Annotated in this window: 52 protein-coding genes, 1 tRNA gene and 3 pseudogenes (2 of these 56 running past the window's edge); 28 read left to right on the top strand and 28 right to left on the bottom strand. The window is 69.4% G+C overall.

Features of this window, described 5'->3' with window-relative positions; genetic code table 11:
- The 3 genes in view from RIF23_RS18825 to RIF23_RS18815 are tightly spaced (at most 54 nt apart) and all read left to right on the top strand, a layout consistent with a single transcriptional unit that may run on beyond the window.
- Nucleotides 1-735 carry the final stretch of an alkyl/aryl-sulfatase gene (locus tag RIF23_RS18825; RefSeq protein WP_310913919.1) on the top strand. Its footprint begins 1,107 nt before the window's first position, so the window shows 735 of its 1,842 coding nt (coding positions 1,108-1,842); the start codon falls outside the window, past its left edge; it ends in the stop codon at nt 733-735.
- Nucleotides 736-789: 54 nt separating this feature from the next.
- On the top strand, nt 790-1,470 hold the full coding sequence (locus RIF23_RS18820) for a glycosyltransferase (protein ID WP_310913917.1): 681 nt from the start codon (nt 790-792) through the stop codon (nt 1,468-1,470).
- A 22-nt stretch (nt 1,471-1,492) separates the two neighbouring features.
- Complete coding sequence (locus RIF23_RS18815) at nt 1,493-2,137, top strand: VOC family protein (RefSeq protein ID WP_310913916.1); 645 nt, start codon at nt 1,493-1,495, stop codon at nt 2,135-2,137.
- Nucleotides 2,138-2,390: 253 nt separating this feature from the next.
- Here the strand turns inward: RIF23_RS18815 and RIF23_RS18810 are convergent, their stop codons facing one another.
- The 5 genes and pseudogenes from RIF23_RS18810 to RIF23_RS18795 form a co-directional block, all read right to left on the bottom strand.
- Nucleotides 2,391-2,951 (bottom strand): DoxX family membrane protein, encoded by a 561-nt coding sequence (locus RIF23_RS18810; RefSeq protein ID WP_310913915.1) that lies wholly within the window; start codon nt 2,949-2,951, stop codon nt 2,391-2,393.
- 360 nt (nt 2,952-3,311) lie between these two features.
- Nucleotides 3,312-4,130, bottom strand: a complete 819-nt coding sequence (locus RIF23_RS18805) for an ABC transporter permease (RefSeq protein ID WP_310913913.1) — start codon at nt 4,128-4,130, stop codon at nt 3,312-3,314.
- Nucleotides 4,127-4,711 (bottom strand): ATP-binding cassette domain-containing protein, encoded by a 585-nt coding sequence (locus RIF23_RS18800; RefSeq protein ID WP_310913912.1) that lies wholly within the window; start codon nt 4,709-4,711, stop codon nt 4,127-4,129. The genes RIF23_RS18805 and RIF23_RS18800 overlap by 4 nt, the downstream gene beginning before the upstream one ends.
- Nucleotides 4,712-4,793: 82 nt before the next feature.
- A pseudogene (locus tag RIF23_RS20880) lies at nt 4,794-5,072 on the bottom strand (ATP-binding cassette domain-containing protein); the annotation flags it as partial.
- A 46-nt stretch (nt 5,073-5,118) separates the two neighbouring features.
- Nucleotides 5,119-5,493 (bottom strand): glyoxalase superfamily protein, encoded by a 375-nt coding sequence (locus tag RIF23_RS18795; RefSeq protein ID WP_310913911.1) that lies wholly within the window; start codon nt 5,491-5,493, stop codon nt 5,119-5,121.
- An 83-nt stretch (nt 5,494-5,576) separates the two neighbouring features.
- Here RIF23_RS18795 and RIF23_RS18790 point away from each other — a divergent pair, with 83 nt between their 5' ends.
- The 4 genes from RIF23_RS18790 (at nt 5,577) to RIF23_RS18775 (ending at nt 9,622) form a co-directional block, all read left to right on the top strand.
- Nucleotides 5,577-5,891: an ArsR/SmtB family transcription factor gene (locus tag RIF23_RS18790; protein WP_310913910.1), complete on the top strand. Its 315-nt coding sequence runs from the start codon at nt 5,577-5,579 to the stop codon at nt 5,889-5,891.
- A complete protein-coding gene (locus tag RIF23_RS18785) occupies nt 5,888-6,313 on the top strand; it encodes an SRPBCC family protein (protein ID WP_310913909.1) in 426 nt (141 codons plus the stop codon). Before RIF23_RS18790 ends, RIF23_RS18785 begins: the two co-directional genes overlap by 4 nt.
- 864 nt (nt 6,314-7,177) lie before the next feature.
- A complete protein-coding gene (gene putP, locus RIF23_RS18780; RefSeq protein ID WP_310913908.1) occupies nt 7,178-8,719 on the top strand; it encodes a sodium/proline symporter PutP in 1,542 nt (513 codons plus the stop codon).
- Nucleotides 8,720-9,061: 342 nt separating this feature from the next.
- Entirely contained in the window at nt 9,062-9,622 is a 561-nt protein-coding gene (locus tag RIF23_RS18775) for a hypothetical protein (protein ID WP_310913907.1), read from the top strand.
- Nucleotides 9,623-10,302: 680 nt separating this feature from the next.
- Here RIF23_RS18775 and RIF23_RS18770 read toward each other — a convergent pair.
- The 3 genes from RIF23_RS18770 to RIF23_RS18760 all read right to left on the bottom strand — a co-directional run bounded on the left by RIF23_RS18770 (nt 10,303) and on the right by RIF23_RS18760 (nt 12,380).
- Complete coding sequence (locus tag RIF23_RS18770; RefSeq protein ID WP_310913905.1) at nt 10,303-10,764, bottom strand: VOC family protein; 462 nt, start codon at nt 10,762-10,764, stop codon at nt 10,303-10,305.
- Nucleotides 10,761-11,348, bottom strand: a complete 588-nt coding sequence (locus RIF23_RS18765) for a DinB family protein (protein WP_310913904.1) — start codon at nt 11,346-11,348, stop codon at nt 10,761-10,763. Before RIF23_RS18765 ends, RIF23_RS18770 begins: the two co-directional genes overlap by 4 nt.
- A 111-nt stretch (nt 11,349-11,459) precedes the next feature.
- Nucleotides 11,460-12,380: a LysR family transcriptional regulator gene (locus RIF23_RS18760; protein WP_310913903.1), complete on the bottom strand. Its 921-nt coding sequence runs from the start codon at nt 12,378-12,380 to the stop codon at nt 11,460-11,462.
- Nucleotides 12,381-12,486: 106 nt separating this feature from the next.
- On the opposite strand from RIF23_RS18760, the gene RIF23_RS18755 reads away from it, so the two are divergent.
- Nucleotides 12,487-13,920 carry an MFS transporter gene (locus RIF23_RS18755; RefSeq protein ID WP_310913902.1) on the top strand — a complete coding sequence of 478 codons (1,434 nt, stop codon included), beginning with the start codon at nt 12,487-12,489 and terminating at the stop codon, nt 13,918-13,920.
- Between the two features lie 284 nt (nt 13,921-14,204).
- Here the strand turns inward: RIF23_RS18755 and RIF23_RS18750 are convergent, their stop codons facing one another.
- The 3 genes from RIF23_RS18750 to RIF23_RS18740 all read right to left on the bottom strand — a co-directional run bounded on the left by RIF23_RS18750 (nt 14,205) and on the right by RIF23_RS18740 (nt 15,947).
- Entirely contained in the window at nt 14,205-15,404 is a 1,200-nt protein-coding gene (locus tag RIF23_RS18750) for a DUF418 domain-containing protein (protein WP_310913901.1), read from the bottom strand.
- Nucleotides 15,405-15,510: 106 nt separating this feature from the next.
- Nucleotides 15,511-15,708: a hypothetical protein gene (locus RIF23_RS18745; protein ID WP_310913900.1), complete on the bottom strand. Its 198-nt coding sequence runs from the start codon at nt 15,706-15,708 to the stop codon at nt 15,511-15,513.
- A gap of 20 nt (nt 15,709-15,728) precedes the next feature.
- Entirely contained in the window at nt 15,729-15,947 is a 219-nt protein-coding gene (locus tag RIF23_RS18740) for a hypothetical protein (protein ID WP_310913899.1), read from the bottom strand.
- A 253-nt stretch (nt 15,948-16,200) separates the two neighbouring features.
- Between RIF23_RS18740 and RIF23_RS18735 the strand changes: the two genes are divergently transcribed.
- Nucleotides 16,201-16,371, top strand: coding sequence for a hypothetical protein (locus RIF23_RS18735; protein ID WP_310913898.1), 171 nt, complete (start codon nt 16,201-16,203; stop codon nt 16,369-16,371).
- A 148-nt stretch (nt 16,372-16,519) separates the two neighbouring features.
- On the opposite strand, the gene arcC is transcribed toward RIF23_RS18735, so the two are convergent.
- The 7 genes from arcC to RIF23_RS18705 all read right to left on the bottom strand — a co-directional run bounded on the left by arcC (nt 16,520) and on the right by RIF23_RS18705 (nt 24,618).
- On the bottom strand, nt 16,520-17,437 hold the full coding sequence (arcC, locus tag RIF23_RS18730) for a carbamate kinase (RefSeq protein ID WP_310913897.1): 918 nt from the start codon (nt 17,435-17,437) through the stop codon (nt 16,520-16,522).
- A gap of 16 nt (nt 17,438-17,453) precedes the next feature.
- On the bottom strand, nt 17,454-17,645 hold the full coding sequence (locus RIF23_RS20930; protein WP_456085744.1) for a hypothetical protein: 192 nt from the start codon (nt 17,643-17,645) through the stop codon (nt 17,454-17,456).
- A gap of 29 nt (nt 17,646-17,674) precedes the next feature.
- Complete coding sequence (locus RIF23_RS18725) at nt 17,675-18,202, bottom strand: hypothetical protein (protein WP_456085743.1); 528 nt, start codon at nt 18,200-18,202, stop codon at nt 17,675-17,677.
- A 25-nt stretch (nt 18,203-18,227) separates the two neighbouring features.
- Nucleotides 18,228-19,490 carry an arginine deiminase gene (locus tag RIF23_RS18720; protein WP_310913896.1) on the bottom strand — a complete coding sequence of 421 codons (1,263 nt, stop codon included), beginning with the start codon at nt 19,488-19,490 and terminating at the stop codon, nt 18,228-18,230.
- Nucleotides 19,491-19,506: 16 nt separating this feature from the next.
- On the bottom strand, nt 19,507-20,976 hold the full coding sequence (gene arcD / locus RIF23_RS18715; RefSeq protein ID WP_310913895.1) for an arginine-ornithine antiporter: 1,470 nt from the start codon (nt 20,974-20,976) through the stop codon (nt 19,507-19,509).
- Nucleotides 20,977-21,109: 133 nt separating this feature from the next.
- A complete protein-coding gene (locus tag RIF23_RS18710; RefSeq protein ID WP_310913894.1) occupies nt 21,110-22,207 on the bottom strand; it encodes an acetate/propionate family kinase in 1,098 nt (365 codons plus the stop codon).
- A 23-nt stretch (nt 22,208-22,230) separates the two neighbouring features.
- Nucleotides 22,231-24,618 (bottom strand): phosphoketolase family protein, encoded by a 2,388-nt coding sequence (locus RIF23_RS18705; RefSeq protein WP_310913893.1) that lies wholly within the window; start codon nt 24,616-24,618, stop codon nt 22,231-22,233.
- Between the two features lie 410 nt (nt 24,619-25,028).
- Between RIF23_RS18705 and RIF23_RS18700 the strand changes: the two genes are divergently transcribed.
- A complete protein-coding gene (locus RIF23_RS18700; RefSeq protein WP_310913892.1) occupies nt 25,029-25,190 on the top strand; it encodes a hypothetical protein in 162 nt (53 codons plus the stop codon).
- A gap of 32 nt (nt 25,191-25,222) precedes the next feature.
- On the opposite strand, the gene RIF23_RS18695 is transcribed toward RIF23_RS18700, so the two are convergent.
- On the bottom strand, nt 25,223-25,609 hold the full coding sequence (locus RIF23_RS18695; RefSeq protein ID WP_310913891.1) for a cation transporting ATPase C-terminal domain-containing protein: 387 nt from the start codon (nt 25,607-25,609) through the stop codon (nt 25,223-25,225).
- A gap of 299 nt (nt 25,610-25,908) precedes the next feature.
- On the opposite strand from RIF23_RS18695, the gene RIF23_RS18690 reads away from it, so the two are divergent.
- Complete coding sequence (locus RIF23_RS18690; protein WP_310914007.1) at nt 25,909-26,976, top strand: IS110 family RNA-guided transposase; 1,068 nt, start codon at nt 25,909-25,911, stop codon at nt 26,974-26,976.
- Here RIF23_RS18690 and RIF23_RS18685 read toward each other — a convergent pair.
- Nucleotides 26,913-29,315 carry an HAD-IC family P-type ATPase gene (locus RIF23_RS18685; RefSeq protein WP_310913890.1) on the bottom strand — a complete coding sequence of 801 codons (2,403 nt, stop codon included), beginning with the start codon at nt 29,313-29,315 and terminating at the stop codon, nt 26,913-26,915. The two genes, RIF23_RS18690 and RIF23_RS18685, sit on opposite strands and share 64 nt — an antisense overlap.
- A gap of 873 nt (nt 29,316-30,188) precedes the next feature.
- On the opposite strand from RIF23_RS18685, the gene RIF23_RS18680 reads away from it, so the two are divergent.
- The 3 genes from RIF23_RS18680 to RIF23_RS18670 all read left to right on the top strand — a co-directional run bounded on the left by RIF23_RS18680 (nt 30,189) and on the right by RIF23_RS18670 (nt 31,773).
- Nucleotides 30,189-30,482 (top strand): SHOCT domain-containing protein, encoded by a 294-nt coding sequence (locus RIF23_RS18680; RefSeq protein WP_310913889.1) that lies wholly within the window; start codon nt 30,189-30,191, stop codon nt 30,480-30,482.
- A gap of 302 nt (nt 30,483-30,784) precedes the next feature.
- On the top strand, nt 30,785-31,051 hold the full coding sequence (locus RIF23_RS18675; RefSeq protein WP_310913888.1) for a hypothetical protein: 267 nt from the start codon (nt 30,785-30,787) through the stop codon (nt 31,049-31,051).
- 212 nt (nt 31,052-31,263) lie between these two features.
- A complete protein-coding gene (locus RIF23_RS18670; protein WP_310913887.1) occupies nt 31,264-31,773 on the top strand; it encodes a hypothetical protein in 510 nt (169 codons plus the stop codon).
- Nucleotides 31,774-32,002: 229 nt separating this feature from the next.
- On the opposite strand, the gene RIF23_RS18665 is transcribed toward RIF23_RS18670, so the two are convergent.
- Nucleotides 32,003-32,629, bottom strand: a complete 627-nt coding sequence (locus RIF23_RS18665) for a class I SAM-dependent methyltransferase (protein WP_310913886.1) — start codon at nt 32,627-32,629, stop codon at nt 32,003-32,005.
- Nucleotides 32,630-33,182: 553 nt separating this feature from the next.
- Nucleotides 33,183-33,267: transfer RNA gene (locus tag RIF23_RS18660), tRNA-Leu, on the bottom strand.
- A gap of 151 nt (nt 33,268-33,418) precedes the next feature.
- On the opposite strand from RIF23_RS18660, the pseudogene RIF23_RS18655 reads away from it, so the two are divergent.
- The 9 genes and pseudogenes from RIF23_RS18655 to RIF23_RS18615 all read left to right on the top strand — a co-directional run.
- Nucleotides 33,419-34,738, top strand: a pseudogene (locus RIF23_RS18655) (M20/M25/M40 family metallo-hydrolase); the annotation flags it as partial.
- Between the two features lie 102 nt (nt 34,739-34,840).
- Entirely contained in the window at nt 34,841-35,587 is a 747-nt protein-coding gene (locus RIF23_RS18650) for an LOG family protein (RefSeq protein ID WP_456085745.1), read from the top strand.
- A gap of 32 nt (nt 35,588-35,619) precedes the next feature.
- Nucleotides 35,620-36,243, top strand: coding sequence for a hypothetical protein (locus RIF23_RS18645; RefSeq protein WP_310913885.1), 624 nt, complete (start codon nt 35,620-35,622; stop codon nt 36,241-36,243).
- A complete protein-coding gene (locus tag RIF23_RS18640; protein ID WP_310913884.1) occupies nt 36,240-36,842 on the top strand; it encodes a DNA-3-methyladenine glycosylase I in 603 nt (200 codons plus the stop codon). The genes RIF23_RS18645 and RIF23_RS18640 overlap by 4 nt, the downstream gene beginning before the upstream one ends.
- Nucleotides 36,843-37,098: 256 nt before the next feature.
- The gene (eno, locus tag RIF23_RS18635; RefSeq protein ID WP_310913883.1) at nt 37,099-38,382 is read left to right on the top strand and encodes a phosphopyruvate hydratase; all 1,284 of its coding nucleotides are present in this window, start codon (nt 37,099-37,101) and stop codon (nt 38,380-38,382) included.
- Nucleotides 38,383-38,507: 125 nt separating this feature from the next.
- Nucleotides 38,508-38,906, top strand: a complete 399-nt coding sequence (locus RIF23_RS18630; RefSeq protein WP_310913882.1) for an FtsB family cell division protein — start codon at nt 38,508-38,510, stop codon at nt 38,904-38,906.
- Nucleotides 38,907-39,313: 407 nt separating this feature from the next.
- Nucleotides 39,314-40,357, top strand: a complete 1,044-nt coding sequence (locus tag RIF23_RS18625; protein ID WP_310913881.1) for a conjugal transfer protein — start codon at nt 39,314-39,316, stop codon at nt 40,355-40,357.
- An 81-nt stretch (nt 40,358-40,438) separates the two neighbouring features.
- On the top strand, nt 40,439-40,714 hold the full coding sequence (locus RIF23_RS18620; protein WP_310914005.1) for a hypothetical protein: 276 nt from the start codon (nt 40,439-40,441) through the stop codon (nt 40,712-40,714).
- 98 nt (nt 40,715-40,812) lie between these two features.
- Nucleotides 40,813-45,813, top strand: coding sequence for a TcpE family conjugal transfer membrane protein (locus RIF23_RS18615; protein ID WP_310913880.1), 5,001 nt, complete (start codon nt 40,813-40,815; stop codon nt 45,811-45,813).
- Nucleotides 45,814-46,294: 481 nt separating this feature from the next.
- Here the strand turns inward: RIF23_RS18615 and RIF23_RS18610 are convergent, their stop codons facing one another.
- The gene (locus tag RIF23_RS18610; RefSeq protein WP_310913879.1) at nt 46,295-47,782 is read right to left on the bottom strand and encodes an ABC transporter substrate-binding protein; all 1,488 of its coding nucleotides are present in this window, start codon (nt 47,780-47,782) and stop codon (nt 46,295-46,297) included.
- A 143-nt stretch (nt 47,783-47,925) separates the two neighbouring features.
- Complete coding sequence (locus RIF23_RS18605) at nt 47,926-48,651, bottom strand: DUF2306 domain-containing protein (RefSeq protein WP_310913878.1); 726 nt, start codon at nt 48,649-48,651, stop codon at nt 47,926-47,928.
- Between the two features lie 841 nt (nt 48,652-49,492).
- On the opposite strand from RIF23_RS18605, the gene RIF23_RS18600 reads away from it, so the two are divergent.
- Complete coding sequence (locus tag RIF23_RS18600) at nt 49,493-49,996, top strand: hypothetical protein (RefSeq protein ID WP_310913877.1); 504 nt, start codon at nt 49,493-49,495, stop codon at nt 49,994-49,996.
- Nucleotides 49,997-50,044: 48 nt separating this feature from the next.
- Here RIF23_RS18600 and RIF23_RS18595 read toward each other — a convergent pair whose 3' ends face one another.
- The gene (locus RIF23_RS18595; protein ID WP_310913876.1) at nt 50,045-50,611 is read right to left on the bottom strand and encodes a TIGR03086 family metal-binding protein; all 567 of its coding nucleotides are present in this window, start codon (nt 50,609-50,611) and stop codon (nt 50,045-50,047) included.
- Nucleotides 50,612-51,343: 732 nt separating this feature from the next.
- Here RIF23_RS18595 and RIF23_RS18590 point away from each other — a divergent pair.
- From RIF23_RS18590 to RIF23_RS18580, 3 genes are all read left to right on the top strand, one after another.
- Nucleotides 51,344-53,038: a helix-turn-helix transcriptional regulator gene (locus RIF23_RS18590; RefSeq protein ID WP_310913875.1), complete on the top strand. Its 1,695-nt coding sequence runs from the start codon at nt 51,344-51,346 to the stop codon at nt 53,036-53,038.
- Between the two features lie 161 nt (nt 53,039-53,199).
- Nucleotides 53,200-54,012, top strand: a complete 813-nt coding sequence (locus RIF23_RS18585) for a class I SAM-dependent methyltransferase (protein ID WP_310913874.1) — start codon at nt 53,200-53,202, stop codon at nt 54,010-54,012.
- A gap of 65 nt (nt 54,013-54,077) precedes the next feature.
- Nucleotides 54,078-54,470 (top strand): nuclear transport factor 2 family protein, encoded by a 393-nt coding sequence (locus tag RIF23_RS18580; protein ID WP_310913873.1) that lies wholly within the window; start codon nt 54,078-54,080, stop codon nt 54,468-54,470.
- Nucleotides 54,471-54,841: 371 nt separating this feature from the next.
- Here the strand turns inward: RIF23_RS18580 and RIF23_RS18575 are convergent, their stop codons facing one another.
- From RIF23_RS18575 to RIF23_RS18565, 3 genes and pseudogenes are all read right to left on the bottom strand, one after another.
- Nucleotides 54,842-55,030, bottom strand: a complete 189-nt coding sequence (locus RIF23_RS18575; protein WP_310913872.1) for a hypothetical protein — start codon at nt 55,028-55,030, stop codon at nt 54,842-54,844.
- Between the two features lie 406 nt (nt 55,031-55,436).
- Nucleotides 55,437-55,628, bottom strand: coding sequence for a transposase (locus RIF23_RS18570; RefSeq protein WP_310914004.1), 192 nt, complete (start codon nt 55,626-55,628; stop codon nt 55,437-55,439).
- Between the two features lie 48 nt (nt 55,629-55,676).
- Nucleotides 55,677-56,033 (bottom strand): annotated as a pseudogene (locus tag RIF23_RS18565) (transposase); the annotation flags it as partial.
- Nucleotides 56,034-56,790: 757 nt separating this feature from the next.
- Between RIF23_RS18565 and RIF23_RS18560 the strand changes: the two are divergent.
- Nucleotides 56,791-57,164: the beginning of an ATP-binding protein gene (locus tag RIF23_RS18560; RefSeq protein ID WP_310913871.1), read on the top strand. The gene runs 2,104 nt beyond the window's last position; only the first 374 of its 2,478 coding nucleotides appear in the window; its start codon is at nt 56,791-56,793; the stop codon falls past the right edge of the window.

The raw sequence follows: 57,164 nt of genomic DNA, 5'->3' as shown, positions 1-57,164 counted from the left end.
CACACCCACGGCTACTACGGCTCGGTCTCGCACAACGTCAAGGCCATCTACCAGCGCTATATGGGGTGGTTCGACGGTAACCCGGCCCATCTGTGGGAGCTGCCCCCCGAGGAGTCGGCCAGGAAGCACGTCGAGTACATGGGTGGGGTCCAGAGCATTCTCCCCAGAGCCAGGGGCGCCGTCGAGGCCGGTGAGTGGCGGTGGGCCGCACAGGTCCTCAACTACGTCGTGTTCGCCGATCCGGGCAACACCGCCGCCCGCGAACTCCTCGCCGAGGTCTACGACCGCCTCGGCCACGGCAGTGAGAACGGGACCTGGCGGAACTTCTACCTCCAGGGCGCGGCCGAGCTGCGCGGCAACAAGCCGAAGAACACTCTGGACAGCGCCAGCCCGGACGTGCTCAGCGCGCTGAGCCTGGAACAGGTCTTCGACTCGATCGCCATCCGGATCGACGGTCCGCGCGCCTGGGATACCCGCCTGACCATCGACTGGCGGTTCACCGACCTCGACACCGAGATCGGGCTCAGCCTGGCCAACGGTGTGTTGACCCAGACCCGCAACCACGACGGCACTCCCGCCGATCTCACGGTGACGCTCACCAAGCCGGAACTGCTGAGGCTGATTTCGTCGCAGACCCTCGACGGGCTTCGGACCGACGGCGATCCCCAGGCGTTCGCGACACTCATGGGACTGCTGGACCACGTCGACCGTGACTTCGACATCGTCACTCCCTGAGCACTGCGCGCGCGGCCGTCGCGGCGCGGGGCCTCCGCGGCAGCCAGCGCGTCGGTGTGCCCGACGACCGCCTCCCCGGATTCCGGGACACGCTTGATCCCCGCGTGGGTGAGGCCGATCCCGCGCACCGTCTTGACCGTGACCGTCCACATCCCCGTGTACAACGAAGACCCGAAGGTCCTGCGGGAATGCCTCAGGTCGGTGCTCCTGCAGTCGAGGCCGGTGAACCGAGTGCGGGTCGTGGCCGACGGCTCGAGCGACGCCGCCACCGGGCTGCCGGTGGACTACGGCGACGTCCGCGCCGAGTTCCGCGTTCGGGCCGCCGAGTGCGGGGTCGACGCCACCTGGGTCCGGACCGAGAACCGAGGCGAGCGGTTCGCGCAGATGCTGGTGCTCGCCGACGACGACGCCGATATCCCAGTCAGTCCTGTCCGTACTCCGCCACTACCTGGCCGCTCCCGTGGCCGGGCTATGGAGGCTTCCGGTCCTGCGCCCCGGGTACCTCGACGCGATGCTCACCTGTCACAGGATCGCCCGGTGGGGTACGCGGGAGACCGTGGAGGTCTCGCACCCGGGCCTGCCCGGTGGATGGCCCCGCGGTACACCGGGTGTCGGTCTCCGGGAGTTGCGGGGAATCCGGCGGTGATCGACCGGCACCGGGGGTGGCCGGCCCTCGGCATCCCGGACGTGCCCGCGAACGCACCCCCACCCCGGGACGGCGCCGCTGGCTGGTAGGGGCTGCACGTATGGTCGACGCATGGTGCAACAGAGCGTTCGTCTCGGGGTGCGGCAGCTCGATCTGCCGGACTGGCGGTGGCTACTGGGGGCGCTGCGTGCCCGGTTCGAGACGGATTCGTTCGGAGCGGGAGCCGAGTTCGTTGCGGCAGTGGGACGGCTCTCTGAAGCCGCCGGCCAGCACCCTGACGTCGATCTGCGTGCCGGGCATGTTCAGGTTGTGGTGCGCGGCCCGGACGTCGGCGGGGTCACCGAACGGGATGTCGAGCTAGCCGAGCGGATCAGCGCGCTCGCAGCCGAACAGGGGCTGACCCCGCACCCGGAGCGGGTGCAGGTGCTGGAAATCGCACTGGACACGCCCGTGTCCGAGACCGTGCTGCCGTTCTGGGGCGCCGTTCTTGGCTGTGCTGAGACGGGCGGCGGTCTCGCCGACCCGGCGGGAGAGCTCCCGCCGTTGTGGTTTCAGGCAACCGACGCGACCGTCCCCGAGCGCCAGCGTTTCCACCTCGACATCACGGTCCCGCCGGAGGTCGCCGACCGGAGGGTTGCCGCAGCGCTCGCCGTGGGTGGACGCGTTGTCGACGACGGCCATGCCCCTGCCTTCGTCGTGCTGGCCGACCCCGACGGCAACCGGGTGTGTGTCTGTACCGAACTGGGGCGGGACTGACCATGCCGGCCCTGTCCAGGTGGACCTTCGGACCTGTCGGTCGGTTCACCGGGCAGTGCCGATGGGGCTGGCTGGTCCACGCCGCGCGGGGAGGTGGGCCTTGCGGGCCCGGAACCATGACCTCGACAGGCGGGCGCCAACCCACCTCCCCGGGGGTGCGCCGGGCACGGGTAGCGCGGCCGCTCGGGCCGGGCAGGCGATGCCGAATCCCGGGGCGGGACGCGGGTGGCGCGTCCGCCCCGGGAGTCTTCGATCAGCGCAGGGCTGGGAAACGGCGTACCAGAGGCAGGGAGTCCCACCAGCGGCCCAGGCCGACCGTGTGGCCCGCGTGGACCATCGCCAGGGCCACCATCGCCAGGGCCATGATGAGGTGGTCGTCCATGAAGGGATTGGTGTCGGGGGGCAGGACCGCGCTCCACATCAGCACCAGCATCAGCGCCCCGGAGGCCGCACCGATACGCATGCCGATGCCCAGCAGGAAGGCGGCACCGATGCCCAGCAGTCCGACCATGAACAACCAGTCGGCCCAGGCGGCCCCGGCGAAGGACTGATACATTCCGGCCAGTGGCCCGGATGTGGCCCCAGTGAGAAACCCGTGGGTAGGGCTGCCGCCATTGATCCAGGCGCCTTCCGGGGGAGTGGAGTATCCCAGCCCGAACATCTTGTCCACGAACGCCCACAGGAAGTACCAGCCGAGGGACAGCCGCAGCACGGCGAGGACACCACGCGCAGCGGGAGAGGCGGGTTCAGCTGTAGCGGTCTCGACGGCGCGGTGACGTACGGGGGGCGAGGGCTGGGGGGACTGTGCTGACATCTGCGTGTTCCTTCCGAGGGGGGATCTTCGATGGATCCAGCTGACCATGACGCCGGCGCCCCTCGGCAGAGTCGGCGGTACCTCATCGGCGGAACACAAGTCCCGGTGTCTCGGGACCTCCGACTCCGGAGGGGACGGCACCTGCCAGGTCGTCGGGGCACCACACGTGCAGGTGCCCTCGCGCCGGATCGGCGCCGCCGGCCCCATCCGAACGGATCGGGCGCGCGTCACAGCGGGCCGGGGCATCCGCGTCGCGCTCTCCCGCGGAGGCCCGCGGTCGAGTTCGGTGAATGCACCATGCACGCGCGCACTGGCGAGTGATGCGGCCTCGGGGGACAGGGGGCATGGGCTCGGCCCCACCTACCTGATTCTCGCCGGTTGCGCTCCGCGCGCTGCGAGAGCGGTTGCTGCGATGACTGACCCGAGGGTGACTCCCAGTGCCCAGCCGAGCGCGACAGCTGTGGTGGACGGCTCGTTTCCGATGACGTCTGACTGGGTGAGCGATCGCAGGGTGTCGATCATCGGAGTGAGGGGCTGGTGGTCGGCCGCTGCCGCGAGCCAGCTGGGCATGGTCGTGGTGGGCACGATGGCACTGGAGACGAAGGTCAGGGGGATCGCGATGAACGCCAGACCTTGAGCTGCTGCGGGGGTGGAGGCCGCGGACCCGAGCGCGACGAACAGCGCCGCGAACGCTATCGCGTAGAGGATGAGGATGCCGGCTGCCGCCGCGAGTTGCCCTGTCGGGGCGTGTGGGCGAAAGCCGGTCAGAACGGCGGCGAGGAGAGTCGTCGTTGCGGCGGCGGTGACGGTCGTGGCGTGGGCACCGATCCGACCGAGCGTGATCCCCACCCGGTGCACCGGTAGGGACAGGACGCGGTCGGTGAAGCCACCAGTGTTCTCATACGCGACGGTCACGGCCGCCTGGGTCGAGGCGAACAGGATCGCGGTGGTGACGATGCCCGGGGTCATGTAGTCGACGTAGGCCAGTGGTCCAGAGTCGATCGCCCCGGCGAAGACGAACCGAAAGACGAGGAAGAACAGCACCCCTTGGAGTAGCGTCGGCACGAGCACCTGCGCATCGCGCAGGAACGCTCGTAGCGTCTTCGTGGCGATGGCCGCACTGGTGGCGCCGATTCCGGCAACCCGGATTGCTGCTGGTCGTGGAACCGCGGCGCTCATGTAGGGACGTCCTTCTGGGTCATGGTATGGAACACGTCGTCGAGACTGGGCGGAGCCAGGGTGAATTCGGTGATCTCAGCTGAGGACAGGCCGTTGTCGGTGACGGTTCGATGGGCGGTGTCGAGGTCGAACTGACCGGTCAGAACGAGCTGGTGATCGCGGTGGTGGGTGATCGTGGCACCGAGTCGACCCGCGATGAGCTCAGCGGTGGGGTATGCGATCTCGTGGGTGGTCGCCACCGTGAGTGTGGTGGTCGCCGTGGAGCGTCGCAGCTCGGTTGGCGTTCCGACGCGGACGGTGCGTCCGTGGTCGATGATCGCGATGTGGTCCGCGAGGGCCTGCGCCTCGTCGAGGTACTGGGTCGTCAGCAGGACCGAGGTGCCTGCCCGCGGCAGGTCTCCGATGGTCTCCCACAGTGCCCGCCTACTCTGTGGGTCCAGGCCGGTCGTTGGCTCGTCGAGTAGCAACAGGGCTGGGCGGACGACGAACGTGGCGGCAAGATCGAGTCGGCGGCGCTGCCCTCCCGAGTAGGTCGATGCGCGCTGATGAACGAAGGCGCCCAGGTGGAACTCCTCGACCACGCGGTGTGCCGCCTGCCTTGGCTTCCCCGCGGGTGAGTCCATACAGTCGACCGACCAGGCACAGGTTCTCCCAGCCGGTCAGTTCGGGCACCACGGCCGCGTGCTGTCCGGCCAGCCCGATCAGGGCACGGACCGCCTGCGGTCGAGCCCGCACCTCGTGACCGGCCACGGTGAGCGTGCCGCCCGAGTAGGCCTGCAAGGTGGCGATCGTGCGGATGAACGTGGTCTTGCCTGCGCCGTTGCGGCCCAGCAGGGCGCTGATCCGGCCTTCCCGGACGGTCACGTCCAGACCATCGAGTGCGGTGTGGCCCCCGTAGCGGACGGTCAGGCCCGCAGCGCGGACAACGTCGAGCTGGGTCATCGGTTTCCTTCCTGCCGGGCCGCGGTGTGTCGGACTCCCACGGGGTTCAGCCCGGTGCGGCAGTGGGTGTCTGCAGCGCGAGGTCGTTTCCGTCGGGGTCGGTGAAGCGAACCGTCGTGGCCCAGGGCATCTGTTCGACCTGTTCGGGCAGGTCCACACCGCGGGCGCGCAGTGCCTGGGCATCGGCCTCGATGTCGTCGCTCTCGAAGACCACTGTGGCGCTGCCGGGCGGCGCCACAGTGTGGCCGGGGACGATTGCCAACGACGTCGCCGCACCCGCTGGTGCCACCTGGAGCCAGCGGCCATGCGGGCCCATCTGCATGTCGGCGACCACCGACAGGCCGAGCATGTCAACGTAGAAGTCCTTGGCGCGGTCCTGGTCGGAGACCGGAACCTGAATGATCTGGACATGGGTGAGCATCGGACACCTTCTCTTCTCCGGTGATACGTAGGAATAATCCTACGCATTATTGGTAGGCTATCACCTACCGATAGAGTGGTGTCATGCCCACTGTCGATGACGTGTTCACCGCCGTGGCAAACCGGCACCGGCGTCGACTGCTCGACCTGCTGCTCGATGAGCCGCAGTCGGTCAACGCTCTGGCGGTACGCTTCGACATGCGCCGCCCCAGCGTTTCCGAACACCTCAAGGTCCTCAAGGACGCCGGCCTTGTCCGCGAGGAACGGCATGGACGGGAACGGATCTACCACGTCGATGCCCAGCGGCTCCGTCCGGTGGCCGAATGGTTGAGTCCCTACGAGGTGTTCTGGCGCGACAGCCTCCGGGACCTACGCGACCACCTCGACAGGAACCCATGACCGTCACGGGCGGACGGCACACGATCGAGGTCGATGAGTTCCTCCCCCACCCTGCCGCGCGGGTCTGGGAGGCACTGATCAACCCCACGGAACTTGCCCAGTGGTTCATGGCCAACGACTTCCGACCCAAGATCGGTCATGACTTCACGCTGGACACCGCACGCTGGGGCACGACGCACTGCACCGTCGTCGCCATCGAGCCCGAGCGACTCCTTCGCTACACCTGGCGCAACGGCCCACTGGACACCGTGGTCACGTGGAAGCTCGTCCCCGAAGGCAGCGGCACCAGACTCCTGCTGGAACACCACGGCTTCGACCTCGGCGACCCGGTGCAGCGCCGCGCGTTCGACGGCATGAACGGGGGATGGCGCAGCCTTGTCCTGCCCGGACTCGCCCGCCACCTCAGGCGAGGTGAGGCCTGAGGCGACCTCGGGCACGGCGTTGTCGGCGCCGGACCCGAGGCCGCTCGTCGAGCACACCACTGCGAGCTGGCCCCCGGTGGTTCGTCCACCCGGGAGGAGAGTTGGGCGCCGCGGTCGGTGTGGAACACCCCTCCGGGACGGGAGCCGTGTTGGTGCGCTGCGGCAGTCGTCGCTCCGGCCCGTGGAGCGCTGCGGATGGGATCGGCGGGCGATCAGCCCACCACCCGACGCGAACGTCGGCCGATCACCGTGGCCGGATGCGACCACCGGTCTGCGTCCACGGGCAGGTAGGTGATGTCGCCGACGTCACGGACCGAGGGCCCGCGGGCGGTGGCGCCAGGGACGGTCTGGGGCCGACGCACTGCGTCTCGAACTCGACCTGGTCGAGGAGTGTGACTTCACGGACAGCGGACTGATCCACGCGCACGACCGGCCCCGCTGAGCCACGGCCGGGTGACACTGCCGGCGGCCGAGCCCTTGTTCACCGCCTACGTCGCCAGCCGCTACCCTCCGCCGGCCGCGCGTTGGCGCATGCGATCGCCGTCCCCACAGCAAATCCCGCTGTGACTTCGAGTTCGGGCTGGCCCGCATCCTCGACGGTCTGGAAGTGGTGGCCACCGGCCGCACCCAGGAAAGCCGATCCACGGAACCTCGTGAGTTACCCGCCATTGGATCATCCGACCTGGTGACGACCGGTTGGCATCGGGGGAGATGACTGTCCACCCTGACAAACCAGGGTCGAGGACGCTGGTCAACACCACAATTCTCGAGCACGTCCGGACCGACAGGATTGCGTGACCATCCACATCCTCGTTCGCCACTTGCACGAGCGTCGCGAGCGGAGCGAAAGAATTGAGGGAGCCCATGAATAGCTCCGTAATGGCGTCGGTCACGACCTTTGCCGTGTACCTGCTGTTAATGGTGGTGATCGGCGTCTGGGTTTTCCGGCGGACCGTGAACCTGTCGGACTACGTGCTCGGCGGGCGGCAGCTGAACTCCTGGGTAGCCGGGTTGAGCGCAAATGCGAGCGATTTCAGCGCCTGGCTGCTGCTGGGCCTTCCAGGAGCGATCTACCTCTCCGGCCTCGGCGAGGCGTGGATCGCGGTGGGTCTGGCCGTCGGCTTCGCCGCCAGCTGGTACCTCCTCGCGGGCCGGCTGCGCGTGTTCACCGAACGTGCCACGGACGCGCGCAGCGGAGGCGAGTCGAACTCGCTCACCCTGTCGTCCTATCTGGAGAACCGGTTCGACGACCGCGGCGGCACGCTGCGCGCCGTGTCGGCGGTGTTGATCCTGGTGTTCTACCTCTTCTACGTGGCGTCCGGGCTGGTCGCGGCGGGTGGCCTGTTCGAGCAGGTCTTTGGCGTGTCCGGGAACGTCGCCATCCTCACCGGCGTGACCGTGGTCGTGGTCTACACGTTCTTCGGTGGTTTCCTCGCGGTGAGCTTCACCGACGTCATCCAGGCCGCGATGATGTGGTGTGCGCTGCTGGTCGTCCCCGTCGTGGCTATCGTCGCCGTCTCCGGCGACCCAGACCGTGGCGCCGGCGGTGACCTCGGATCGCTTCTCGGCGGAGTCTCGGGCCTGGACGGATCCTGGGCGCCCGCGGACGCCCTGGTCCCCGTGGTCGTCATCTCCGGCCTGGCCTGGGGACTCGGCTACTTCGGCCAGCCGCACATCCTGGCCCGGTTCATGGGCATCCGCTCGCCGGGCGACGTGCGCGCCGCGGGCGTCGTCAGCGTCGGCTGGGCCGTCTCCGCGATGGCCCTGGCTCTGGTGGTCGCGCTGGCCGGCGTCGCCTACTTCGACCCGCCGTTGGACGAGCAGACCGCCGAGTACGTGTTCCCGCAGCTCATCCAGGCCCTGATGAACCCGTGGGTGGCGGGACTGCTCCTGGCCGCCATCCTGGCCGCGGTCATGAGCACCGCCGACTCCCAGCTGCTCGTGGCTTCCGCGGCGTTGACGGAGGACGGCTACCGTACCTTCGTCAACCGCGAGGCCTCCCCACGCGCGCTGGTGTGGATCAGCCGCGCCGCGGTCGTGCTGGTGGCCGCCGTGGCCGCCGGTATTGCCCTGTCGGGCAACAACACCATCATGGAGCTGGTGGGATACGCCTGGGCAGGATTCGGCGCCGGATTCGGCCCCGTCATCCTGCTCTCGCTGTACTGGCGGCGGATGAACCGCGTCGGCGCGCTCGCCGGCATGATCACCGGTGGATTCGTGGCGGTTGCCTGGGACCTCCTTGACGAGCGGGTGCTGGACACAGGTCTGTACGCGATGGTGCCGGCCGTGGCCCTCAGCTTCCTGGCCATCCTGGTGGCCAACCGACTGGGACGCGCCAGCCAGCAGATGGAGCAGGACTTTGACCGGGTCGACGCGGAGTACCGGGGGCTCAACGCGGTGGGTTGAGCACCACGTGTCTTCTGGTCCCGTCAGGCGGCGAGGCAGGCACCGGCAATCCTCGTGATCACGAAGCTGGTGCCTGCCCTTGTCCACTATCCAAGTCGTCCCAGGGAAGGCGAACGGGCCCACCTCGTGGCACCCGAAGATCCCGAGAACCTCTGGGAGTTTCTGGCTCGATTTGGTTTCTCCAGTACGGCTGGCCGCAGCAGAAGAAAAATTGGCGGAGAATGAAAATACCTCCCTTGATTTTCGCTTCCGTGGCGCTGTGTGGTGCGGGCCACAGGAACTGTGATCAACGAGGTGACGTCCGAGTATTACATATCCTGATGCATGACCGGAGGGGAGACAATGGAGGAGAGTCACTCGCCGGGAAGCGACGGTGCGACGGAGCGCGGGCCAACCTTCGATGTCCTGTGTGATTCTGAGATCATTTCCAGCGACACCGCGGAGGGAATCCTGGAGAATATCATCGGCGGCTATGTCAGCTTGGCGACGGAATCGGCCAGGGTTCGCGCCCGGACCGAGTACGCGGTGCATGCCCAGCAGACGGCGCAGCCCTTGTTGAATGCCGGAGAGCAGTTCGATCTGGTCACACCGCATGAGGCCGAGATCCTGCTTGCCAGTCAGGCCGTTCCACCACACGTTGCACAATGGTCCTGTCCCATCCCGTTGATCTTGGTCAGTACCTACTACGAGCCACTTGGTGTCTACGCACGGCCCGTGGTCGAACCGCCGGGGCAGGTTTGGTGGATCGACCCGTCCACCCCGCGATCTTTGCTCGTCACCCTGCACGGGCTCCGCTGGCTTGACCTGCGGGCGGCTGATGCCGCAATGACGGACGCCTCGCGCTATTGCCAGCCCTCCGGAACCAATGGATCCGCGGGATACTTCTGGCGAAGTTATCCGTGACCGAAGCGCGCCAGGGGGAGATCGGGCAGCGGTCAGCCCGCGGAAGTGCGTGTGTCTGCGGGGCATACCTTCCGTTCGCTCCAGGAAGCGAAGCGCTTCATGGAGTCCGAGATTGACCGCCCTGCGCGCGACCAGGTGCGCGACCTGGGCTCCGGTGTCGAACTGCGGACCTTCCCACTCCATTTCCCGGACGGCGGATTCACCAACGTTTACGACCTGACGTGGACGTCCGAATCGGCTCGGGCGATGGTCAACAACACGCCGCGTCCGGCTCCGGCTGCCGAGTCGGCGGATCGACGCCCTGGCGGTTGCCAATGCGGGGTTCTTTGTCCTCGCCGACAGTGCTTCCGGCCTACCCAAGCAGGCCAGTCTCGACTTGGCCATCACGGACAGCCGTGTCGTAAGCCTTCCCGTGGCCGATCGCGCAGCCCTGGTGTGCCGTGACGGCGTCCTCGCCCTGGAGACGGTTGCGGCCAGGGGCTCGGCAACGTCAACGGAACCCAGGTCACCTGGGTAGGCCGCGTCACGGCTACCCGGAACTCACCGAGGAAGCCGGTACGCGGACACGTGTGATGGCGACTCGGCGGTGAACTCGGCTTCCCGCCAGTCGGCCTCCCGTGTCTCCAGGTCGGGGCCGACCAGCTGGGTCATGAGGTCAGTTCGGCGGGCCAGACGTGCCGTCAGTCCAGGCAGAACTCGTTGCCCTCGGGGTCGGTCATCACGATGAAGCCGCCGCTCAACGGTGGCTCGGGCTCGTGGCGCCGCACCCGCCGCGCCCCCAGCGCGACGAGGCGGTCACACTCGGCCTCCAGCGCCGTCATGCGCTCCTGACCCTGCAGGTCGGGAGCCACGCGGACGTCGAGGTGGACCCTGTTCTTGGCGGCCTTCTCCTCGGGCACCCGCTGGAAGAAGACCCGAGGACCGCTACCGTCCGGGTCTTCGATGGCCGACATCGATTCGCGCTCCTCCTCCGGGACACCGATCCGCGCGAGAAAGTCGTCCCACGCTGCGAACGGGTCCGCCCCTGCGGGCAGGTCGACTCCGGGCGGGCTCGGGTGCACGTAGCCAAGGGCGTCGCGCCAGAAGGCCGACAGCGCCCTCGGGTCGTGGGCGTCGAAGGTGATCTGGATGCGCCGGCTCATCGGAGTGCTCCCCCAGCGGCGGACGACGTGTGCAGGTAGAGGTCCCGCAACAGGCACACCTCGGCAAGGTGGTGAATCAGCTCACGCTGGATGTGCAGCACAAGATCGGCCATGGGTGCCTGCGGAAAGGGCTCCCGGTCGCCGACCGGGGCGCGGAGTCCGGCATCGCCGAGGCCCCGCACCCCCTCCAGCCAGACGTCGAGCTGCGTTTCGAGCTGCTCGAGGGCGGTGGCGGCGTCGCCGGCGTACGCCCAGGTCTGGTAGCTCGCCGCCGGTGCACCGAAATGGGCCGCGTTGCGGACGGCGAGGACGCCGACGATGACATGACCGAGGCGCCAGGCGATCGTGGTGAAGGGCGGCGGGTCCGGCTCGGGGTGTGCGTAGTCGATCGTGAAGTCCCCGGCTCCAACCTGCAGGGGCGCCGTCGAGCTGCCGCGCGGCCGCACACTCCAGGCGTGGGGCACCGGAGACCAGAAGTACTCGTCGTCGGTGAGACCGCGGAGCCGTTCCCGGAGCTGATGGTTCCAGTGGAACTCCCAGTGCTCGCGCAGTGTCCTGTTCCAGTTCGGTTCATGCGCATCCATGGGGACATCTTCATCGCCGTGGCGGACGGGACTGTTCCGCCATTATCGCGGGCACGGTGGGCGGTGCGGACGTGACACGCGGCGACGAGCGGGGTGCCACGGAACGGCTGCTCACCCTGCGGTTGCTGCCGTCAGCGTGCGTGAGATGTTCTGCACGGCGGTGACGGCTGCCGCAATGCGGGGGTTGTTGTGCGAGCCGCGGCGCAGTGCGAGCAGGATTCTGCGCCGGGGTACCTGGCCTCCGGTCAGGGGGACCTGGACCACCCTGGGGTGGGGGACCGTCATGGCGATTCGGGGGACGGCTGCGATGCCGAGGCCGGCGGCCACCAAGGCCGTGGTGGCGGTGAGCTCCTGTGCGTGGTGGGTCACGCGAGGGGCGTAGCCGACCGCGCGGGTCGCGGCCAGGAGCTCGATGTAGGCGTCCTGGTGGGCATGTCCGGAGACCCACTCCTCTTGGGCCGCGTCCTCCAACCGCACCTGGTCCGCGGCGGCGAACCGGTGCTCTTCGGGCACGAGCAGGTCGATGGGGTCGTCGAGCAGGCTGAGCACCTCGACGTGGCTGTCCGCGATATGACTGGTGGGCTCGTCGGCCACGAAGAGTCCCAAGTCGATGGTCCCGGACTCCAGGGCGGTGCGCACCTCGCTGGAGTAGATCTCCTTGATGACGGGTTCGAGCATCTGATGCTGGTCTCGCATGCGGAGCAGGGCAGGGGTGAGGATCGACGGGATCGCCGTGGGGAAGCCTCCGATGACAACCGGCCCGCAGAGCTGTCTGGCCGCGGCAGTAGTGTCGCTCAGCGCCACCTCCCACTGCGCGTTGAGCTTGCGGGCATGGGCGACCAGGCGCTGACCCGCGGGGGTCAGCCTGACGCGGCGGCCGTGGCGTTCGAGCAGATCCAGGTCCAGCTCCGTGGCCAGTTCCCTGAGCTGTTTGGAGACACCGGACGGACTGCGGTACAGCGCTTCCGCCGCGGCGGTCACGGTTCCGTACTCACACACGGCGATCAACAGGCGCAGTCGAGCATCGATCATGCACTCATGGTGCATGGATTCGGTGAGAATTTGAACCTGGACGCCAGTGTTTGTAGCCCCTAGGACTGGAGTGCGTTCCTGATCCCCACACTGAGCGGCGTTCACGATGACCGATGCGACATCCCGCGCACCCCACCCCAAGCTGCGCGGGGTTCTGGTGCTGTTCGGCACGGTGATGCTCGTCGGTGGCACGGACATGACCAAGATGGCCGTGGCACTGCCGGCGCTGACCGATGCCCTGTCCCTGGACACGGTGCAGACCCTGTGGATCGCCGACGTCTACGCGCTTGCTGCCGGAGCTGTTCTGGTCCCCAGTGCCGTGGCAGCGGATCGCTTCGGCCGCAAACGCATCTACATGCTCGGCCTGAGCGTGGCCGTCGTCAGTGCCGTACTCGGGGGACTGGCAGCGGCTGGCCCGGTGCTGATCGCCGCGCGGGTCGGGCAGGGGATCGGGTCCGCCCTGCTGATCGTCGGGACGGTCGCCATCATCCGAGTGTCGTTTCCCGGGATTCGGTCGCGGGCCTTGGCCTACGGGGTCTGGACCGCCGGGTTCAGCACCGGCTCCGCGTTGGGGCCACTGCTCGGTGGGGCTCTCGTGGAGCTGACCGAGTGGCGATGGGTGTTCTGGGTCAACGTCCCGATCCTGCTGGTCTGCCTCGTCGCGGCTCAGATCGTGTTGCGGGAGTCGACGAACCCCGACCCGCCGAGCCTCGATGCGTTGAGTGCGGGACTGTCGGCCGCAGCCGTCGGGCTGGTCATCATTGGTTTGAAAGTTGTGGCCCGACCGGAGGCAACCCAATGGTTCGGCCCCGCGGCGATCGCCACCGGAGTCGCTGCCACGGTGCTGTTCCTTGTCCGGCAGTTGCGTCTCCCGCGCCCGTTCCTCGACGTACGCCTGTTCACCAACGGTCTGTTGGCGAGCGCAACAGTGGTCATCGCGGCAACCGTCGGGGTGTTCAACGGCACGCTCTACCTGCTGACCCTGCAGTACCAGATCGTCGACGGGCTCTCGGCCATCGCGACCGGAATCGTGCTCCTCCCCCTGGCGGCCGCGATGGCAGTCGGTGGGCTCGTCGGTCCCGCGGTGCAGGGCTGGTTCGCCCAACAGCATGTCATTGTCGGAGGCCTGCTCATGGTCGCGGCCGGCCTGTTACTGGTAGCCACCGCCCCAGGACCCGGTGACCTGGTGGGGATGCCTCTTCTCGGCATGGGAGCTGGCATCGTCATGGCGATCGGAGCCAATGCCCTGATGGGCAGCGCGCCGGAGAACCGCACCGCGGACGCGGGAGCCATCCAGGAGAGCGCCTTCGCCCTGGGCGGCGGCACCGGTATCGCGGTTCTCGGGATCATGGCTATTCACCATGCCCCGCCCGCCGCGGTTCCCTCCGCAGCGGCGATCTACGGGACCGGTGCCGAGGCGACCCTGGAGATCGCCGCGTTCTCCTACTCGTGTTTCGTACTCGCCGCGGGCATCGTTCTTCTGCGCACCACCCGAGGCCGAAACCGCGGCGAACCGCGCGCTGCGAGAGCCCGACGGTAGGCGAACCCCTGGGCAGTGGCCGCATTCGTGTCGCCCACGTCGTCGCGACGGCGCCGCACCAGTACCTCGTCGGCCGCCGGGTGGACCTGGCCCGGTGCCAGCGCCAGAGCGTGTGGCCGGCTCCAGACCAGCCAGGAGGTGGACGTGTTGATGTTGTCGGACGAAGTACCGCGTGCCAGACGGACCGCCTCCCCTGGAGGGGCCTATCGCAGTGCTTCTCATCTCCCCTGCTTCATCCAAGTTCGCCATCCGGCCACCTCCACACCGCACCGGTGGCCCGAGGCTCACCCTCGGTCCGCCGATGTCGGGACGAAGCGGGTCCCGGAGTAGGTGAACCTGCGCAGCACTGTCTCCGCCGGACCGCGGTAGCGCGAGCGGCGCATGAGGTCGGCCACCACCACGGTCAGGCACCAGGTGGCCGCCCCCACAACAGCGGCACCCGTGACGCTGATCGTCGCGCTACCCCCGAAGAAGTACGGCGCGAACACCACAGCGAACACGGCGGACTGGGCAAGGTAGCAGCTCAACGAGCGCTGCCCGACCGCCTCGATCGCGGTGGTGACGGGCCCGCGCCGGTCCTGTAGGCGAGCCGCGAGGAGGGCGATCACGGCCGCCCACCCCAGCCCTCCGGCCCAGCCGGTCACGTCGTGCACCACGGCAAGGAGGCCGGCGGTGGTGGCCGAGGCGCCGGTCCACAGCTCCGCGACGATCAGCGCGTCCGGGAGCCCGCCGGCGAAGGCCGTTCCGAGTCCGAGAACGGCGGTCCACCTGAGCAGCACCCGATGCCGAACAGGCTCGTCCAGGATCCGACGCCGCGCCGCCCAGATACCGAGCAGGACCATGGCCAGAACCACGGTCAGCAATGTGAACGGGGTGTAGAGCGCCCACTCCTGGATGCGCTCGACCATGGCCCGCCCGAGGTGCTCCTCGGTCAGTGAGGGCGCCTGGGCTCCGCCTCCGTCGAGGTCGTCCGCGAGAAGGATGGTGAGGATGGCGCTGAACATGAGCGAGGCGGCCATCATCGCGCCCGCGGTCCACAGCAGTATGGAGTCCCGCACGCGGAGCATGCCCACGAAGAGGAGGAGCGCGAGGCCGTAGGCTCCGAGAATGTCCGGCGTGAGGACCAACGCCGCATGCGCCAGGCCGATCGCCAGCAACCACCAGCCGCGCCGCCGCAGTAGCCGGCGAGCCTCCGCCCAGTCGCCGTCCCGCTCCTGGAGCCGGCGCATGAGCTGCACCATGCCGTAGCCGAAGAGGATTGCGAACAGGGGGATCGCCCGGCCGCTGATGGTGGTGAACTGCACCAGCGCGATGACCTGGTCAGCGACCGAGCGCACCACGTCGGTACCGGTGAGGAAATAGTTCGCGTTCACCAACGCGATGAACAGCAGCATGAACCCCCGTGCCAGGTCGGGCGCGAGCGCCCGCGCGGAGCCCGACGCCGGGATCGGTGGGCTCTCGATGGTCCCGTCGCGTGCACTCATCGGCTTCCTTCCGCCACGTGTCGTGTTCCAGAGGCGGTAAAGAAGCTACGGATCGGGGTGAGCCCCCTCAATGGCCCTACTTGTCCACTTCACGGTGGGGCCAGCACTACCGCGCGAGGGAGGATGACGCGCTGGCACAGAGCGACATTGCGTCCCCGTGCGGGAAGTCCTCAGCGGCCTCGTCCCAGTCGTCGTGCTCTAGGCCGAGGCCGTGGCGCGCCAGGTGATCCCCGCCCCACAGCCCGGAGACCAGGATGTCCAGCCGTCCCTGCTCGGCGTCGATCCGTTCCGTGAGCCCACGCACCTGCTCCGGCTCCAGGTGGTTCACCCGCAGCGCGGTGCCGGAGCCCCCGCCGCGGTGATCGCCTCCACTGTGCCCTCGATGGTCTCCGGCCGGCCCACCTCGGAGCGCGTCCCACCGGAGCTGCGCCCCGTCACGTACACATGCGCCCCCGCGCGGGCCAGCTCCACCGCGATCGCCCGACTCGCCCCCCGGGTGCCCCCGGCCACCAGTGCCACGCGTCCGTTCAGGTCCATCGTCATGCGACCAGGTTCGCAGCGAATCCTGCCACCCTCCGGCAGGATTTTCGCGGGTCGACGATCCTGCCCCGCACTGCGAGCCCACACCCTCCCGCCCTCTCTTCCGTGGATCGTGCTGTCACCGCTTCCGAACGCGGCCATGCGCGGCTCGGCGACTTCGCGCCAGACCGAGACCCGGCGACCGTCGACAGCCAGCGGCGTAGTCCGTCCGGGCGCACGGCGGGGACGGCGCTGTGCTCGGCCACGCGGCCACGACGTGGCCAAGGCACCGGCCTATCGCACTCTGGCCGAGATCCAGGAGTTGCGTTGGGTGTGCTTCACCCTGAGCAAGGCGGCCACCCGCCCGGGGGCCGCCGACGAGGCCCGCCACCGCATCCGCTGCCTGCGCGGCGGCGTTCCCCGCCCCTGGACCTGGGCTGCGTTCTGACCTCCAGGATTCCGCGAAAGCAGGGTGGTCCTGCGCTGTTCTCGCCCTCCACCATCAGGCCTACGGCAGCCGGTGCCGGGGCGACGTGCACCACTCCACCGCAGTTGCCACCGTGAGCTGGGCGTCGTGAGGGTGCTGGCGGGTGTTGCTATCCCGCTGGCTGTGGGCCTACCCGGGTACCGGCCTTGTCGGTGACGATGTCGGCGATGTCGGTGAGCGATCCGATGACCGCCTCTCTGCCGGTACGGCTCGCGAAGCCGCACGCCGCTTCGACTTTCGGGCCCATCGAGCCGGCCGGGAACTCCAATCGGGAGAGTTCCTCCGGGGTGACTCGGCCGAGCCGGGCCTGGCGCGGGGTGCCCCAGTCGGTATAGACACCGTCGACATCGGTGGCGACGACGAGCAGATCGGCATCGAGCTGCTCGGCGAGCATGGCGGCGGTGAGGTCCTTGTCGATGACGGCCTCGACACCGTGCAGCATCCGGTGGTCGTCGTACATTGTGGGGATTCCGCCGCCTCCGGCGCAGATCACGATCGTGCCCTGGTCCAGCAGGGTACGGATTGGCCGCATGCCGACGATGCGCTGCGGTTGGGGACTGGCCACGACCCTGCGGAACCGGTCGCCGTCCGGGGCCATGGTCCACCCGTGGGCGCCGACGTGTCGCTGCGCTGCCTCGCGATCGTAAACGGGCCCGATGGGCTTGGTGGGGTACTGGAACGCAGGGTCGTCGCGGTCCACCACGGTCATAGTCAGCAGCGTGGCGAGCTGCTGCCCGGCGGGGAGCACGTTGCCGAGCTCCTGTTCAAGGACATAGCCGATCATCGCCTCGGTCTGGGCGCCCAACACATCGAGTGGATAGGGGGCGACGTCGGCATAGGCCGCGGCCTGCAATGCGAGCAGGCCCACCTGGGGTCCGTTGCCGTGAGTGAGGACGATGTCGTTGCCCGCAGTGACGGCGGCGATGCAGCCGGCCGCACGGCGGATGTTGGCCCGCTGGTTCTCCGCGGTCATCGGCTGGCCGCGCCGCAACAGCGCGTTGCCCCCCAGAGCGATAACAATGCGCATGACCCGCCACCCTCTCTCAGCCGAGCTCGGCCACACGGGCCGCCTTGATCGTGTGCATGCGGTTCTCCGCTTGGTCGAAGGCAATGTTGGTGGGGCTCTCGAAGACGTCGTCGGTGATCTCGATGCCCGTGGTCAGGAAGGAGTAGTGCGCGGCGATCTGGGCGCCGACGCTCGTGTCGGTGCTGTCGAAGGCGAGTAGGCGGTGCATTACCGTCATCCATGCGTTGTCTGCCCCCTCTACGAGCGTGGTATTGACCTGGTGCGGCAGCAGCCTCCCGGTAAGATCCCCACGCCTCCACAGGCTCGCCCATCCATACCCCCCACGTCGGTGTGGAGGGAGTCGACCTCGTGCACGGCTTGTGACGGGTCGTCGGTGAGGCCGTTGAAGACCGGCACAGCGGGGTAGTGGGCGAGCTCCTCGACGATGTGCTGCCCGGCACCGCGGTAGTCGATCGCGTCGTACATGCGGCCCAGCACCCGTGCGGTGTCCTTGCTTGACTCCTGATGACCGATCTGCGGCGACACGGGGCCGAAGTCGGTCACGTGAGCGCCTTCACCGTGGGCGGCCACCTCGAACGCACGGCGCGTGCGGGTGGAGGCCTTCTCGAAGGTGAGGACGATCTTCTCTCCCGCGAGCCTGTTCCCGCCGAGTCCGGTGCATTTCGCCCGCTTCAGGTCTTGGGCCGGGTCGAGTAGGCAGTGCAGGTCGCGGTCGGCGTGGTGGATCAGACTGAGCAGGCCGTGGTTGCGGGGGTGGACGGGCATGGGTGCTGTCCTTGCGTGGGCGGGGTCAGCTGTAGAGCGGGTCGCGCAGGATGGGGCAGGTCATGCAGCGGCCGCCGCCCCGGCCGCGGCCGAGTTCGCTGGCGTCTATGGTGACGACCTCGACTCCGGCTTTGCGCAGCGCGGTGTTGGTGAGCACGTTGCGGTCGTAGCCGATGACCACCCCCGGTTCGATGGCCACCACGTTATTGGCGTCGTCCCACTGTTCGCGCTGGACGCCGTAGGTGTCGCCGGCGGTGGTGATGAGGCGGAAGTCGACCCCGAGAGCCTCGCTGAGGGTGGGGACGAGTCCCTTGTCCTCTCGGCGGATGTCCACTCCGGACGGTGCGGCGTCGTCGGGGCGCAAGCTGAAGGGCACGATCGCGTCGACGATCGGGGCGTAGGCCGTCACGACGTCGTAGTCGCAGAAGGTGAACACGGTGTCCAGGTGCATGGCGGCGCGGGACTTCGGCAGGCCGGCGATGATGATCCGCTCGGCCGCGCCGGCGGAGAACAGCCGATGGGCGAGTTTGGTGATTGCCTGGTGCGAGGTGCGTTCGCTCAGCCCGATAAGGACGATGCCCCGGCCGATCGGCATCACGTCGCCGCCTTCCAGAGTGGCCGCGCTGTGGTCGCGAGGCACGCCATCGGGGTCGCCCAGCCAGACGTCGTACTTCTCGTCGGCGAAGTCGGGGTGGAAGTTGTAGACCGCCGTGGTGAGCAGCGTCTCCTGGCGTCGGGCCGTCCAGTACATCGGATTGAGGGTGACCCCTCGGAAGATCCAGGAGGTGTTATCGCGCATGAACATCGTGTTGGGCAGCGGCGGGAGCACGAATCCCTCAGGGTCGAACTCGCGCAGTGCCCGTAGGAAGTCGCCACCGGCGTCGCCAGGGACGTCCTGGTAGGACACGCCGCCGATGAGGAACTCGGCGAGCTCCGCGGCGGGCAGCTCGTCCAGCCACGCGCGCAGGTCGAGGCGGAGGCCGGTGCCGACGAGGTCGTCGGTGACCTTGCGGTCCAACACCCAGTCGCGGGCGTGTCCCATCGCCATGACATCGGCTAGGAGGTCCGGCAGTTCGAGTACGTCCACACCGCGGTCGACCATCTTGGCGACGAAGTCGAAGTGGTCACGCCGCGCCTGCTGCAGCCAGATGACATCGTCGAAGAGCAGTTGCGCGCAGTTGTTCGGGGTCAGTCGCTGGTGGGCTAGGCCTGGTGCGCATACCAGGGCGCGCCGAAGTCGCCCGGCCTCCGACCACACCCCGATGCGGGCGTCGAGTGGGTTCATCATTCCGCCTTTCCGCGGTTCACAGGACGGTGAGGTTGCCTGTGGTCATGACTGCGACGGCCACCGCGGCGACCAGAGCCACGCCGACGACGATGACCCGCTCGGGGGCGGTGAAGAACGGCAGACGGTTCTTGCGCCGCGCCCAGAGGTAGAGCGGCGTGCCGGCGAGGTAGAACACGGAGGCGGTAAGGAGGTACTCCCATCCGCCCGCGTAGACCAGCCACACCGCATAGGCCACGGCAATCGCCCCGACGATGAGGTCGCGGGTGCGGCCGTTGCTCGACTTGTAGGTCTCACCGCGGGCCGCCAGCAGCAGCTGGTAGGCCGCGGACCACAGGTAGGGCAGGAGGATGAGGGAACTGGCCAGGAGGATTAGGCTGAGGTAGGTGCTCTCGTTGACCAGAGTCCACAACAGCAGTGCTTGGGCGCACAGATTCGTCAGCCACAGGGCGTTCGCCGGAGCCCCGTGGGTGTTCTCGGCGGCGAGTGCGCGCGGCATCACGTTTTCCAGGGCGGGCAGCCGCAGGATCTCCACACTGAGGAGCACCCATGCGAGCAGGGCGCCCAGAAGCGAGACGATGAGCCCGAGCGATATGAACACCGCTCCCCAGTAGCCCACTTCGTTCTGCAACACTCCGGCCATCGACGGGTCCGGAACGCCGGCAAGCTCAGCCTGGGCCATGAGGCCGTAGGAGAGGAGACTGACCAGCAGAAGCAGGACAAGCACACTGACGAAGCCGAACACGGTAGCCGCCCCGACCGCCCTGCGGGTGGCGGCGCGCCGGGAGTAGATCGCGGCGCCCTCAATGCCGATGAACACCCATACGGTCACCAGCATCATGTTTCGGACCTGGGTCATCGTGTCGCCGAGCGGTGCGCCGTCGATCAGGGTCTGTTGCCCCCAGAAGTCGGCGGCGAACAGCCCGGCCTGGAAGCCGACCGCTGCGATGGCGATGAAGACGAGAATCGGCACCACCTTGGCGATGGTCACCACGACGTTGACGAATGCGGCCGTGTGCACCCCGCGCAGAATCAGAAGGTGCACGGTCCACAGCACCACCGACGCGCCGATGATCGCGGGCACCGTGGCGCCGCCCTCAAAGCCGGGAAGGAAGTAGCCCACGGTCGAGAACAGCAGCACCAGATAGGCCACGTTGCCGATCCAGGCCGACACCCAGTAGCCGAAAGCTGAAGTGAATCCGATGTAGTTGCCGAATCCGGCGCGGGCGTAGCCGTAAACGCCGCCGTCCACATCGGGTTTACGCCGAGCGAGCGTCTGAAAGACCAGCGCGAGCATCAGCATGCCAGCGCCGGTGATGAGCCAGCCGATGAGCAGTGGGCCAGGCGCGGCGTTGACGGCCATCTGGGAGGGCAGGGCGAAGATGCCGCTGCCGATCATCGATCCGACGACGAGCGCCGTCAATGCGGCTACGCCGAGTCCGGCTCTCGTTCGGGGTTCAGTGGGCGTCAGAAGATCTCTGGTGGACATGGTGTGCTCTCCCCGTTTCGGGTGGCGCCAGGCCTGGGATGTGCCCAGCGTTTCTCAAGCTAACCAGGGGTATTACGGGACGGATGGAGCCTTTCGGGCTGCGAGTCCGGCCGAAAGGTCCCGGCTTGTTGGGTCACTGATTCCCAGCAGCGAGCAGGCGGCGGACCCCGTGGGCGATCTGGAGGTCTTCTCTGCTGGAGACGACGAAGGTGCGGCAGGCGGCACCGGCGGCGGTGATCTCCTGGTCCGCCTGTGCACTGGCATTGGCCGTCGCATCCACAGCTGGCCCGAGGAATGCCATGTCGCGTACCGCCCCGGCGCGGATGGTGGGCTGGTGCTCGCCCACCCCACCGGTGAACACCAGAGTGTCGAGCCCGCCGAGGGATGCGGCCATGGCCGCGATACCCGCGCGGAGCCGGTGCAGATACACCTCCACCGCGCGTTGGGCCCGGTCTCGGCCTGCGTCGGCCTCGCGCAGCACGGTACGCATGTCGGGGCTGCCGGCCAGCGCCTGCAGGCCTCCCCGGCGGTGCAGCCCGTCGGCGAGCTCGTCGAGGTCGAGCTTTTCTTCTTGAAGCAGCCACAGCAACATTCCCGGATCAACGCTGCCAGTCCGTGTGGCCATCACCAGCCCTTCGTCCGGCGTGAAGCCCATGGTGGTGTCGCGACAGCGTCCGTCTCGCACGGCCGCGAGGGAAGCACCCGCCCCCAGGTGCGCAACGACGAGTCGCCCGGGGTCCTGGCCCAGGAGTTCTGCAACCCGTCGGGTCGCGTAGGCGTGGGAGAGTCCGTGGAAGCCGTAGCGGCGCAGACCGTGGTCGCGACGCCAGGATTCGGGCACGGCGTAGGTGGTGGCCGCGGCGGGCAGGGTGGCGTGGAATGCGGTGTCGAAGCAGGCGACGGCCGGGAGGTGCGGGGCGGCACCGGTGGTGGCCACGATGCCGGCCAGCGCGGCGGGTTGGTGCAGGGGGGCGAGCGGTGCGAGGCGTTCCAGCCGGGCAAGGACACTGTCGTTCACGACCACCGGATGCCGGAACTCTGCACCGCCGTGGACGACCCGGTGGCCCACGACGTCAGCGGCGGGGAGCTCGCTCAGGGCGGCGGCCATCGCGTCGTGCAGGCTGCCTCCGTCGGTCGGGGCGAGGTCGTGTCGGGCCAGCAGCGTTTCCGAAGAGTCCAGCACACGGAGCTTGACGCTGCTGGAACCGGTGTTCACTACGAGGATCCGCATCGCGACTCGCCTTTGGTCGGTGGTCAATGTGGCCAGGTCCATTCGCGGATGTCCGGGGCGTCTTCGCCATGGGTGCGGGTGTGAGCGCGGCAGCGCAGGCGCTCGTCGGCCATCCGCTGGCGCAGGTGGGCGGCGCGCGGGGCCAGCCCTGGTACCCGGTCGATGACGTCCATGAACAGGTGGAACCGGTCCATGTTGTTGAGCATGGTCATATCGAAGGGGGTGGTAGTAGTCCCCTCCTCGATGTAGCCGCGCACGTGGAGGTCGGGGTGGAAACCGCGGCGGTAGGTCAACCGGTGGACGAGCCAGGGGTAGCCGTGAAACGCGAAAATGGTGGGGGTGCCCGGCGGGAATAGGGCGTCGAACTCGCGGTCGGACAGCCCGTGGGGATGCTCGGTGGGGGACTGCAGACGCATCAGGTTGACCACGTTTACCACCCGCACACGCAGGTCGGGCAGGTAGCGGCGCAGCAGGTCCGCGGCGGCCAGCGTCTCCAAGGACGGAACGTCTCCCGCGCAGGCGAGCACCACATCGGGGGTGGACCCCTGGTCGGTGCTGGCCCACTCCCACAGCCCGATCCCGCGGGTGCAGTGCGCCTCAGCCGCCTCGATCGGCATGAGGTTCAGCTGGGGCTGCTTGCCGGCAACGATGACGTTGATGTAGTTGCGGGAGCGCAGGCAGTGGTCAGCAACGCTCAGCAGCGTGTTGGTGTCGGGAGGAAGGTAAACGCGGATGACTTCGGCCTTCTTGTTCACGACGTGGTCGAGGAAGCCGGGGTCCTGGTGAGTGAAGCCGTTGTGGTCCTGGCGCCAGACATGCGAGGTCAGCAGGTAGTTCAGCGAGGCGATCGGCAGCCGCCAGGGGATGGCATTGGTGGCCTTCAGCCATTTGGCGTGCTGGTTGAACATGGCGTCGACGATCTGGATGAACGCCTCGTAGCAGTTGAACAGCCCGTGGCGACCGGTCAGTAGATAGCCTTCCAGCCATCCTTGGCACAGGTGCTCGCTGAGGACCTCCAGGACGCGCCCGTCGGGGCTCAGGTGCTCGTCGGTGTCCACGGTGGCGGCGTTCCAGGCCTTATCGGTGACGTCGAAGACCCCGCCGAGGCGGTTCGAGGCGGTCTCGTCCGGTCCGAAGAGGCGGAACCGGTCGGGATTGGCGCGCATCACCTCGCGCAGATGGTCGCCGAGCACCCGGGTAGCTTCCGCCGTGGTGGACGCGGGAGTGGGGACCTCGACGGCGTGGCGGCGGAAGTCGGGGATCACGAGGTCGCGCAGCAGGAGGCCGCCGTTGGCGTGGACGGTGGCGCTCAACCCGCGGCCCTCGGCCGGCACCAGGGCGTCGACATGGGAGGTCGGGCGCCCGGCCTCGTCGAAGAGGTCCGCGGGGCGGTAGCTGCGCAGCCAGGATTCCAAGGCGCGCAGCTGATCGGCGTCCTCGCGCACCCGGGCCAGCGGAACTTGATGGGAGCGCCAGGTGCCCTCCACGGGTAGGCCATCTGCGGTGGCGGGACCGGTCCAGCCCTTCGGGGTGCGCAGCACCACGACCGGCCATTCGGGGTGGGCGCGGCGGGTGTGCCCACGCGCCTGGTCCTGGATCTCCGCGATCTCGTCGAACGCCCGGTCTACAGCCGCAGCCATCTGCTGATGCACCTCGGCAGGGTCGCTGCCGGAGACCACGTGGGGCCGGTGGCCGGTGCCTCGCAGGTAGGCGAGCAGTTGTTCCTCGGGGATACGGGCCAGGACGGTGGGGTTGGCGATCTTGTAGCCGTTGAGGTGCAGGATCGGCAGCACGGCGCCGTCGCGTGCGGGATTCAGGAACCGGTTGGAGTGCCAGCTCGCGGCCAAGGGCCCGGTCTCGGCTTCGCCATCCCCGATGACGCAGGCCACCACCAGGTTCGGATTGTCGAACGCGGCCCCGTAGGCATGGGCTAGGGAGTAGCCCAGCTCGCCGCCTTCGTGGATGGAACCCGGGGTCTCCGGGGCGACGTGGCTCGGGACGCCACCCGGGAAGGAGAACTGGCGGAAGAGCCGGCCCATGCCCGCAGCGTCCCGGGACACCGCCGGGTAAACGTCGCTGTAGGTGCCATCCAGCCAGGCGCAGGCCAGGGCGGCCGGTCCGCCATGACCCGGTCCGACGACCCACATGATGTCGGAGTCGCCTTCGGCGAGCCGGCGGGACAGATGGGCGTAGATGAGATTGAGTCCCGGAGTGGTGCCCCAGTGGCCCAGCAGCCGCGGCTTGATGTGCTCCGGTATGAGGCCGTCGCGCAGAAGCGGGTTGGCCTGCAGGTAGATCTGCCCGACCGACAGATAGTTCGCGGCCCGCCAGTAGGTGTCGACGCTTCGAAGGTCGGTCGAGGTCAACGGGTGAAGCGCGGGCTGGCGCTGACCGGTTGCTGTGCCGTGCATGGGCACGTCCCTCCAGAGGGTGGTGGCAGATCGGTGTTCGCTGAGCTTCAGCTCATCGCCCCGTGCGGCGTCTGGCTAGGGGCCGAGGACCTGGGGCGGAGGTGCGAAGGTCACGGATGGCGCGATGGGGTCGACCTGAGGTGCAGTACCCACGGCGAGGGCGAGGATGGAGTTCGCCCTGGCAGTAGGCCGGACCGTGACCCGGTGGGGCTGCAATCCAGGCGCCGATGCCGTGGGCTCTGCAGGTGGTACCACGGGAGGAAGGAGGGGAGAAGGCCCCGGAGGGAAGGGTCTCATGCCTCTGACAGGCCCCGTCGGGGCTGCTTAGTGTGAGCGTAGCGGCCCCGACCGCCGGAGAGTGCCGATGCGCGTCACCGTCCGTGAGCTGATGGCGACGACGGTCGCGTCGATTGAACCGTCACGACGTTTGTGGGGTGATGGGTCCGGACGAGTACCACGACGGCCATCCGGATGGTGGCGAGCCCGGCGTGGACAACAATGCCTACACCAACATCATGACCGCGTGGCTGCTTCGGCATGCCTTGGACATCCTGGACTTGCTGCCCCGATGACCACCGAGGGTGTGCCCGCAGATGACTGCCGATCAGTCCTCTCGCTGTAGCCGCTTCGCCACCGCGACCACGGGAACGGTGAGCACGGCGATGGCCAGGATCTGCAGCCACACCCCCACACTGAGCGGGGCGGTGCCGAACACGCTGTTCATCACGGGCACGTAGGTGATGGCGAGCTGGCAGAGCAACTGCGCAGTGACACCGACGATGATCCAATGGTTGGAGAACAGTCCGACGCGCCAGGCCGAGTGCGTCAACGATCGGCAGCTGAACAGGTAGAACACTTTCACCATGACGAACAGGTTCAGCGCGGCGGTTCGCGCCTCCTCCAGGCTTGCGCCACCTGCCAGCTGCAACTGGAACAATCCCCAGGATCCGGCGACCAGCAGAGTGGAGACCAGCAGGATCCGTACAATCACTGTGAGTCTTGGGGTGGCTGGTCTGGGACTGGCCGGTCAGAGTAGGCATCGGTCGCTTCGGCTCAGGTCGTGACTCATACAATCACTGGCCCTGTCTGGGTGCGCTTCGGTGGACTTGTCCGTCCTGGAGTCGGAGCGGCCGGCGCCGCCCTGGCCCACCTCGGTGTCCTGATCAGGAGATTGCCCGACCGTGAAGTCGTGGCCCGTCACAGTGCTGCCCCGAAGTGACTTCCCCCAGGCCGGCGACGGCCGCAGGCGGCCGGACCGTGTTCCTGGAGCAGGAAGGGCTTGCGACCACCGTGACCATCGTCGCGCACAACCATCCGTTCGTCATCGGGGTGGACACCCACGCCCGCACCCACGTCCTGGCGATCCTGACGGCCACCGGGCAACGGGTCGATTCGGCTGAGTTCCCCACGAGCAAGGCAGGCATGGCCCGCGCGCTCGCCTGGGCCGCCCGCCGCACGGGCGGCGACCTTGCCGCCCTGTGGGTGATCGAGTGCACCGCAACGTTTGGCGCCCAGCTCACCCACGCCGTGGCCGGGGCCGGATACGAGGTCCTGGAGGCGCCGCGGATGAACACCCGCGCCCACCGTGGGGTCGGCAAGTCCGACCCCCTGGACGCGCGCAGGATCGCCGAGGCCGCCTTGCCGCTGGAGGAAGACCAACTGCGGCACCCGCGCCATGGAGACGGTGAACGCGCCGCACTGCGGGTCCTGGTGGCGGCCAGAGACCACATGACCGGCGAACGCACCGCAGCCGTCAACGCGCTCACCGCGCTGGCGCGGGCCGTCGACCTCGGCGTTGACGCTCGGCGGCGGCTGAGTAACCAGCAGATCGTTGAGATCTCACGCTGGCGCACCCGCGACGAGCCGCTGGCCGCCGCGACCGCCCGTGCTGAGGCGGTGCGTCTAGGCAAGCGGATCGTCGCTCTCGACGACGAACTGGCCGCCAACCAGGAGACGATGGACACCCTGGTGCGCTGCACCCCCGCGACCGGCCTGCTGGACAAGGTCGGGATCGGGCCGGTCACCGCAGCGGCCTGCCTGACCGTCTGGTCGCACCACGGCCGGGTGCGCTCAGAGTCCGCCTTTGCCTGTCTGGCTGGAGTGAACCCGATTCCCGCATCGTCGGGCAACACGGTCCGCCACCGGCTCAACCGGGGTGGCGACAGACGCCTGAACCGCGCCTTGCACATGGCGACCATCACCCGCATGACCCACGACCCCGCCACCCGCGAGTACGTCGAACGCCGCCGCGCTGAAGGGCGCACCACGAAGGAGATTCGACGCTGCCTGAAGCGCTACCTCGCCAGACAGATATACCGGCACCTCAACACAACCGGCGCCTTGTCGCTACCCACTTGACGAGACATAGGAGAGTCCACCCGGGTGAGCAGCGGCTGCTTCGGGTCGCGCGGCGGGCGGGTCACGATCCCGGCCTCTTTGGGTTCGAAGGCCAACATCAGGCCCAGTGCGACGGCCGTGGTCATGTTAATCCACAGGATCTGGGTCGGCATGATCGGCAGCGCGGCACCAAACAGGATCGCCAGGAGAATGACCAGTCCTTCGCCGACGTTGGTCGGCAAGATCCAGGTGATGAACTTGATGAGGTTGTCGAAGACACCGCGCCCTTCCTCGATGGCGGCCTCGACACTGGCGAAGTCGTCGTCGACGAGTACCATGTCGGCAGCGTCCTTGGCCACCTCCGTGCCGCTTCGGCCCATGGCCACGCCGATGTCCGCCTGACGCAGCGCGGGCGCGTCGTTCACACCGTCTCCGGTCATCGCGACCACGTGGCTTCGGGACTGCAGCGCCTCTACGAGCCGCAGCTTCTGCTCCGGTGAGACACGGGCGAAGACGGCCGTGACATCCACCACCTGCGGCAGTGCCTCCTCCGGCAGTGTGTCCAGGTCAGCGCCGGTCAGCACGCTGTCGCAATTCTGGTCCTTGAGCAGTCCGAGCTGTGACGCGATCGCGGTGGCGGCATGGTCGCCGGTGATCATCCGTACGGAGATGCCCGCGGTGTGGCAGGTGGCCACAGCGGACACCGCCGCGGCGCGAGGCGGATCGAGCATGGCCTGCAACCCGGTGAACACGAGTGAGCCCGGCGACGCCTCCTCGTCGAATTCGGTGGCGTCGGCGTTGAGCCGGATGGCGGTGGCTAGGACCCGCAGCCCGCGCTCGGCCAGATCGTCTGCCGCCTGTAGCACTGCGGCCTGGCTCAGCGGGCGGCGGGCACCGTCAGCGTCCATCTGGGCGCTGCACAGGGCGAGAATTCGCTCGACCGCCCCCTTGGCCACGATCACCTGTCCGGTAACGCCCTGCGTTGCGGTGTCGTGGTGCAGGGTGGCCATGTAGCGGCGCTCGGAGCTGAACGGGATCGTCGCCGAGCGCGGCAGCAGCTCATGGACCCGTGCGGAGTCGAGCCCCGCCTTTGTGGCCACGACTATCATCGCCCCTTCGGTGGGGTCCCCGACGATGTTCCAGCCAGCGTCCTGTTCGGCCAGTGTGGCGTCGTTGCAGGCGGCACCGGCCAGCAGATTCCACCGCAGCGCGTGGTCCGCCTCCAGGGACACCGGTGCGCCGTGGCCGTCGAGAAGGCGGCCGTTGGGGGCGTAGCCGGATCCGGTGACGTCGTAGCGGCCGTGCACAGTCCACAGGGCGCGCACGGTCATCTGGTTCTCCGTGAGAGTTCCGGTCTTGTCCGAGCAGATGACCGTGGTGCTTCCCAGGGTCTCCACCGCCGGCAGCCGGCGGATCACCGCGTGGCGTCGCGCCATCCGGGCCACACCGATCGCCATGGTGATCGTGACCACGGCCGGGAGTCCTTCGGGGATCGCGCCGACCGCCAGGGCGATCGCCGCGGTAAACGTCTGCACCGCGTCCTGTGCGCGCAGCAGACCGATGGCGAAGGTCACCGCGGCCAGACCGAGGATGGCGACGGTCAGGATCCTGCTGAACCGGGCGAGCTTGCGGGTCAAGGGGGTGGCCAGGGCGTCGGCGGTCCTCACGAGCCGGTGGATCTCGCCCAGCTCCGTCTGCGCGCCGGTGGCGACCACGATCCCGGCGGCGCCGCCCGCAGTGACCAAGGTGCCCGAATAGGCCATGTTGCGCCGATCCGCCACGGTAAGCGCCCCAGGCAGAACCTCCTCATGTTTGGCAACCGCGAGGGATTCACCGGTCAACGCGGACTCGTTCACCCGCAGGTCCACCGGCCGCATCAGCCGGACGTCGGCGGGTATCTTGTCACCCGCCTCCACCAGGACGAGATCGCCGGGGACGAGCTCGGCGGAGGGCACCACCTGTGTGCGGCCGTCGCGGATCACCGTGGCCCGTGTCAGGACCATCGACCGCAGGCCTTCCAGGGCAGCCTCGGCTTTGGCCTCCTGGATCAGTCCGACAATCGCATTGACGAGAATCACCGCGATGATCACCCCGGAGTCGATGTACTCCCCGAGCGCCGTCGTGACGGTGCCGGCCGCGAGCAGCACATAGATGAGGGGGTGGTGGAACTGGCGCAGGATGCGCAGCACCAGCCCAGCGCCTGTGGAGACGGGCAGGGTGTTCGGACCGACGCGTGTGAGGCGTTCGGCCGCCTGGTGGTCGGTAAGCCCGTGGTGGCTATCTCCGTCCAGACGCTCCACCACCTCGCGCACCGTGAGCCCGTGATGCGCGGTTCCTGATATGGACGCTTCAGTGGACATCAGGTGGCCCCGCCCTGGGCGGGGCCACCCCGGTCCCCGGGGTGGGCGCTGGGGACACAATGGAGGTAGCTGACTGCTCGCCTCATGTGCGCCCCTCCCTCACGGTGAACCGACGTCCCCCAGCATTCCGGTACCAGGGGCGGCTGGTGAGAGTCGGAAGTCCCCTCGAGTGGGGACCTGCGGCCGCTTGGCCGGCCCCTGGCCAGTGGGCAGGCGATCCGTGCGCGGCCTGTGCGGTCGGTGCGGTGTCCCCGGCCTGCAGCAAGACTGGCGGCTGGCGAGGGTGCTTAACCAGGCGGGACGTTCCTCCATCCGGTACCGATGGCTCCCACCAGCCGTGTTGAGCGACTGGGGCTGCGGGTTCGGTCAGCGATCCAGCCCGACGCGCTGAGGCGGGATGTGAACGCGTTATGGAACTCAGTTCTCGAGCGTGGTGGGAGCTGTTCCACGGCATCCTGCTGGCCGCCGGTGGCGGTGTCCGTGGTGACCTGCTGGTTCTTTGCGCGCTCGTCGATGCCGGGGCCGCATACGTCGGGGTGTCCGCCCAGTTCTCCACGATGAACTGCGTTTGCCAACGCGACCGGAGGAAGCGCTGCCCCGGACCCTAGCCACCGGGGAGACCGCCGTGGTTACCCCGGATCGATCGACGGTAGTCCACGAACGGGGCCGCCCCTGACGAGCCGAGGCCAGCACGGTACTGGCGAACGGCCGCCCCGAGGATCCGACGCTTCGATTCTGTTCGGTCGTGCCGCCGCAGACCGTGAGCGTCTACCGCTCGGCCTGGGACTTCTGCCCTCCGCGGGTCAGGCCTTTGGCCCGTGTTCGCTGCGACGTGTGGCAGCCAGGATTGGAAGCACAGGAGGGGAGCTGGCGATGATGTTCTGGTATGACGGTGTGATGGGGGGCTGGGGATACGGCCTCATGAGCATCAGCATGGTGCTGTTCTGGGCCCTGGTGATCGTCGCGATCCTTGCCTTGGTGCGTTCCACCACTCGGGCTCCACAGCAGGCGGAATCACCGCCGTGGCACCCGTCCACTCCGGATCAGGCCCTGGCCGAGCGCTTCGCTCGAGGCGAGATCGACGAGGCGGAGTATCTGCAGCGCCTTGAGGTGCTGCGTGCCCAGGCGTCGTCCGCACGTTCTGAGCCGGGGAGTTCGGCGGGGTAGACGTGGATGGCCGTCGCCGCACACGGTCCATGGCCGCTGGTGGACTTCAACACCGCGCTGTTCGTGTTCTTCGCGGCTCCCCGCGCACCCGGCGCGGCTAGCGGGCGGCGGGAGCGTTCACCGCCTGTCTGGTTGCTCTGGTCACGGAGATGTATGGGATTCCGCTGACTGTCTGCCTGCTCGGGGGCTGGCTGGGATCTGCCGATGAGCCCGCAACGGAGCCCGAGGTGCCGCCGCAGCCACCAGCAGTGGGACCGGTTCCTCCTTCCCGATGCGGTGTCCCTTTTGTTCGGAGGTCGGGGATGCGGCGCCCCCGGTGGCGTGGCTGGTTGCGTGCCGCAGTGCTGGTGGCGCTGCTGCTCGGCGTTGGAAGCATGCACACGCCGGGTCACCTGCACGGGGCGGCGCACGGGCATACCGCTCACGGCACGGCGGCCCTGACGGCACCGGCGGCGCCACCGGGCGCGGGGCCATCCCTTCCCGCCATGGATCCGACGTCGATGTGTCTGGCGATCGGCACGTTCGCCATCGCGCTGCTGGGCCTCACCGCTGTGGCGTTCACCCGCTAACCCGATCCCGTCTCACCGCCGCGCACGTTGGGCATGCTGCGCGCGGCGATGTTGCGCTGGGTGTACTTTGCTTTGAGCAAGGCGGCCACCCGCCCGGGGGCCGCCGACGAGGCCCGCCACCGCATCCGCTGCCTGCGCGGCGGCGTTCTCCGCCCCTGGACCTGGGCTGCGTTCTGACCTCCAAGGTTCCGCGGAAGCAGGGTGCCTGCGTGGTGCTCCCGCCATCAGGAATACGGTGGCCGGCAGGCATTCGGCAGGGGCGGTGTGCCCCCTGCCGGCGCTGCCCCGGGCTGCGCGCACCTGTACTTCGCCCCGGATGGAGTCGCCAGAACGCCGCGCTCGGGGCCGGCGCCGACCCGGGCCTCGTCACCGAGGGGATCAAGGAGAGTCAGGCCCAGGGCTCGGCCGCCCAGGACACGCTGGACCGAAGCGACCAGCCCACACGCCGGATGGGCAAGGACGACATCACGACCATCGTCAACGCACTCGGCAACACCGCCGACGTGCTCCACGCAGCCGACCCCGCCGACAAGGCCGAGGTCTACACGGAGCTCGGGCTGCGGCTGCGCTACCAACCCGTGGAACGCACAGTGCGAGCTGAGGGGAACCTCAACTCGCACGACATGTACAAAGGTTCGTGTCCGAGGGGGACTCGAACCAAGACCCTACAGAGCCCTGGCAGGCTGACCCTGTCCACGTCCTTCGCGCTGGAGGGGCGGTGATCTGCGATAAAGGCTTCCGCTGCAGCCGGTGGGCAACCATCGCCGGAGGAGGTGCTCCGTGAAGGGCTACAGGTCGGCGTAGACCTGTGGCGGAGGTGGTCTGCCAGCCGCGGCTCCACCAGTGCCCGCCTGGACCGTCGTCCCGGCGCTCAGCTCGTGTGCCTGGTCGGCCCTCCACGCTCGGCCCATCGGCGAGGGCGCCGCGGCGCAAGGGTCGAGGCTCGCGTGGTCATGGGGTGTCGGCCCGGTGGCCGAGGACGTTGAGGAACGGTGAGTACTTGCCTTGGCTCGCCCAGACCTCGTCGACCACCCAGCCCGAGTCGTTGACGACCGCACGTAGCTCCGGTTCCCGCCAGTCGGTTCGGTGGTACCGCGCTCCGGTGCTGCCGATTTCCCGTGTGTTTGCGTCGCCTTCGGTGACCGAGAGGAAGATCGGGCCGGCTGGCCCGGTCACGTTGGCCAGCCGGGTGAGCACCGTGGGTAGATCGTCGCGGTCCACGTGCATCAGGCAGGCTTGAGCCCAGACGGCGTCGTATCGCCGGCCTGGATTGTGCGGATCGTCTAGGTCATCGGTAAGTGGGTCCAACAGGTCAGCCTCGAAGCCCTGTGCTCGGAGGATCTTGACGAATCCGGGGGTGACGTCGGTGCGCCGCACGCTGAGCCCGTGCTCCTCCAGCGCCCGAGCATCCCGGCCGCCGCCGCTGCCGATCTCCAGGACCCGTCCCGACCCCGCGAGCAGGCTGGCGAACCGCGCGCATGTGGTGCGGATGGAGTCGGGCAGGTGAGCCGTCTCGGTGGCATAGTCCACGGCCGCGGCGTCGTAGGCCGCGATGGTCTCCTGCTTGAGGCTGTCCACAGACACATCCTCGCAGGACCCTGCGACAGGATGGTTCCGTGACCGGCAACGCATGTGTCGGTGCTGGAAGCCCTTGGGTGCAGAGTGGGGGTGGCGCAGGCGGCGGCCGACGAAGTCGCGAGGGCGGGAAGGCCACTTCGCGCATCGTCCGGCTGCATCCGCCTGTTTCCAGCCGAGGCAGTTGGCACGTGGCTCGGTGTTTGACGCGGCCGGGGTGGGTGTGCTCGATGGATTCGTGACGCAACGTTCCCCGCCCCTGACGTACCCGCGCAGGCCGTGGCCTGCCACACGGTTGGGGCCGCGACTCGACTACGACCCGGTCCGCCGCTCGCTGAGCACGGGCACGGAGCAGGACAGGATCGTCCTCCGACTGTAACCCCGGTTACTCCGGCAGCCCCACAGGCAGCCCACCGAGTCGAACCCCCATGGAAGGTCATGCGGCATAGCTGAGTTTGAACGCGGGCTGTTCGCGGACGTCACCAAGAAATCCCAGGACATGGAGCCCTGGGACCGAAGTGCTGTGCATCTCTATGCGTTGCAATGCATATCTACGTGTCCGAGGGGGGACTTGAACCCCCATGGCCTAAGCGGCCACTAGCACCTCAAGCTAGCGCGTCTACCTATTCCGCCACCCGGACGTGTGCCTGGCGCGTGTCCGCACCGGACAGCTCAACGATAGCAAATATCGGCAGTGGGACGTACATCGGCGGGTGGGCCGCCCGGGCTGGCCGAACAGGAGCTGGTAGCGGGACCATGGCAGGAGTACGGACTTGGGAGGAGCACACGGGTATGGCCGAGGCGGGAACGACGCCGCAGACCGCGCAGCAGGAGGTCGTGGACCTCTGCCGCGAGTTGATCACCATCGATACCTCCAACTACGGAGACCATTCCGGTCCCGGGGAGCGGGCGGCGGCTGAGTATGTCGCTGGGAAGCTCGCCGAGGTCGGGGTCGATTCCGATATCTACGAGTCGCACCCGGGGCGCAGCAGCGTGGTCGCCCGGATCTCGGGCACTGACCCCACGCGGGCACCGCTGCTCATCCACGGCCACCTCGACGTGGTGCCCGCCAATGCCGCCGACTGGACGCGGGACCCGTTCGGGGGGGAGATCGCGGACGGCTGTGTGTGGGGTCGGGGTGCCGTCGACATGAAGAACATGGACGCCATGGCGTTGGCCGTGCTGCGGGAGCGCCTCCGCCAGGGGCGCCGTCCCCCGCGGGACATTGTGCTCGCGTTCCTCGCCGACGAGGAGGCTGGTGGAACGTGGGGCGCCCAGTGGCTGGTGGCCAAGCATCCGGAACTCTTCGCCGACTGCACCGACGCGATCAGTGAGGTGGGTGGGTTCAGCCTCACTGTCGACGACTCCCGGAGGCTGTACCTGATCGAAACCGCCGAAAAGGGCATCGCCTGGATGCGGCTGACTGCCGAAGGTACCGCCGGGCACGGATCCATGGTCAATCGCGATAATGCCGTCACCGAACTCGCCGAGGCCGTGGCGCGGCTTGGCCGGCACGAGTTCCCGGTCCAGCTCACCACGACGGTACGCCAGTTCCTGGAGCAGGTCTGCGAGGCCTACGACATTCCCTTCGACGAGAACAACGTGGAGGCCACCGTCGCCCGCCTGGGGCCGGTTGCCAGCATGATTGGTGCCACCATCCGTAACACCGTCAACCCGGCAACACTTACCGGCGGGTACAAGGTCAACGTCATCCCGGGAACGGCCAGCGCCGAGGTCGACGGGCGGTTCCTGCCCGGGCAGGAGGAGGAGTTTTTCGCCCAGATAGACCGGCTGCTCGGCCCCAAGGTGTCCCGGGAGTTCATCCGACACCTACCCGCGGTGGAAACCGACACCGGGGGTGGCCTGGTGAGTGCGATGGGTCAGGCGTTGGCCGCCGAGGATCCGGGCGCCCAGGCGGTTCCCTACTGCCTGTCCGGGGGCACCGACGCCAAGAGCTTCGACCGGTTGGGTATTCGCAACTACGGCTTCGCGCCGTTGCGGCTGCCCCCGGAACTGAACTTTGCCGGGATGTTCCACGGGGTCGACGAACGAGTTCCGGTGGACGGGCTCCAGTTCGGTGTGCGGGTTCTGGACCGGTTCCTCGATCTGAGCTACGGAGCGGGCTCGACGCTGCGGAGAACGGTGGCCCAACAGTGGCTGGCCAGGGCCGATAATCGGCCCCGCAGCGGCGGTAAACGAGATAGCGTGCTGCACATGAGTGAGAACACATCCAGTGTGCGACGGGCCGGGCCGCTGACCCTGCGCGGCAGCGCCATACCGGAGACAACGACCGACCAGCGGCTGCTGGATCGGCGCGGGCCCACGGACTGGGTGCATACCGACCCCTGGCGGGTGTTGCGGATCCAGTCGGAGTTCGTGGAGGGGTTCGGCCTGCTCTCGGAGGTCGGGCACGCTGTCAGTGTTTTCGGTTCCGCGCGGGCGGCCCGCGGCTCCGAGCGTTACCTGTTGGCCGAAGAGGTCGGCGGTCGCCTGGCCACGGACGGGTACACGGTTATCACCGGTGGCGGGCCCGGAATGATGGAAGCGGCGAACAAGGGCGCCCGGGAGGCCGGGGGCACCTCGATCGGTCTCGGAATCGAGCTGCCGTTCGAACAGAGTGTCAACGACTACGTCGACATCGGTGTGACCTTCCGCTACTTCTTCGTCCGGAAGACGATGTTCGTGAAGTACTCGCAGGCGTTCGTGGTGCTGCCGGGGGGCTTCGGAACTCTGGATGAGCTGTTCGAGGCCATCACCCTGGTACAGACGGGCAAGGTCACCCGGTTCCCGGTGATTCTCGTGGGCACGGAGTTCTGGGGTGGTCTGCACGACTGGATTGTCAAGACGCTGCGCACCGAGGGCATGATCTCCGAGGGTGACCCCGATCTGGTGCAGCTGACCGACGATCCCGCCGAGGTGGTGCGTATCGTGCACGAGGCGCACGTAAACCACTTCGGATAGCGTGTGCCGCTGCCTGTGGCAGGATCGGGGGCGTGAGTCTGCCGATCCTGATTCTCGCGCTATGTGCGGCGGTGGCCATTCTCGGGTCCGTGGTCCTGGTCGTGATGGGACGGGCCGGGGAGATGTCCGGGGCCGAGCCGGACTACGCGCCGCTGGACCTGCCGTCCCAGGACCCGCTCACGGGGCGGGACCTGGCCCGGCTCCAGCTGCCGTTGGCCCTGTGGGGCTACCACGTTCGGGCCGTGGACGAGCTGTTGGAGCGTGTCACCGCCAGTCTGACCACCCAGCAGGACCGGATCGCTCTCCTGGAGCGGCGCCTGGTGGAGGTTGGCGGTCCCGGAGCCCTGGCCGAGCTGTCCCCCCAATCGGATGTCCCCGCGGTGCCGCCGGGTTCGTCCGGCCAGGGGGCCGACGCGATGGCCACCCCTGCGGGAACCCCCCAGCCCGGACCAACCGGCGGCGCCGTTGACGGCGGGGACGCCGCGGACGGCGGGGACACCGTGGCCATGGACAGCACAGCCGACACAGCCGACACAGCCAGCACGGAGGCCACGGGCAGCACGGAGGGTGTGGACCGCTCGACCACCCCGGTGCGTGGCGAGGATCCCCCCTGGGAGGAGCCCTCCCGCGGCGACGCCCCGCAGGAGGGCCGGTGACCGAGGGCACGGCCCAGCCCGGGCCGGATGGGCGGCGCCGTTGCCTGTGGGCGCTGCGGAGCGAGGACGAGCTGCACTACCACGACACGGAGTGGGGCCACCCGGTGCGGGACGAGACCGGGCTGTTGGAACGTATCTGTCTGGAGGGGTTCCAGGCGGGCCTGTCCTGGCTGGTGGTGTTGCGTAAGCGTGCGGCCCTACGCGCGGCGTTCCACGGTTTCGACCCGGCGACGGTCGCGGCGATGTCGGATCCGGAGCTGGAGCTGCTGCTCTCGGACGCGCGTCTCATTCGTAGCCGCCGCAAGATCGAGGCGGTGCGCACCAACGCCCGCGCCACGCTCGCGCTCACGCAGGCCGGGCGCAGTCTTCCCGAGCTGGTGTGGCGGCATGCTCCCCACCCGGCCGACGACCGGGTTCCGGTGACCACGGCCGAAGTGCCCGCCCACACCGAAGCCAGCGCGCGGCTGTCGGCGGAGCTGCGCGGGGCCGGTTTCCGGTTCGTGGGCCCCACCACCGCCTACGCGACGATGCAGGCGGTCGGGATGGTCAATGACCACCTGCGGGACTGTTTCGTACGCCGCCGCAGCATGTCGGGCTGATTGTTGTCCCAAAAGGACCTAAACCAGCGGGGGTGGGGGGAGACGCTGCGCGTCGCCAGTCGATAAGCTCAGGCCTGCATCGAGTAGGAACAGCCAGAACAGGCCACACACCCGAACCGGGCGGCACAGCACGAGCCCGCCGACACAACCATCCCACCAGTCACAGAAGTCACAGCTTCGGACCGCCGAGTGGGAGCGTGCGGACCGGTACGGGATCGGGTAGCTGGCCGAGGACACCGAGGACAAGGAGAGTACGTTGTCGTCGATCGACGAAGTCAACGCCCGGGAGATCCTGGACTCCCGTGGCAATCCCACCGTCGAGGTTGAGGTCACGCTCGACGATGGCACGCTTGCGCGGGCCTCGGTCCCCAGCGGTGCCTCCACGGGCCGGTTCGAGGCCGTGGAACTGCGCGACGGCGACGAACGCTACGGCGGCAAGGGTGTGGACAAGGCCGTCACCGCGGTCAACGACAAGATCGCCCCCGAACTCGTCGGATACGAGCCCGATGACCAGCGCCTCATCGATCAGATCCTGATCGACCTGGACGGCACCCCCGACAAGTCCCGCCTCGGCGCCAACGCGATCCTCGGGGTTTCGCTGGCCTGCGCCCGCGCCGCGGCCGACACCGACCAGCTGCCCCTGTACCGCTACGTGGGCGGGCTCAACGCCTACGAGTTGCCGGTACCGATGATGAACATCCTCAACGGTGGTGCACACGCCGACACCAACGTCGCCATCCAGGAGTTCATGATCGCCCCGATCGGCGCGGACACCTTCACCGAGTCCCTCCAGTGGGGCGCGGAGGTCTACCACGCGCTGAAGAGCGTGCTCAAGACCCACGGCCTGGGCACGGGAGTGGGCGACGAGGGCGGCTTCGCGCCGAACCTGGAGAGTAACCGCGCCGCTCTCGACCTGATCGTCGAGGCGATCCAGAAGGCGGGCTACACCCCCGGTTCCGATGTGGCGCTCGCCCTGGACGTGGCCGCTACCGAGTTCCATTCCGAGGGCGTGTACCAGTTCGAGGGTCAGGCCCGCAGCGCCGAGGACATGACCAACTACTACGCCCAGCTGCTGGAGAGCTACCCGCTGGTTTCCATCGAGGATCCCCTGGACGAGGAGGATTGGGCCGGCTGGAACACGCTCACCTCGCAGTTGGGCTCGCGGGTGCAGCTGGTGGGCGACGACCTGTTCGTCACCAACCCGGAGCGGCTGGAACGCGGCATCGCCGAGAACGCCGGAAACTCCCTGCTGGTCAAGGTCAACCAGGTCGGCACCCTGACCGAAACCCTGGATGCGGTGATGATGGCGCAGCGCAACGGCTACACCGCGATGCTCAGCCACCGCTCCGGCGAGACCGAGGACACCACCATCGCGGATCTGGCGGTGGCTCTGAAGGCCGGCCAGATCAAGGCGGGGGCCCCGGCCCGCAGTGAGCGGGTTGCCAAGTACAACCGGCTGCTGCGGATCGAGGAGCAGCTCGACGACGCGGCCGAGTACGCCGGCGCCGACGCGTTCCCCCGCTTCGAGGCCACGGAGTAACGGGCGTGTCGGGCAAGCGCCCAGGCGGCCCCCGCGCGAGCGCGCGTGCGGGGGCCGCGGCCGGACGTCACAACGCCGACCGCCGTGGCGGCGGTGGGCAGCGTCCGCGGAGGATGCGTCCGGCCTTGACGAGCCGGGCTGCGATCCTGGCGCTGGTGGTGTGCGCGATCACGCTGAGCCTGGCCTATCCCCTGCGGGAGTACATCGCCCAGCGCAGCGAGCTTGCCGAGCTGCGCGAGGAGCAGGCGGCCTACCAGGAACGCATCGCGGATCTGGAGCAGCGCCGGGACCAGCTGGACGATCCCGAGCACATCGAACGGATCGCGCGCGAACGTCTGCACTACCACTATCCCGACGAGGACACCTACGTCGTCCTGGACCCGGATGGCACCGCCGCCGAGGACGACGAGGAGGACAGCGGACGGCCGTGGTACACGGTGCTGTGGGACTCGGTTCTGGCGGCCGACACCGCGGAGGGGCCCGAGGGCAGTATTCCGGACGCGGAGCCCCCGCCGCGGGAGTGACCGCGGGCTGCCCCGATGGCTGCCCCCCCCCCGGGGGGGCTGGGCCGTGCTCACGGCGGTGCACAGCGAACAGCAGACAGCGAACAGCGAACAGCGAACACTGCGGGCTTTCGGGGCTGCCGCGGTGTGGGTCCCGACGTCTCCAGCACTGCGCGCCCGGGGCGTTGGGGGTGGGGCACGCCCCGATGACGGCTCCCACGGTCACCGGCCGGTTCCGGTCTGGGGGCGTACGGTGGGCCACTCCTGGGTAGGGTCACACCGGTAACTCCGAGACACGAGCCGTGGTGCCCGAGATATCGCCTCCGGATGCCGCACCATGGACGATGGGGTAGACAGTAAAGCGATCGTGGGGTGCTGGCGCGCCCGTACGAACCGTGGCCGGTGCGAGAGACGGAGGGGCGGACGCGATGGCGCGCAGGTCGGGCGCACTGCGGAGTGGTGCGGGAGACGATCCGGCCATGCCGCAGGACACGGACCACCCCGACGCGATGCGTGGACGGCGGCCCTGGGCCGGTGCCGGCGGTCGGTGGTGGGTCTGGGTGGGCCGCGCGTTCCTGTGGGCGCTGCTGTTGGTGATCCTGGTTAACGGAATCTGGTGGCCGCTGCGGGCGGGTGTGGCGTTTCCGGTGCTCGGGGCGCCGGACGATGGTTCCGCGGCGCAGTCCGAGGAGGAGACCGACAGTGCGGCCGCGTTCCCCGAGAGCGCTGCGGCCGACTTCGCGGCCCGGTTCGCGCAGGTGTACCTGTCGGCGCCGGAGCCCGACGATGGGGACGCCGACGATGGGGATGCGGCCGCGACCACGGGCACTGCGGGCAGCCAGGAGCGTTCCGAGGAGCTGACCGCGTTCCTGCCCGAGGGCACGTCGAGTGGGTTCGATCCGCCCGCCGGTAGCGAGCTGGACAGTGGTGAGGTCCACGTGCTGGGCGTGACCGCGCACAGCGCCAACGACGGCCTGGTGCGGCTGGCGGTGAGTGTGAACGACACTCGGATGGCGCTGGATGTTCCCGTGTTCGCGGACGACAGCTCTCTGGTGGTGTCGGGCCAGCCGGCCCTGGTGGCGGCCCCGGAGGTGGCCGCGCTGCCCGAACCCGCGGACGTGGATGTGGATCCCGAGGCACGCGAGGAGCTGGAGACGGACCTGGCCGAGTTCTTCGAGTCCTACGCCGACGGGGACCTGTCGCAGCGCTACCTCGACGACGCCGCGAGCGTGAGCCCGTTGCCGGCGGGTGCGGTGAACTTCGTCGAACTGGAGGAGGTCGTCGTGCCCTACGCCGCGGGCGGCGAGGGGGAGGATGTGCGCGAGGCCCGGGTCACGGTTGTGTGGGAGCTTGCGGACAGTGGAGACAGTCCGGCCCAGCTCACCCAGAGCTACGCGCTGACCGTGGTTCGGGACGGATCCGAATGGTACGTGCGCGACATCCAAGGAGCCCCCCACTCCTTCGGATCCTGAAACTATGGAGAGGTGAGGACCATGCGCGGGATGCAGCTAGCAGGAAGGGACCGATAGGCGATGTTCCCCCACGCCTTGCAGATGACCGTGGACACGGTCGGTCAGGTACTGCTCGCCGCGCCGGACGGAGGACCGGACACCTCGGGGCTCGCGGAGTGGCTGCGGGGCTTCTTCGGCCCACTGTTCCTGGTGATCGTGTCCATCGTGGCGATCTTCTTCCTGTTCACGCGGGAGATCACCCGTTTCGCCCAGTTCATCATTCTCGCGATCTTTATCGGGATCGTTTTCTACGCTCCGGTAATCATCGAGGTGATGGCACGCGGGATTGCCCGTGCGATGGGAGTGGATGCCGAATGACACACGTGGTTCCTGTTCTGGCCGCGGTGGGCTAGGGCATCTCGCTGTGACCGCAGGCGTGCGGACACGGTGACCACGGAAAGGGAGGCGGACCGGGCGTGGACCTACCCACATACACCAGCATTTGGCGGATCGAGAAGCGGCTGTACAAGCTGTACGACTTCCGGCTTCCGATGCCGCTGCCCGTGGCCACGGTCGGCGTGTGCGTGGGAATTGCGGTCGTCTGGATCCTGTTGATGCGGTTGGTCAACATGCCGTGGGAGCAGCCCTGGCATGTGGTGTGGATCGTGCCGCCGTTCGTGCTCGGCTACGTGGTGACCCGCCCCGTGGTGGAGGGCAAGCGTCTCACCGAGCTCATGTTGTCCTACTCCCACTACCTGCTGGAGGCACGCGTCTACTGCCGGCTCGCCCCCGAACGGGAACCGGAGCAGGCCACGGTTACCGTGCGGGTGTGGCACCGGGATCCCAATGCCGGGCCGCTGCCGGTGGTGCGTGAATCCCGCGCGGTGCGACGCCACCAGGAGCGCGCCCAGGACCGTCGTCCGCCCGCCCGGCCACGCGCGACGGCCCCGCCGCCACTCCCCCTACCCGGGAGCCGAGCCGCGGACCAGCCACTCCCGGAAACCGCGGAGCCCGCCCTGGTCGAGGCCGATCCCGCGCAGGTCCGGGCCGTCCTCGACGACACCCCGGACACCGCCTCGGCGCCGTCCAGCTCCGCCGCCGTGGACCCCGCCGCCGATCCGGCCTCCCCGCAGCATGCGGACGCCACACACACCCGAGAGGCCCGCACCATCCTGGATGAGGCGCGGGCGGCCGAAACCCTGGATCCGGAGCCCCTCCACGGGCCCGAGCCGGAGGCCGCCGGCACAGTCGGCACCGCCGACGTCGAGCACGAGACCCGCGACGATCGCAGCGCCAACGGCAGCGCTAACGGCAGCACCATCGGGGCGGGCACGCGCCCCAGCAGTGCTGCCCCCGCCGCTGGTGCCGAGGTGTCCCCAGCCAGCGGGGACATACCCGTGGCCGCGGACTGGTTCTCCGGACCGGCTCCGGGAGCCGAGACCGAACAGCCGGCGGGGGCCACGGCACGCGCCGGCACGCCCACCCCCGACGAGGAGGAAGCGCACACCAGCGGAACGCGGAACCAGGCGGCGAGCCCGGACCCGCCGCAGCGGCAGCGTCGGCCGTCCCTGTTCCGGCGAGGAATGTGGTGGCTGGGCTTCGGACTGCCGGCCCAGCCGGAGGACGCCACGTCCGCAACCGAGGATGGAACTCCGGATTCCGCTGCGGACTCCGCCCACTCCTCCCGCGCGGAAACGACCCACCCCCCGGACCGGACCCAACGGCACCGTGACGGGTCCCACCGCCGTGGCTCGCCGGGCGAGTACGTGCGGCGCCTCCGCGGTGCGGACCGCTCCGAGAGCCGACACGAGTACGTTGACGAGATCGAACTGGAGGAGGAACGCCGCAGCGGCGAGTGGTTCGCCCAGCTGCGCACCTCCACCGGGGAGACCCCGCTCGGCCTGTCCAGCCAGGACGCCTTCGACCATGCCAGTGACACCGCGGCCCAACCCGCCGCCGGGCCCGACGACGCCGAACCGGAACGAGACCGCGCCCAGGAGCGCCGCACCCTGCGCCGACGGGCCGAAGAGATCATGTCCAACCTGGCCCCGGGGGATGCCGCCGAGTGGCTGGGCGGACGCGGGGACCGCACGGACGCGGACCCGAGCCAGGAACGGGAGACGCACCGCCCCGAATCCGACCCCGGGACCGAGGATCCCGCCCGAGACCGGGCCGCCGCCCTACGCAAACTGCGGGGGCGATCCCGCAACGTGGCCGTGACCCGGCAGCTGCGGGACCAGCGTGGCGCCCCGGCCGCACCGGACGACACGGAGGCCCCGGCGGCTTCGGGCCGCACCGTCCCGGCCGACGAACCAGCGACGGACCATGTCGGGGAGGTGGGCCAGCCCGCCTCGGACGTCACCGCGGGGCGGGCAGAGCCTCAGCAGCCCACCGCCGGCGAACGGGTCCGGGAACGCGCACCGGCACCCCCTGGACCGCGCGCCCGCGGGCTCGCAACCCCCGCCCAACCGGAACCGGCCCAACCACAGTCGGGTGAGTCGGACCCACCGGCCCGGTCCCGCCCGCGCCCGCACGCCGCCCCCTGGGAACTACCGGAAACCGAGGCGTCCGCACAGGCGTCGGATGCCGACGAGCGGGACTCCGACGAGTTGCGCCGCCCATCGGACACGTCCCCGCCCGTGGACGGCCACGGCCCCCCGGCGGACGCCGACCACGTGCGGCCTGCAAGCTCGGCGCGTGCCTCCGGGGCGCACGGACGGGCCACACACGCCGGAGCCGAGCCCAGCCCCGACGAATCCAGCCACGACGAGCCTGATGGCATCCACGAAGCAGTGGACGCGCCCGCACAACCGGATCCGGCCCCGCCGGCGGACACTTCTGCGGACACCCCGGGCCGTAACGGCGACGTGGACCGCGCCGCCGACCACGGCACGGTCGACCACGGCACCGACGAGCAGCGGGCTTTCCGGGACGCCACCCGGCGCGGAGCGCAGAGCGCGCCCACGGCGGCCGAAAGCGGCGAGCCAGGGCAGCGCCCGGACCACCCGGATCCCGCCAGCACCACGGACCCCGATCCGGACCGATCGGCGGATCGCTCCACGGCCGCCCCCACCCCGGCGCCCGGCCACCCGGTGCACGCCGAACCGCAGCGGGAGACACCCCGCCCCGCGCCACACGATGCCCCACACGATGGCGCAGACACACCCGCTGCGGCAGATCCGGAACGGGACCACGGCGCGGACGAGCACCGGGGCTTTGGCCAGGTGGCCCGCACCGCCCAGGAGCAGGATCAGGACACCCCACAGCCGGAGACCACAGAGCCGGAGGCTGCGGAATCGGACGCTGCGCCCGCGCCACGGCACTCCGGTGCGGCCGCGGGTCCCGGGGCCGCACCGGAGCCCGGAACCGACGAACCCGCCGACGCGGAGGACCCCAAACCGCAGCTCGAGCTGGACCACGGCACCGACCAGCAGGAGGCGTTCCGCCAGCAGCTCCACCCCGACCGCCGGGTGCGTTCCCGCGCCACCCCGCCCACTGAGACGCCCAGTGAGACGCCCACTGAGACGCCCACCGACGTCTCCGCCCACGAGACCGAGGCGCCCGCACGGCACGACACCGAATCCGCGGGCCACAATGACGCCTGGTTCAGCGAGGACGCCCCGGACCCGGCCCACCGGACGGCCGGACAGCAGGACGGTGGGACCGCGGCCGAGCACCGGCCCAGCCGCGAGTCCGGCCCGGGGCAGCGGCCGGAGCGACCGGCCGCATCGGCCAAGCCCCCACTCGAACTCAGCCACGACACCGACGAACAGTCGGCCTTCGCGAAGATGCTGCGGCGGTTCACCCCCAGCCGCACCGGCGGTGCCTCCACCATGGGAGACCAGGGCACCCAGCCCCCCGATCGGGAGGTGTCCCCGCGGCAGCGCGAATCCGAGACATCCACCGACCGGCCCACGCTCGACCGGATCGAGCGGGCGGAACGGGCCGCGTTCGAGCAGCGCCGTTCCCGCCTGACCGGCGACCCGGGCTCCCCCGGGAGCCAGGACCGCGCATCGGCGCCGGGCCAGCCGGACCAGAACACGCACACCGACCAGTCCGCACAGCCACCGGAACGCTCGTCCCGCCTGGAGCGCACGATGCGCACCAACCAGGCGGGGCAGCGCCCCGGGGGCGACGCCGCACACGGCGAGGCAAAGCGCATCCGCGTGGAGCTCGACCACGGCACGGACGAGCAGCGGTCCCTGCGGGCCCTCCATTCCCGCAACGGCCGAAGCGGTGACGTCGCCGAGGACCAGGAGGACAGCGGAGCGCCACCGGTTCGGGCCCTGCCCTCATCCCGCCTCCAGCTGGACCACGGAACCGGCGAGCAGCGCAGCGCCTCCGGCGTGACCACACGCGACCCGGACCGCTCCGCGCGCCGCACCCCGAACCCGGACGCGGACGCTGCCGGCGGCACCAGCGCCGACTGGGTGCACGGAGCCGACAAGCCGGCACCGCAGCGGCGCCAAGGTGGCGGGGACACCGGCGCCCCCGGGAAGGGCCGGGGGAGCACGGGCCACGGTGAGCCAAACGGCGGCGACGACCGGGACAGTGGCCCGCGGGCCGCGGCGCCCAACGGGGAGCAGGGCGAGCCGCCCACCGGGCGCAAGCGGGGCAGTCCGGGACGGGGCTGGCGTCGCCTGGCCAGTGTGGTGGCCGGCCCGCAGGAGTCCCCGGCCTCCGAACTGTCCTCCGCGGACCTGGAGCGGGTCCGTACCCCACTCGATGGGGGGCACCGGGCGGTCGTGCTGGGCTGCACCGGTGGAGCCGGCCAGACCAGCACGGTCCTGATGCTGGGACACACTCTCGCCTCGCTGCGGGAGGAGCGGGTGGTCGCGGTCGACATGAACCCGGGGGAGAGCAGCCTGTCCCGCCGGGTGCCGACCGAGTCCACGGAAACGCTGACCTCCCTGCTGGCCAATGCCGAACGGGTTCAGCGCCAGGGCTACACGGCGATGCGCGCCTACACCTCCCAGACCGCGACCGGGCTGGAGGCACTCGCCTCGCTGGACGACCCCTACGTGCACACCCTCGATGACCGGGATCTCACCCGGATGGCGACCGCGCTGGAGCAGCACTATCCGGTGACGCTGCTGGATCCGGCCGCCACCGGGGTGGCTCGGGCGCTGCCGTTGACGGACAGTTTGGTGCTGGTGGCGCCCGCCAGCGGCGACGCGGCGCGGGCCGTCGCGATGACCTTCGAGTGGCTGGACGGGCATGGATACGCGGGGCTGCGGGCACGGTCGATCGTCGTGGTGAACGGGGTCAGCAAGCGCAGCCTGCCGGATGTGGAGGCCGCGGAGCAGGTAGCGCGGGGAAGCTGCCGCGCAATCGTGCGGGTGCCGTGGGACGATCACGTGCCGGGCGTGCACACGCTGGACTTCGGTTCGCTGCGGGCCAGTACCCGCCGCGCCCACGGCGCCCTCGCCGGCGTCCTGGTTACCAGCCTCGCCGGTGGGGAGCACTCTCGCCGTTAGGCCGCGCGGAGGGCGCCCCGCGTCCGACGCCGCCGGCGACCGAGTCGGCGTGTGCGGGTTGGTGCTTGCCGGGGCCACAATCCCTGCCCTTCCCCGGGGGTGTGGTTCCGGTGCTTGGTTAGGGGCGCGCGCCGTGTCGGCCGCCGGCGGCGTCGCGGTGGTCACCGGTAGTGTCCTGTTTCCGGGGCGCTCCCCCGCATGACGGCCAACGGAGGGGGTGCAGGGGGCCGCTGTGTACATCCCTGCGGTCCATCAGAAACCCGGCCCGCACCTCATAGCCCCGGGGCCATCATTGACCGGAGCGGGGAAAACCTTCTGTACCACCCTGCACGGGGGATGCGCCCACCAGCCGCACCGCCCCCCACGCTCGTTGGCCGTGGTGCGGGGGATCGGTCCCCTATCGCGGGGGCATCCCTTACGGCTGCCGCCCCCACGCCCGTTGGCCGTCGTGCGGGATCGCTCCCGCCGGGTGCGGCACGGACTATGTGGACTCGCGGACGTCGACGGTTTCGACCCGGACGCTGTCGGTGCGCCCGTCCTCGTCGAGTGTGCTGATCTCGAAGGGGTGGATCCCCACGAACCCCTCCTCGGTGAATGCGATTGGGCCGGACTCGCCCCAATACGAGATCTCCTCACCCGCGCTGAGGAGCTCGTGACACTCGGCGTAGGAACGGCATTCGGTTCCGTCGCCGGTCACCTCGCTCATTTCGGAAACGAAGTCCTCGGCGCGGGTGCTGCCCGCGGACTCGGCGGCCAGGGCGAGGGTGATCACACAGTCGTAGTGTGGGCCGGCGTGGTCGTCGGTGTCTTCCGGGGGAGTGTTTACCTGGGTGAGGCCGGCCCCATCTTCGGGGGATTCGTCGTCGGGAGGGGAGACCGTGGTGCTGCCGAGTGTGTAGGTGTCCGTCGCGGACACTCCCGCCGCCCACAGCTCCCACAGCACCTCGCCGGACGGTGTGGTGTCCAGGATGACGGTGGCGTCGGCGTCGGCATCGGCGAGGTCCTGCATCACCGAGCTGTAGTCCGTTGGGGCGTCCGGATCGAAGTCCTCTTCCAGTACCACGTCCACGTCGGTTCCGTCGAGTTCGGCTACCAGTTCCTCGGCCCAGGTCTGCTCCGGGGACTCGTACTCGTCGGTGTCCTCGTCGGTGTCTCGCTCCGTGTGGTCCTCGGTCTGCTCTGGCTCGGTGCCCCGCTGTGGCAGGCCCCTGTCATTCGACGCCGTTGGTCGCGCGGAGTCGTAGGCGATGGCGACGGTGGCGTGGCCGTCGGTGCGAATTTCCTCGGCCAGCAGGGTTCCGTACGGTTCATTGAATGAGCGTGGAACGGTCTGGAAGGTGTAGTCGACCAGGTGGGTGTCCGGACCCGCGGGGCCGGGGTCGGTGTCGGGGGCGCCGGATGCTGAGCCGTGGCACACGGCCACATCGGAGCTGGTGATTCTGGCCTGGTTGGTGCCGTGCAGGTTCACGTCCGGATCGACTACGGCTTGCACGGGAAACTCCTGGTTGAGGAGTGCTCGGGCCTCCGAAGCGCTGGGGTCGGTAGCGAAGGCGTCTCTGGGGCCGGCTTCCTGCGCGGTGGGCATCAGTCTGCGGCCGGTTACACCCCCGGCGGCGTTGATGTCCTGGCGCGCCTCCTCGACGGCGGTGATCCGACGTTCGTGGGGGTTCTCCGAGTCGTGGTCGTCGCGGTCGGAATAGTGCGGGGTGGGGGGATTGGAGGGGTCGTACAGGTAGCCGAGACGGAGCGGCTCCGCACCGGTGGGCTGGTCCAGCTGGTACCAGATCACACCGGCGGCACCCACCAGTACGGCCAGGGTTCCGGCGGCGATGCCAAGTCCACGTTTGCCGGGGCCGCGCCGCTTCCGGGGCGCGGTGGTGGGGGAGGGGACCGCTTCTGGGGGCGCGTCGTTGTGGGTGGGGGGATCCGGTGGCAGATTTTCCGTTCCGGGCGGCGGAGGGCCGGTCACAATGCTCCTTTCGCGCATCGGGGGAGGCTGCTCCGCGCATTATGGCAACGGGCGGGAGAACGGCCGTGCACGCCCCGGCTCGGGTCCCTCCGGCTGCCGCACGACGTGTGGCGCGTATTTCCCGAGCGAATCGTTCCGGGAGGTCATTGTTCGGGGCGCGGGTCCGGAATCGTTCGGGTGTCGGTGCGGGGCGCAGCGGTAGCCCGCCGGCGCTGCACGTACCATTCTGCGACGATGAGGTTCGGTACCCAGCATAGCCAGGGCACCACCTGGTACACCTCCCGGAAGTAGGCGGCGCCATCTCCGTCGTAGGTGGTGTGGAGTGTGGGCAGGAACACGAGCAACAGCAGTGGCAGCCAAAGCCGTAGGGTCACGGCCGCGAGGGTGAGGGCGAACTGCCGGATCATCCAGTCCCGGTGCTCGGCGTAGTGTCCGCGGAGCACCGCCCGGTACCCCCCGATTGCCGTGCCCAGCCACAGCAGCGACAGCAGCAGGAATCCGACCTGTGCGGTGGGGCCGTAGGTGCTCAGTACCGCGGCGACCAGACCGGTCAGCGCCCCGGGAAACACGCCTGCGAACAGGTACACGCGCCCGATCAGGCGGTGGTGGCCGCGGCGGCGCAGCTCGGGCCAGAATTGGAGCGGCCCCAGCACCAGGGCGATCACCGAGGTCAGTATGTGCGCAACCAGCACCGGATAGTGCAGCGGGACCCCGCTGCGGATGTCGACTCGGGACTGTGCCGGGTCCAGTTGGAGGTAGGCCACGATGGAGAATGCGGCAACGGCCAGGCACAGGGCGAGGAGTAGTATCCGGGTGCGGGGCCGGCGGCGCTCGGTGGGGTGCGGCGCACCGGTGGCTGAATCCTGCATGGGGTACCTCGTGTGGTCCCGACGCTGCGGGCGACGCGCCCGCCCGAGAGGAGGCCCCATCAGCGGCCTACCCGGGCCACTTTTGCAGCTAGCTTACGGCCCCAGACCCGGCCGGGCCAGGGCCGGCGGCCCTGGGCGGTGGCCGGCTTCGGCCAGCAGCCACCCGAACACCTCCCCGTAATGTCGCCCCCATCGGCCTTTTCGCACCCTCATCGGCGTTAGCTGGCTCCCATCGCCTGAGGGGCGTTCCCCAGATGCCATAGCCGCCCCAACTCCGCCCATCCGCGCCGCCACTGTGGGGTGCCGGTGCCGTAGAGGCGGCGGTGGTGTTGATCACGTTTTGCGACCAATCGGCGACTGTTCCGGGGTGGGACACCGCTTGGCGTGAAACCGGCAACAGTCCGGCGTGAGCGATTCCGCGCCGGAGAAACGCCCAGGTCAGGGCGGATTCTGCCCTAATGTCGACGGGGGCTGGGCGCAGCGAGTTCTAGTGCGGCCCGGCGAGGCATGGCGGGTTTGAGGAATCCAGAACGCCTGCGCCGCACCCCGCAGCGGCCACCCCCACGCCCCACCGGAGAGCGCCGCCACCCCGGCCCGAGGATGCCCGTCCGACCGGGCTCCGCACACCCAGGCACAACTGTGCCCCGGGGCGAGACCCGCGTTGGGGACCCCCGATTTCCAGCCAACCGCAGGGTGGCCGCGGGGCGCCAGCCCGGGCGGAACGGATGTGGACCCCGGGTGGGGGGTGCGTGTGGGCCATCCCGCAGTGTGGTGTGGAGCGGCAACGAGCAATGACGAGGCGGCGTCCAACCGGATGTCCCGGATGTTTCCAAGGAGTGAGATGACGCGCCAGCACAGCCCGGACCAGTGGCGGACGTATCCCACGCCGCCGCTGGTGCCGCCGCCCGAGGCGCACGCCAGCGCCCGGCGTCGGCGGATCCAGCAGTTCGCGCCGCTGCTGGCGGGGCTGGGCGCCACCACTGTGGTTGCGGTCACCATCACCACGGTGTTCTTCGGGCTTCTGGGGGTGCTGTTCTCCGTCCTCTCCGGGATCGACACCGGGCGGGTCGCCTACGACTGGGCCCTGTTCTACGGCGCGGTCATGGTCACCATCGTTGCTGTCACCATGAGCTTATACGCATACGCGTTACGTTACCTGGGGGCGCGGCGGCCGTGGACCATCGCGGCACTGGTCACCTGCTGGGGCGGGCTCCTGGTCCTGCCGACCTATTTCACCGTGAACCTGCTCGACCTGTTCATCGGCTATGTGCTGGTGGTCAGCGCAGTGTCGGGTATCCCCGCCTACTTTCTCCTCAAGCTGCGCGTGGCCCGACGCAGCGCATAGACGCCCCGCGCGGGCAGCCCCGACGACCCGACCGCGGGGCACCGCCGGCTACACCTTGCGTCCGTACAGCGCCAACAAGCGCACCTGGGCGTCCGCGTCCGCCGACACCGGAATCGGCGGGTCGAACAGGCCACTGGCAGCGAGGTCCTCCACCCGGGGCAGCGACCATTCCAGCACGGCCTCCACCAGCTCCGGGTCCAGATCCTCGTCCACCTCGATACCGCGGGCCAGGTCCCAGGCGTGCACGGTCAGGTCCGCGGTCATCTCCCACAGGTAGTGCCGTGCCGACGTCTCGCCGTAGGACAGGTGCACCGTCCGGTCCAGCACCTCGGTGGTCAGCCACGAGGTGCGGGCCGCGCCCGCGGACACCTGCCAGGCGGTGAGCAGGTCAGCGAAGGGGGGTTCCGTGGCCAGCGCCGCCTCGGCCTCCGGGATCGTGGCCCCGTCCAGGAGGTAGGGCACCCACCGCTGTTCTGCCACCAGGTGCCCCACCAAATCGCTGACGTCCCATTCCCGGCAGGGCGTGGGCGCGTGCCACTGGTCCGGCTCGATCGCGCGTACCCGCACGTCGAATTCCGCCAGCGCACTGGCGTGTAGGTCCAGCACCTCCGCCATGGTCACCCCCAATCCGGGACGCTACCCAGCCGTGCCCACGCACACACCTGCCCGGCAGGCGCCACCCCGGCAGCCCGCGGCGCAGTGTTTCGTTTCGTCTCGTCTCGTCGTGTCCCGCCGCACCGCCCCGCGGTCATCGGCTCCACGCCTCTGTCTGGGTTATTCCCGGTCGCGGGTGGTGAAACTGGTGTGCCGCCGCCCGCGACCGGGACCTGGGGACGGTGCGGCTCCCGCCCGGCCGGACCCGGCCTCGGGCGTGCTCGTCGGCCTTCGTCGCGGCTTCCGGTTAGGGGGACGGCGCGGCGGGTAGGTGCCCGTAGGAAGTCGCCACACCGCGTGTCGGGGCGGCCGCAGCCTCGCGGCCACCCCGACGCGTTCGCGTGCCAGCGGCCCCGGCGGCGGCCAAGCCGGCATCGGCGACCGGCGCCGCAGCTGGCGAGAAACCCGAATACCGCGAGGACCGCGAGGAATGCTGTGGAACGCGCCGGCCACCGGGGTCAGGGGTGCGACGCCGGCGCGAACAGGAGGGCCTGGGCCACCCCTCCACCACTTGTATACCCCACGCGCCGCCGCGCCGGAAAGCCCCCGCCGCAGCCAACCCTCCGGATCGAGAAACCCGAAGGTGCCGCCGCGCAGCCACCCCCACTCGAAACATCCCCACACGCACCCCGCCTGCCTGCCCGCCAGGCTGTGTCGGCCCGTGCGCGGCCCCGTCCGGCTTAGGATGCGGGCATGGCCGAGCCGGACCCCGTCGCCCAGGAACTCGCGGCGGGCGACCGCGCGCTCACCCGCGGCGCCTGGGAGCAGGCGCGATCCCACTTCGAGGCGGTGCTGGAACACACGGAGCATCCCGCCGCGCTGGAGGGCCTGAGCTGGACCCACTGGTGGGGCGGCGCCATCGAGGACTGTGCCGCGGCGCGCAGGCGCGCCTACCGTGCCTACCAGGCCGCCGGGGACGAGCGCGGCGCCGCGCGGATGGCGCAGTGGATCGGCGACGACTACCTCTGGTACCGCGCGGCCCCAGCCCTGGCCGAGGGGTGGTTCTCCCGTGCCCGCCGGATCCTGGACGGCCTCCCCGAGTGTCCGGAGCACGGCTGGCAGGCGGTGTTCGACGCGCAGATGGCCCTGGACTCGGGCGACCCCGACACGGCCCGCCGGCTCGTCGAGTGGGCCCAGCGGCTGGGCCGCGCCGAGGGCGCGGTTGCCCTCGAAATGTTCGCTGTCGCCACCGAGGGGATGGTGTATCTCGACGTGGGCGACCCGGCCGCGGGGCTGCGCTGTCTGGACGAGGCCACCACGGCCGCCCTCGCCGGGGAGTACGAACAGCTCGCCCCGGCCACCTGGTCCTGCTGCCTGCTGCTGTCGGCGTGCGAGGAGCTGCACGACGACGAACGCGCGGCCCAGTGGTGCGGCGAGATCCTCGCGTTCAGCCGCCGGGTGGGCGCACGTTTCGTGGTGGGCACCTGCCGCTCCCATTCGGGGGCCGTCCTGGCGCGGCAGGGACACTGGCCCGAGGCCGAACAGGAGCTGACCGCGGCGCTGCACGAGCTGGAGCGCGGGCCCGAGGAGTGGTACCGCGACGCGCTGGCCCGGCTGGGGGACCTACGACTCCGGCAGGGCCGCACGGGGCAGGCCAGAGAACTGTTCGAGCGGGCGGGGGAGAGGTGGCGTGCCCAGGCCGGCCTGGCAGCATTGTGCCTGGATGCCGGGGATGCCGACGGCGCGGTGGAACTGGCGCAGCGCGCCCTGCGCCAGCAGCCCCCGGACACTCCCCGCCGCGCACAGGCCCTGGAGGTGGCGGTGCGTGGGCATCTCGCCCGGGGGGAGCTGACGGCTGCGGCGGAGCATGCCACCCAGCTACGGACGATCGCGGGAGTGGTGGCCACCAGCTCCCTACTGGGCACAATGCACCTGTGCGCGGCCCGGCTGGCCGCGGCCGACACCGGCTCGGACACTGGTTCCGAGCCCGGCATCCACACCAGCGCTCCCGAGGCCGCCGCCGTCTCGGCAGCGCGGCATTTCGCCGACGCTGTGGCCGCGTTCGAACGCGCCGGCGCTCCCCTGGAGGCGGCCAACGCCCGCCTGGAGCTGGCCGCGACGCTGGCCGCGGCCGGCCAGAGCGAGTTGGCCGCGGCCGAGCGGCGCCGCGCCCACACGGCCCTGGCCGAACTGGGCCACACCCCGGCGACAGTGCAGCCGCAGGAGTCCGCCGGGCCTCCGCCCCAGCTGGAGCCGTGCGTATTGACCTCCCGTCAGCTGGAGGTGCTGCGGCTGGCCGCCGAGGGGCTCACGGAGCGCGGTATCGCCGAGCGGCTGGTGGTCAGCGAGCACACGGTGCACCGCCACCTCGCCAACATCTACACCCGCCTGGGCTGCTCCTCCCGTTCCGCTGCGATCGCCCGGGCGGCACGCGCCGGCCTGCTGTAGCACTCTATGGCCCGAACGGGCCATACCCGCGCCTGCGCTGATCTGGCATGCACAGGCGACGCGCCCGCGCGCCGTCCCGGTCGAGACTGGCGGTGTTGCAGTGTTTCCGCAGAGTTTCCGCAGAACACGCGGTTTCTGCCGCACCCGCGCAGGAGGTTTCAATGTCTGAGCTTGCCGATGTGAAAACCGCAGCCCGCACCGTGTGGGCGTTGGGGGACTATGACGCCATGATGCGCGCCGAGGGGCTGTACGACCTCGGGGCGCAGCTGGCGCACCAGCTCACCATCACCCCCGGCGAACGTGTTGTGGACGTGGCCTGCGGCACCGGAAACGCCGCGATTCCCGCCGCCCGAGCCGGCGGCCGGGTCACCGGGGTGGATCTCACCCCCGAGATGCTGGCGGTGGCGCGGCAACGTGCCGAGGCCGCCGGCGTCACCGTGGACTGGGTCGAGGGTGATGCGGAGAGTCTGCCGCTGCGCGACGCCGAGGCGGACGTGGTGCTGTCGACGTTCGGTTGCATGTTCGCGCCGCGGCACGAGGTTGTGGCGGAGGAGATCGCCCGAGTGCTGGCACCCGGAGGCCGGATCGGCCTGTGCGTGTGGGCACCCGATGGCGTGTTCGGGGAGTTCTTTAGGATCGTCGCCGGTTATCTGCCGCCTGACCCAGAGTTCGTTGACCCGCCGCTGGCCTGGGGCGACGAGCACCGGGTACGGGAACTGTTCGAGGGAACCGGCATCACCCCGGTGTTCGAACGCGCCAGCTGGCGCATCATCCACCCCTCGGTGGAGGCGGCCATCGCCTGCTACACGGACAATCTCGGGCCGGTCACCAAGGCCCGCGAACTCACCACCGCCAACGGCAGCTGGCCGGGGCTGCACGCCGACCTGGCAGCGCTGTTCCACCGGCACGCCGAGGACGATGGCCGGGTGGTGCTGCCCGCCACCTACCTCGTCATCACCGGCAGGCGTGCGTGATGGGCCCGGGCGACTCGACCGCGCCCCTGTCCCCGCCGACCCGCAACATTCCGGAGGGAGAAACCGTGCCGCATCCCAACGAGCAGCTCCTGCGCCGTTTCTACGAGCACTTCACCGCTGGCGACCTGGACACGATGGCCCGATCTTTCGACGACGACGTCGTGTTCCACGAACCGGGCCGCCACCCACTGGCGGGCACCCACCGCGGCGCCTCGGCCATCCTGGATTTTTTCCGCCGTATCGTCGAGAAGACGGAGGGCACACTCGAGTTGACGGAGGTGTCGCCGATTGTGGCCAACGACGACAGTGGGGCGGCGCGCCTGCGCCTGACCGCCCGCACCACCGCCGGACCCATCGAGGTTGAGGCTGTGGAGCTGTACACATTCCGCGCGGGCCGGATCAGTGAGATCCGCGCCTACCTGCACGACCAGTACGCCTGGGACCAGCTGTTGTCCTGACCCCATAAACGTGCCCCCCACCCGCGGCACCCCCGGTGCTCTGTTCTGGCTGTCCGGAGTGGGCTTGTTTCGGCGCTGCGAGGTGTGTGTCTGGTGGGGGGTGGATCTGGGGTGTGTTGGGGGTGAGGGCGTTCCCGGTGTCCGGCTGGGATGCTCCTTGCTGATGAATCGTGCGACAAAGTTCATGACCAACCAGGCACCCGGTACCCCAAGCGCTGCCGTGAGATTACGCCCCGGCGGTGTCAATTCGCTGACGCACCATCACCGGCGAGCATGCGGCGACCTACCTCGGCGCGTGAGCGGGGCCTTGCGCAGGCCAATTGGCCGGGCCGAACGCAAGGACGGCGCGGCACCTCGCGTTCGGGGCCGGATCAGGCTTTGCCGCGTCGCTGCACCCGGCGGCGCTCTTGGCGCGCGTTGTACGCGGAAATCATCGCGACCAACGCCGAGATCAAGGCCGCGATCGGGTCGTCATGCACGACTGCGATGATGACCGAGCACACCAGGGCAACGGCCGCCGAGCCCCACATGACGATTTCCCAGCCACTAACCGGTTTCACACTTGTTCCTATCGATAGTCGACCGCTGTCTCCCGATATTTGCACCCAGTGTCCCGCGCGGGATCCTCGCAGGATCCGCCGGGGCCGCGGGACCAGGCGCCGCCTCTACCAAACTCGAGCGTGCGCACGACTATTGCCGCAGCTGGTTCCGGAGGATCCTGGTGCCATCGGGGACGGACCCGGGCTTAGCCTCGATCGTTCATGAGGCTGTGCCGATGGGGTAACCAGGGCGGGTTCGTGCTCCAACAGCGGGATAGGACCGTTCCGGGCATGGATCCGGTCCGATCCGCTCGGTTCGGGCGCCGGAGTCCACGGGCTCCGGAAGGCGGTCCTTTCGTGTCGTCGGTGCGGGACAGGCCGCCTCAGGTGGGGGCTTGAAGCAGCCGCAGCCGGTCGATCGCGCTGGTCAGTACGTCGGCCCAGGGCCACGTCGCGCTGAATCGTAAGAGTGTGCGGCGGCCGCCAGGCGGGCCGCGGCCGAGAAGAGGCGCAGCCGTAGTTTCTTGGGTTCCCATCGGCGGGCCTGGTGGCCGGTGAGGGCGAGCGTCTGGGCCCAGACAGTGAGGTCGAGGGCGAGCAGGACGAGTTCGAGCCAGATGCGGTTGGCGTTGAAGCCGTGCAGGGGCAGGTTGCGCGCGCCGGTGTCTTTGGCGGCGCCGATCGCGGCCAGGGCCCGCTCGGGCTCGGCGGCCAGCGCGGCGATGGTACGCGAGATGGTGGGATCCGAGGCCACCGGCCCGTACAGTCCGGGCTCGGCGCGCAGCAGCGCCGCATCGGCCAGGCAGTCCCCGCCCAGAGCCAGCGCGATCGCCAGATCGGCGCAGACCGTGGCGGGATCGTGCACCGCTGGGGGTTTGCGCCAGCGGGCCAGGGCACTGCGCAGCGCCGTATCCAGGCCACTGGCGCGCACGGTCTCACTCAGCAGCAGCCCGCCGGCCTGGGACACGGTCCCGCGGCCATCGGCGGTGGGCCGCACACGGGGGTAGAACTCGGTAGTCTTCACTTGAAAGGTGCTTCTGTGCCTACTGGCGACACGGATCTGAACAGTCCCTATTGTCCCAGCACAGAAGCACCTTTTGCATGTTCAGAGGGGTCTGCCATCACGCCTGCCGTGAAAGCCCGAGGTTAGTTTTGCTCGGCCAGTGATCAACAGCAACCGGGGGAGGTGTGTTTGGCTAACTCCGGGGGTCGCTATCTCCCCCGGGGCGGGAGGCGGACCGGAGGCCACGGAGGTCGGGGGCTCCGGTTCCAGGTGTCCCGTGGGTGCTCTGTTCTGGCTGTCCGGAGTGGGCTTGTTTCGGCGCTGCGGGGTGTGTGTCTGGTGGGGGGTGGATCTGGGGTGTGTTGGGGGTGAGGGCGTTCCCGGTGTCCGGTCCGTGTCGTGGCGTCGGGTATTCCGGTCGTGGGTGATGCACGACTCGCGGTGCCTGCGGCGCGGATTTCCCCACATGGGCGGGCCTGCGCAGTACCATCGCTGCCATGATCCAGCCCGCACCGCGCCGGCGTTCCCTCCGCACTGTCCGGCGTGGGCCCAGACGTCTGGTGAGGTCCGCCCCGTGTTTCACAACTCACGTGCCAGACCGCTGTGTTCGGCCGTCATCTCTCGACCAATCCCGGGTATGCCACTCGTAATGTGATTCGTGTCGGCGCGGCCGGGTACACGTCGCGGCGGGTCCACCCGCCCCGGCCGTTCCCGGCCACGCCGTACCCGCCCACCGTCCTCGAGCTTCACTGCCGCCCACCCCAGGAGGCCCACCGCAATGAGTGTCACGTCCCGGGGCGCCAGCCGGTTGGCGGTCCGCTACTTCGACGACCGCATCCTCCTCTCGGACACCGCCGCCTGGGCGTACTTCCGGCTGCCCACGGTCTCCTACGAGTTCATGACCCCGGAGGACCGGGAGACCCTCGCCACCAACATCACCATCGCGATGGCCGCCATCCGCATGGATGATGCCGAGGTGCACCTGCGAGTGGCGCACCGCCTCTACCCGGCGGCGACCTGGGCGACGCGCCTCAGCCGCACCTCCGACGAGGGGCCCGGCTGGTTCGACTACCTGGAGGAGACCTACCGGCACGTGTGGACCCAGGACTTCTGGACGAAGGAGGTCTACCTGGGGGTTCGGCTCGGGCAGCG

The sequence above is a fragment of the Lipingzhangella rawalii genome (genome assembly GCF_031628175.1).
GTDB classification, from domain to species: domain Bacteria; phylum Actinomycetota; class Actinomycetes; order Streptosporangiales; family Streptosporangiaceae; genus Lipingzhangella_A; species Lipingzhangella_A rawalii.
Note: the sequence above shows the minus strand (reverse complement) of the source record. Positions and strands in the feature narration are given on the sequence as shown.

Coding starts and splice junctions, on each gene's coding strand:
- RIF23_RS18815 (WP_310913916.1), top strand. CDS start 1,493: ATGGTGCAACAGAGCGTTCGTCTCGGGGTGCGGCAGCTCGATCTGCCG.
- RIF23_RS18810 (WP_310913915.1), bottom strand. CDS start 2,951: ATGTCAGCACAGTCCCCCCAGCCCTCGCCCCCCGTACGTCACCGCGCC.
- RIF23_RS18805 (WP_310913913.1), bottom strand. CDS start 4,130: ATGAGCGCCGCGGTTCCACGACCAGCAGCAATCCGGGTTGCCGGAATC.
- RIF23_RS18795 (WP_310913911.1), bottom strand. CDS start 5,493: ATGCTCACCCATGTCCAGATCATTCAGGTTCCGGTCTCCGACCAGGAC.
- RIF23_RS18790 (WP_310913910.1), top strand. CDS start 5,577: ATGCCCACTGTCGATGACGTGTTCACCGCCGTGGCAAACCGGCACCGG.
- RIF23_RS18785 (WP_310913909.1), top strand. CDS start 5,888: ATGACCGTCACGGGCGGACGGCACACGATCGAGGTCGATGAGTTCCTC.
- putP (WP_310913908.1), top strand. CDS start 7,178: ATGAATAGCTCCGTAATGGCGTCGGTCACGACCTTTGCCGTGTACCTG.
- RIF23_RS18775 (WP_310913907.1), top strand. CDS start 9,062: ATGGAGGAGAGTCACTCGCCGGGAAGCGACGGTGCGACGGAGCGCGGG.
- RIF23_RS18770 (WP_310913905.1), bottom strand. CDS start 10,764: ATGAGCCGGCGCATCCAGATCACCTTCGACGCCCACGACCCGAGGGCG.
- RIF23_RS18765 (WP_310913904.1), bottom strand. CDS start 11,348: ATGGATGCGCATGAACCGAACTGGAACAGGACACTGCGCGAGCACTGG.
- RIF23_RS18760 (WP_310913903.1), bottom strand. CDS start 12,380: ATGATCGATGCTCGACTGCGCCTGTTGATCGCCGTGTGTGAGTACGGA.
- RIF23_RS18755 (WP_310913902.1), top strand. CDS start 12,487: ATGACCGATGCGACATCCCGCGCACCCCACCCCAAGCTGCGCGGGGTT.
- RIF23_RS18750 (WP_310913901.1), bottom strand. CDS start 15,404: ATGAGTGCACGCGACGGGACCATCGAGAGCCCACCGATCCCGGCGTCG.
- RIF23_RS18740 (WP_310913899.1), bottom strand. CDS start 15,947: ATGACGATGGACCTGAACGGACGCGTGGCACTGGTGGCCGGGGGCACC.
- arcC (WP_310913897.1), bottom strand. CDS start 17,437: ATGCGCATTGTTATCGCTCTGGGGGGCAACGCGCTGTTGCGGCGCGGC.
- RIF23_RS20930 (WP_456085744.1), bottom strand. CDS start 17,645: ATGCACCGCCTACTCGCCTTCGACAGCACCGACACGAGCGTCGGCGCC.
- RIF23_RS18725 (WP_456085743.1), bottom strand. CDS start 18,202: ATGCCCGTCCACCCCCGCAACCACGGCCTGCTCAGTCTGATCCACCAC.
- RIF23_RS18720 (WP_310913896.1), bottom strand. CDS start 19,490: ATGATGAACCCACTCGACGCCCGCATCGGGGTGTGGTCGGAGGCCGGG.
- arcD (WP_310913895.1), bottom strand. CDS start 20,976: ATGTCCACCAGAGATCTTCTGACGCCCACTGAACCCCGAACGAGAGCC.
- RIF23_RS18710 (WP_310913894.1), bottom strand. CDS start 22,207: ATGCGGATCCTCGTAGTGAACACCGGTTCCAGCAGCGTCAAGCTCCGT.
- RIF23_RS18705 (WP_310913893.1), bottom strand. CDS start 24,618: ATGCACGGCACAGCAACCGGTCAGCGCCAGCCCGCGCTTCACCCGTTG.
- RIF23_RS18685 (WP_310913890.1), bottom strand. CDS start 29,315: ATGTCCACTGAAGCGTCCATATCAGGAACCGCGCATCACGGGCTCACG.
- RIF23_RS18680 (WP_310913889.1), top strand. CDS start 30,189: ATGATGTTCTGGTATGACGGTGTGATGGGGGGCTGGGGATACGGCCTC.
- RIF23_RS18675 (WP_310913888.1), top strand. CDS start 30,785: ATGCGGCGCCCCCGGTGGCGTGGCTGGTTGCGTGCCGCAGTGCTGGTG.
- RIF23_RS18650 (WP_456085745.1), top strand. CDS start 34,841: ATGAGTGAGAACACATCCAGTGTGCGACGGGCCGGGCCGCTGACCCTG.
- RIF23_RS18625 (WP_310913881.1), top strand. CDS start 39,314: ATGGCGCGCAGGTCGGGCGCACTGCGGAGTGGTGCGGGAGACGATCCG.
- RIF23_RS18620 (WP_310914005.1), top strand. CDS start 40,439: ATGACCGTGGACACGGTCGGTCAGGTACTGCTCGCCGCGCCGGACGGA.
- RIF23_RS18605 (WP_310913878.1), bottom strand. CDS start 48,651: ATGCAGGATTCAGCCACCGGTGCGCCGCACCCCACCGAGCGCCGCCGG.
- RIF23_RS18600 (WP_310913877.1), top strand. CDS start 49,493: ATGACGCGCCAGCACAGCCCGGACCAGTGGCGGACGTATCCCACGCCG.
- RIF23_RS18595 (WP_310913876.1), bottom strand. CDS start 50,611: ATGGCGGAGGTGCTGGACCTACACGCCAGTGCGCTGGCGGAATTCGAC.
- RIF23_RS18590 (WP_310913875.1), top strand. CDS start 51,344: ATGGCCGAGCCGGACCCCGTCGCCCAGGAACTCGCGGCGGGCGACCGC.
- RIF23_RS18585 (WP_310913874.1), top strand. CDS start 53,200: ATGTCTGAGCTTGCCGATGTGAAAACCGCAGCCCGCACCGTGTGGGCG.